We start from the raw sequence: 54,000 nt of genomic DNA, 5'->3' as shown, positions 1-54,000 counted from the left end.
GTATTATTTAATAGAATAATATATATTTATATTGATTTAATGATTATAGTTTGTTAAAAATGGGGAAATCAATATGAAGGTTAAATTTGCCGTAATAAAAGATGAGAACTTTGATTGTAGTTTATTGGAAACAAAATTATTGAAAACTTTTAAAGAAGTAGATTGTGAAGCAGATATTGTAAAGGTTGAGGATGAAATTTTTGAAAACAATGATATACAAATGAATTTATCAGAAATAACCATTAATGTTACTGGGAAAAATATAGGATATAGGTTCGTTTCAGCTAGTATATTTATTGTTTTAGAGAGTTTATCAATACAGCTGTTTCGTATTAATATTAGTATACATTAAGCAGCTAAAAAGTAGACTCTTCATAAAATCATACTGACTATATTGAGTTGTAAATGTGAAAGTGTTGATTAAAACAATAGAAATTATCGTAGGTGCTCCCGGATGTTGGATTGCACCTTGTTTGTTGTTAAATAAACAAGGGGTTCCTTTTCCAATTTTAATTTATCTTAATTGCATATTATCTTAACGCTGATTTATATATAAGAAAGGAAACATGTGAGTAATTCAATTAGATTGTACAAATAATTTGGCGCGCGGATATACGGCATGTATTCACGGGTAAGAGAGTCGTCTGATAGTGTGTATATTAGAATGAAAAGATGTTATGAATATACGGAAGATGTTTATGCTGAAATTGCAGTCTCAAGGCTGAGTAAAAAGAAATTATGAGAGACATTCGAAATTTAGAAATGCGTACCATTATTAATGAGAAAGACATAGCAACAATAGATATGCGAATTATAGAAATTAATGAGAAAGACATAGCAACAATCAATAAGCAATTAAAAAAAATAAGTGCAAACACAACTTGGATTTTGCGGATTATTATTAGTGCGATAGTAATGTCAGTTTTAGGATTGATATTAAAAGGGATTATTTAATCTTGTGAAATAGGACGATATAAAAGAAAGAGGGGAGCTCCCTCTTTCTTTTATGTAAATGAGAAGTTATACATTTTCTGTTTCTTTTTCATCTGCATATTTTTCCTCTAAGGCAATTAATAGAGGAATTGATATAGTTACAAGAATGATTAAAGTGGTTATAAAAGATTTAGAAAGAGAAAAAGAACCTTCGATTAAAGGTGATAAAAACTTGAATGAAAGTATACTAGTTATTAAGGAAACTACTAAAAAGCTAAAAAGAGACACATTTTTATTTTTGATAGATGTTTCTATAAAATCTTTAAGACAGCTTATGACGACAAATATAGTTAATATAATAAGAGAAATAAAATAATGTGTTACATTGGTCATACTAATAATAGCATCGTCTATTATGTAAGCAAGTAACTTAGATACTAACATACCTCCAAATAATAAAATAATAAAAGCAAGTAATCCTTCCGATGTATAAGTGCTGAAATTATCTTTCTTGTTAAAGAGTTTATAATTCAGAGTAGATTGGGTTATTTGAATTAGGAATAGGGTAATAATCCATACATAATATACAATTGGTAATTCTCCTGAGAATAGAGAGATTAGGAAGTTTATTACTGTCCTTAAAATTTCAATCATTACGAAAGGCCTCCTGTTTGTAAGCTTTGCGACATTAAAATATGCTAGTCTATCGTTTCATAATTAGAACTATCAATTCAAACTATTCCTAATTATTCCATAAAAAGGTGATAGCATCAAGTTATATTTTTAACAAATACTCTAAGGCCAAACACTAGAAAAAGAAACGCAATATGTAATATAATTGAAAAAGTATATATTAAAATCAATGTTAATATTACCCTCCTATAAGTATTAACATACGTAATTGAGGTGTTTTCTTTGTTGTTTTATGATCGAATTTCTATAATGGCCCCTCCTGTTCCGTAGCTTAGGAAAGTCTTTTTATTTCTGAGATTTTCAAAGTTATAGGAGGGTATGAAAAATGAAAAAAGTCTCAGTACCATCACTTTTGTTAATGATTATTCTTGTGGCATTTCCGCAAATTAGTGAAACGATTTACACACCGTCTTTACCTGACATTTCACAGGCGCTACATGTAAGTAATAATGAGGTACAGTTAACTCTTAGTGTGTATTTCGCTGGATTTGCTTTAGGTGTATTTTTTATTGGATGGTTATCAGATATAATTGGCCGTCGCCCGGCAATGTTATTTGGAATTGTCGTATATGGCGTTGGGAGTTTCTTATGCTTTATTGCAAATTCCATTGAAGTTTTATTGCTAAGTCGTTTTATTCAAGCGTTTGGAGCAAGTGCTGGCTCTGTTGTTACACAAACGATTCTTCGTGAAAGTGTAGAAGGGCATAAGAGGCATGTTATGTTTGCTCAAATCTCGGCAGTCATTGCTTTTACACCAGCGATAGGACCGTTAATTGGTGGCTTTCTTGATCAAATGTTTGGATTTAAAATCGTATTTTTAAGTTTAGTAGTTATGAGTGTCGGGATTTTTCTGTATACGTTTGTTTCTCTTCCGGAAACAAAAACGGACTCAGTAACGAATAAAATAAATGTGCTTTCAGTCTTGAAGAGGTTAGTTACAAATCCGAAAGTAGTAACATATGGGTTATTAATTGGAGGAGCGAATGGTGTTTTATTTAGCTATTATGCAGAAGCGCCGTTTATCTTTATTGAATACTTTCAGTTATCGCCTAGTATGTATGGATTTTTAGGAATTGTTGTTGCTTCTGCTTCTATTATTGGAGCGAAAGTTTCAAAACGATTGCTTGCCACGTATAAACCAGAGAAGATTATATATATCGGTTGTCTTGTAATGACAGGAGGAGCTATCTTTTTATCTGTTATTACGTTTGTTGGATCAAATCCGAATGTAATATATATGATTGGATTTTTACTAGCGATGTTTATATTGCTATTAGGAATTGGAGTAGCATTACCTAACTGTTTAAGCTTAGCGTTAGTAGATTTTCAAGATGTCATTGGTACAGCAGGTGCATTGTTTAGCTTAGGGTACTATGTAATTGTAACGATGACTATTTTGGGAATGAGTCAGCTGCATACAGGTTCGTTACTGGTGATGCCACTTTATTTTCTGGCTATTGTAGTTATCATGATGGTGTTTACGAAAGTGTTTATTTTAGGGGGAAAAGCTTCAAAAATGATTTGAATATGAAATGGTAAAAGAGTCTCATTTTTTAATGAGACTCTTTTATATTTTATGAAAATGATTATTGGATATACGAACAAAAATTAAAGCGATTGTTGATTGTTTTAAGTGTAGTTATATTTTTCTTAAAGTAGGAGATGGGATAGAAGATTTTTAGCTGTGGTAATGGAATAAATAAGAGATGTAGAGGCTAGTGACTTTGTAGTTCTATTAATATATTAAATTTCTGCGTGGTGCGTTAATTGCATGTGTAAGCAATTACAGTACAAACTATAATTAGTGAAGTATATACAGTATGAAACCGAGGAAGAAATACTCTCCTCGGTTATTTATATTGTAATAATATTCATGTCGGAATCATATTGAATAGATGTATTTTATTGTTAATTTAGTTAAAAATTAATCAGACTATGTATAATGATTTACCGAAAAAATAATTGAACTTTTCAGATAAATGAATTAATATAAGGTAAGTAATTTTAAGATTTATAGAATATTGGAAGATGAAAGGTTTTGAGAATTTTGTAAGAGGAAAAAAACGATTTTAGGATAGCTTTAAAGTTAGTCTAAAATGACGTTTGCTTCATCATTTTCAGGGCCGAAAGGAATTAGGGGAAAGCATCTTGTTTTAAAATGCGGCTATGAATCATCTAAGAGGGGGAAGTGAAGTGGCAAACAAGGAATTGAAAAGGGGCTTAGAAGCACGTCATATTCAAATGATCGCTTTAGGCGGAACGATTGGTGTTGGTTTGTTTATGGGGTCGGCCAGCACGATTAAATGGACAGGTCCGTCAGTAATGCTTGCTTATGCAATTGCAGGTATTTTTATCTTCTTCATTATGCGTGCGATGGGTGAAATGTTGTATATGGAGCCGAGTACAGGTTCATTTGCGACGTTCGGTCATAAGTATATTCATCCGCTAGCTGGCTATATGACAGCGTGGAGTAACTGGTTCCAGTGGGTTATCGTTGGGATGTCAGAAATTATTGCGGTTGGAGCATATATGAAATATTGGTTCCCTGAATTACCAGCTTGGATACCAGGTGTAATCGCAATGGTTATTCTTGGCGCAGCTAACTTAATTTCTGTTAAGTCATTTGGTGAATTTGAATTTTGGTTTGCGATGATTAAAATCGTTACGATTCTATTAATGATTATTGCGGGATTTGGACTTATTTTCTTTGGAATTGGTAACGGCGGAGAAGCGATTGGCATATCTAATCTTTGGTCAAATGGCGGTTTCTTTACAGGTGGTTTTTCAGGATTCTTCTTTGCATTATCACTTGTAGTTGGTGCATACCAAGGTGTGGAATTAATCGGGATTACTGCTGGTGAAGCGAAGAATCCGAAGAAGACACTTACACGAGCGATTCAAAGTACAATTTGGCGTATTTTAATATTCTATATCGGTGCGATTTTCGTTATTGTAACTGTGTATCCATGGGATCAATTAAGTACAATTGGTAGTCCGTTCGTAGCAACTTTTGCGAAGGTTGGTATTACGGCAGCAGCTGGACTTATTAACTTCGTTGTTATTACAGCGGCAATGTCTGGTTGTAATAGCGGTATTTATAGTGCGGGCCGTATGCTTTATACGTTAGGTGTAAATGGACAAGCGCCGAAATATTTCACGAAACTTTCTGGAAATGGTGTACCTTTATTCGGTACAGTTGGCGTAATTATCGGTTTAGCGGTTGGTGTGGTATTAAGTTATATTGCACCGAAAAACTTATTCGTATATGTATATAGTGCGAGTGTACTTCCTGGTATGGTACCATGGTTCGTCATTTTAATTAGTCAAATTAATTTTAGAAAAGCAAAAGGGCCAGAGATGAAAGATCATCCATTCAAAATGCCATTTGCTCCTGTTACGAACTATTTAACAATTGCTTTTTTAATTATGGTGTTAATCGGAATGTGGTTTAACGATGATACTCGTATTTCACTAGTTGTAGGTATTGTTTTCTTAGCTATCGTAACAATTAGTTTCTATGCTTTCGGAATAGGGAAACGACCTCCGTTAGACGTTCAAAATGATCAAGAGATTTCAAGTAAATAAAGGTGAAAAAAGTCCGATTGCTTATTTAGAAATCGGACTTTTTGTTATTAAAATTTTTCTAAAACGATTTTCCCAATGGTACTTCCGCTTTCAACCAGGGCATGTGCTTTCTTTACGTTTTCAGCGTTAATTGGTGTTAATGTTTCATTTAGAGTAGTCTTTAAAATACCTTCATCTAAAAGTTCGCTTACTTTATTTAATAGTTCGTGCTGCGTAATCATGTCGCCAGTTTCATACATCGCTTTTGTAAACATAAACTCCCAAACGAATGTAGCACTTTTACTTTTTAAAATACCCATTTCAAGAGGGTGCTCATTTTCTACGATAGAGCAAATTTTTCCTTGCGGTTTAATGAGGTCACATATTGCTTGCCAATGTTGATCTGTATTGTTTAAGCAGAAAATATAATCTACATCTTTTATCCCGAATTCTAATATTCGATCTTGTAAAGGTTGGTGATGGTTAACGATATAATCGGCACCGAATTTTTCAACCCAGTGTATCGTTTCATTACGAGATGCAGTTGTGATTACATTCAGTCCAGCCCATTTCGCAAGTTGAATTGCAATTGAACCTACACCACCAGCTCCACCGATAATTAAAATGTTTTTAAATGTATTTGTATCTTTCTTATTATAATCAATTCCCAAACGTTCGAATAAACCTTCCCAAGCTGTAATAGCTGTTAACGGAAGTGCTGCAGATTCAGCATCACTTAACGTTTTTGGTTTCTTACCGACGATTCTTTCATCAACTAAATGATATTCACTATATGTACCTTGTCTCGTAATGCTCCCAGCGTAAAACACTTCGTCGCCTTCTTTAAATAACGTACAACCTTCGCCTGTTTGCACGACAACACCACTAGCATCCCAGCCAAGTATTTTCGCTACATCTTCTTTTTTATTTTTCGGAGAGCGAACTTTTGTATCAACTGGATTAACGGAAATAGCGTTAATTTTAACGAGTATATCTCTTCCTGTAGCAACAGGTCTTTCAACTTCAATATCAATTAAACTGTTTTCTTCTTCAATAGGTAAGTATTCATATAAACCAATTGCTTTCATTTCTATTCCCTCCATTAAAGTAAGAGTCATTCTCCTTTATTATAGTAGGGAAAGTATCATTATGTAAAAAGTTGAGTTCTTTCCATTTTGTAAAAGACTTGTTTCAGCTTTATTTTGAACTTTGCAACTGGAGAGGACCACCCACCGTTTTGATTTTATAAGCGTCGGATGAAAGGTATACTTATTTTTCCAGTGTACCTTGCATTGAACAATACTAACTGTTATATTATACTTGTAGTTACTTATTATAAAACAGTACTGAACAATAAACAGTAGTGGATTTCAATTAGAATAGGGTGAATGAATATTGAATGTACAATTTAAAAAAGGAGTTTTAGAACTTTGTGTTCTTGTCTTACTTGATAAGCAAGACCGTTATGGATATGAATTAGTTCGAAGTATATCCAATCAAATTGAAATATCAGAAGGATCTGTTTATCCTCTTCTTCGAAGGCTAACTAAGGAAGAATATTTTACAACGTATTTACAGGAGTCTTCAGAAGGGCCTTCAAGAAAGTACTATACACTGACGGATAAAGGTAGAACGTATTTGTATCAACTTTTGGAGGAATGGAATGAGTTTTCACAAGGTGTCAATCAATTAATTAAAGAAGGTGTACGTAATGACGAAAGATAAATTTTTACAACAATTAAATGTATCTCTAAAAAGGTTATCTGATAAAGAGCGTGAAGATATTTTAAAAGATTATGAAGAACATTTTACTTTCGGATTAGAGGAAGGGAAAAGCGAAGAAGAAATTGCAGCCTCATTAGGTTCTCCATCTCAAATCGCCAAAGAATTATTAGCAGATTATCATATTGAGAAAGTAACAACAAGTGCGACAACAGGAAATGTTTTCCGGGCAATTTGGGCAGTAATTGGATTAGGTTTTTTCAATTTGTTAATCGTGCTTGGACCTGCAATTACATTAGCGGCATTGATTTTTTCAGGATGGGTTCTAGGTATCTCATTTTTAGGCACACCATTATTTGTTTTAGTTGATACTATTATACATCCAAATACATTCTTGTTATTTAATCTTTTCGTTTCTTTAGCACTTTGTGGACTTGGATATTTCATTGTTATTGCTATGTTATTTTTAACGAAGCTAGCAACGAATGGATTTGTTCGTTATTTAAAGTTCAATATAGCATTAGTAAAAGGTGGTTTGAAGCATGATAAATAAAAAGAGTCTTTCAATCATTGCAGGTATTATTTTTATTATTGGTATTATCGGAAGTTTATTCACATATCGTTCAATTGCTGCAGTACCAATTTCAGAAGAAAAGGTCATTAACAATAATAATGTGTCAAGCGTCATTATCGATACGAATAACGTTCGTGTTAACATCAATCCTACAACAGATAGTAGCGTGAAAGTAAAATTAGATGGCGAGGTTAATCCAAACGTAAAAAGAACATTAGCTACGGATGAGAAAGATTTAACGCTTCTCATTTCTTATAAAGAAAAACAACAGAGCTGGTCCAACTTTAATATTTCTGACGTATTGGCGCCATTAACATTAAATGTGTATCTACCCGAAAAACAATATGATTCATTAAAAGTTTCCAATAATAATGGCTACGTTTCTGCTGAAAAAATAAACGCAACACATTTTAATATTAATACAAGCAATGGACGTGTTGAATTAAGAGAAATCAATTCGCCAAAAATTATCGCAGAAGCAAACAATGGAATTATAGATTTCCAAGATATATTGGCACAAAATATTCATGTGAAATCGAACAACGGACGAATAATGCTAGACCATGTTGAAGGTGAAATAGAGGGGCAAACTAAAAATGGAAGTCTTACTCTGAAAACGAATGAACTGGATCGAAATCTCAATTTTACGACTCACAATGGAAAAATTAATATTGAAACCGAAAAAGAACCAACTAATGTTCAATTTAATGTTTCTGTCGACAACGGCAGCGCGAATATCCTGAATAAATATAACGGGAATACGGTTATTGGAAAGGGAGAAAATATAATTAAATTAAACACAAATAACGGAAATATTACAGTGAAAAACCAATAGCATATTACCTTTTATAATCGCAGCTCGTCGCACATAAAGAGCAATAATAAATATAAAAAAACCGACTACTTTTTTCAACATATAGGTAGTCGGTTCTTTTATATGTAACATTCGTTTAAGTGTGTATCCTTTTCGTATTACAAAATACAAACAGTTGATTTATTACACTGGATTCTTAGAAAAATAATGAATAGTAATTAATAGTGTAAGGAGAATTTGTGAATGACTCAAAAATAATAGCTGAAACAATAAAAAGTGAGAAGGAGTTTATTTATAGCGAGAGGAATTCTTTACTGTATTGTTTTATTCAAAACTAAATGTAAAGGTGGATACATAATGACAGTAAAGAAGCTTTATTTCGTCCCAGCAGGTCGTTGTATGTTAGATCATTCTTCAGTTAATAGTAGGCTCACGCCGGGGAACTTATTGAACTTACCTGTATGGTGTTATCTTTTGGAGACGGAAGAGGGGCTTATTTTAGTAGATACAGGTATGCCAGAAAGTGCGGTTAATAATGAAAATTTATTTGATGGTACATTTGTTGAAGGGCAGATTTTACCGAAAATGACTGAAGAAGATAGAATCGTGAATATTTTAAAACGCGTTGGTTATGAGCCGGAAGACCTTCTTTATATTATTAGTTCTCACTTGCATTTTGATCATGCAGGGGGAAATGGTGCTTTTACAAATACACCGATTATTGTGCAGCGTGCTGAATATGAGGCGGCGCAGCATAGCGAAGAATATATGAAAGAATGTATATTGCCGAATTTAAACTACAAAATCATTGAAGGCGATTATGAAGTCGTACCAGGAGTTCAATTATTGCATACACCAGGCCATACTCCAGGGCATCAATCACTATTAATTGAGACAGAAAAATCCGGTCCTGTATTATTAACGATTGATGCATCTTATACGAAAGAGAATTTTGAAGATGAAGTGCCGTTTGCTGGATTTGATCCAGAATTAGCTTTATCTTCAATTAAACGTTTAAAAGAAATTGTGATAAAAGAGAAGCCGATTGTTTTCTTTGGGCATGATATAGAGCAGGAAAAGGGATGTAAAGTGTTCCCTGAATATATATAGTGCAAAAAGTCATGAGCTCACTTGCTCATGACTTTTTCGTTTAAATGATTTTTTTAAATAAGTTATAAACTTTTTTAGAGCTATCTTCATTTAATTGATAGTACGTAAGGTTTACATCATCAGGAGTATCTTGCTGAGCAATCATCACTTCGTTACTGTGATGGTCAACTACCCATATGAAATATTTTTTATAAGTTCCATCCTCGAATGTAATCCACATATCACAATCTATTAAATCTGAACCTTCTTCATCTAATGTTAATTTGCCTTTTTTTGCAGTATTCAAACTGTTAATAAACGTTTTTAATTCATCTGTTTTTGTGAGAAAGATATCCTTTTTTGTTTTTATTGACTCGACATGTATATCTTTTATTTCCTGTTTTCCTAAAAAGATAGGGGGCTCATTTTGGTCTCTTTGAGTTGAAATGATAGTAGCTTTCTTCTTTGGTTTATTTGCTGTATAGAAGTCTTGAATAGATTTTCCAGAGTTAAAAAACCAGATGATACCAAAAATAATCAATGCGCTACCGAGCAGTAAAATGATTTTTTTAATAGAATATTCTCCTCTCTATTACTTCGTGTGAAGAGCTCTTCTATTAATATATGATAGGTAAGCGTAAAGTATTATAACTGAACGTGGTTATGTTTCACAGTTTTTATCGGGCGATCTACGAGTAAATTGTAAGTGAGCCCAATTAGTACGAAAATGCCACCGACAACTTTTCCCGTTGAGAGTTCGTGTGACAAGATGAAATCAATGATAGTCCCCGCAAATAATTGTCCGATAAAGATGAGTAACGTTAAATAAAATGCTGATATTTTAGGAGTAATATAGTTCGATAATGAGATGACGATAACGCCTACTAATCCGCCTAAGTACACAGCGATAGGAATAGATTGCAACGTATGACTAGGAATGTACATTGAATCTGAACTGAAAATTAAAAATAACATAGAGAAAAATAATCCAGTAATATAATTAAAAAACGTACCTTCCCAATTACCAATTTTCGCTGCCAAATTTGCGTTAATAATTCTAGCAACAACGATAGAAACACCAGCTAAAATAGCGATAGTAATATATAACATTTTCTTGCCCCCATTAATAAATTGTCATGATTATAATTCCAGAAGAGATGAAACATAATCCAATTAGTTTTTTCTTTTCAAACTTTGCAACTTTCATTCCTAATAAACCGAAATGGTCAATAACGATGGAAGCGATAGATTGACCGAGTAAACTTAATGCAATCGTAATAGAGGCACCAAGGACGGAGAAACTAATATTATTAAAAAGAACAGTGAATACTCCAATTGCTCCAGCGCTATATAAAAAAAGTGGAATGCTTTTATCAAAATGGATTTTATTTTTGTTTATAATTAAAACGAAAATAACTGCAATTAAACCGACAAGGTGAATGACAACGCTCGCTGTATACTTGCCAATTAACTCAGATAAAATCCCATTCAATGGAAGCATAACGGCGATGAGCACACCAATAAAGACAGAAAGAAAGTTAAACACTGTAATATCCCCTTTATATTTCGTATTTGTAATGACTGTATCATGCTGAAATTGTGTATTACTATGACATATGTCATAGTAGAAGAAGAAAATTTTGTATACAATGGGTTGAGTTGTAAAGGTGGGGGAAGTATGAAGAAAGTATGTAACACAAATAAATTAGCAGCGTATATGAAACAAAATAATATTGATTCATTTTTTAGTAATGATATGAAACCATATATGGAACTTATATTTTTTAAAAAGAATGAGTTTATTTGTAGAGAAAATGAGGAGATAGATTATTTATATTTTTTTGTAGAAGGAAAAGCGAAAGCGTTTAATACATTAAGTAACGGGAAATCCGTATTATTATGCTTTTATGACAGCTTGCAGCTGTTAGGAGATGTGGAGTTAATTCATTCTCAAAAGACTGCTTCAAACGTACAAGTAATGGCAGATTCATATTGTGTTGGCTTACCATTAGGAAAAGTGAGAAACCAGCTATTTCATGATGCGAAATTTTTACGATGTATTTGCGGTTCGTTAGCACATAAATTAAATCGACTTTCTAAAAATAGTACCATTAATTTACTGTACCCACTTGAAAATCGACTTGCGAGCTACATGTTAGCAGCAGGAGAACGGGCAGTACAGCACGGAAATAGAATTGTATTTAGTGGGAATTTAACGGAGACAGCGGAATTGTTAGGAACGAGTTATCGGCACTTATTACGAACGTTGAATATTTTTTGTGATAAAGAGATAATCAAGAAAAACAATGGTTGTTTTGAAGTAGTAAACGTGGATGTTTTGCGGGAATTGGCGGCAGATGTTTATAAATAGGAGGGGATAATAAATGATTACACCTATATTTAGAATTTTTGATGTTGAAAAAGCAAAGCAATTTTATTTAGATTTTTTAGGGTTTAAACAGGATTGGGAACATCGGTATGAGGAACATATGCCATTATATATACAAATTTCGTTACATAATGCTGTAATCCATTTGTCAGAACATCATGGGGATGCTTCGCCAGGCGGTGCGATTCGGGTCAAAATAGATAATGTAAAGGATTATCATTCTATATTATTAAGTAAAGAATATGCTTATTCGAAGCCAAATATAGAAAAAACACCTTGGGATACAATCGAATTAACTGTAATTGATCCGTTTTCAAATAGAATCGTATTTTATGAGGAGAGATGGTAGAGCCGGAAGGGATTAATATATAAATTTTTAGAGATAGTGCAGTGTAATTGCGTATTAAATAAATGTAATGAAGAGTAGTTCATAAAGTAGCGAACTACTCTTTTTCCTTTTGTTAAACAAATTGAATTATTGATAAATAAATCGTATGATAAAACATATGAACAAATGAGCATATATTCATGTGAAATGAGAAGGAGGAAAAGGATGTTAGATGCAATTATCGTCGGAGCGGGTCAAGCTGGATTAACAATGGGATATTACTTGAAGCAAAAAGGGGGATAATTTTTTATTACTTGAGGCAGGAAACCGAGTTGGTGATTCATGGAGAAACAGATATGATTCTTTACAGCTCTTTACACCGAGGGAATATAGTAGTTTACCAGGTATGATATTAAAAGGAGAAGGAAATGGATTTCCACATAAAGATGAAATTGCAATGTATTTAGAAGAATATGCACAGTATTTTCAACTACCGGTACAATTGCAAACGAAAGTTTTAAAAATAAGGAAAGAGGAAGAAATCTTCGAATTACACACTCCTAGAGAAGTTTTGCAATCGAAAAAGGTTATTATCGCATCAGGTGGTTTTCAGCAACCGTATATCCCCTCATTTTCACAACATCTTTCATCGCATGTTTATCAAATACATTCATCACAATATAAATCACCATCACAAATTCCTAAGGGAAAAGTACTAGTAGTAGGTGGTGGGAACTCAGGAATGCAAATCGCAGTAGAACTTGCAAAAACTCATGAAGTTACAATGGCTACCAGTCATCCGTTAACATTTTTACCGTTACATTTATTTGGAAAAAGTATTTTTAATAGGTTAGAAAAGGTAGGTTTATTGTACGCTGAAATAAATACAAGGAGGGGGAAGTGGTTTCAAAAGAGAAAGGACCCCATTTTTGGATTTGAAGGTAAGGAACTCATTCGTAATGGTGCAATACAACTGCAGGAAAAAGTAGTAAGTGCATCAGAAAATAAAATAATGTTTCAGAATGGTGAAACATATAGTGCAGATAGTATTATATGGTCAACTGGTTTTGTTTCAGAGTATAACTGGATTGAAATAGAAAAGGCAGTAAATAAGAATGGATTTCCTAATCATATGAAGGGAATTAGTTCAGTAAGTGGATTATATTATATCGGTTTGCCGTGGCAATCTCAAAGAGGTTCTGCACTTATTTGTGGTGTAGGAAAGGATGCAGTGTATTTACTTTCTGAAATCAAAAAAATAGATCAGTAGCAGCAACTACTGATCATCCATATGTACATGAATTAGGAGAGGTCAAACATTTATTAACTTTATTATAATAGATTTTCATTAAAATAAAAACTGAAAATTCTAATTTTATGTTGAGAAAGTTTTTTGTATCGAAATATATGAAAAAATAGGAATTTTCATTAAAAGAAAAAATAATATTTATATTTTAGTGGATTATGATATAGTCTACATGAGATGAATTTCCATAAATATAATTATTTAAATGATAATTACATTTATGTGAGGGAAGGAGAAGGCATTATGAAGTTTGATGATCAACGCTTACTAGGAGTCCGATTAGGTTCGATGCTCGTAACAGAGGAAAATCAATATTTAGTAATTAAGAAAAAAGATCATTATGCACTATTGAACATACATACTCTAGAATGCACTCATGTTGAAGTGCAGCTAGAACATATTGAAGAAATGTTGCGGGAAGATTTCCAAGAAAGTATAACGGAGATTATCGCACCAGAACATATAAAAATTGTTGCGAAAAATGTTATATAGAGAAAGAAGCTGGAAGGAACAGCTTCTTTCTTTTCGTTATAAGGATAACGTTTTTAAAGCATCACCAATAATCCCTTCCATTTGATGAACACCTAAATCAGTGTTCGTCATTATAACAGCACCATTACCTCGGTATGGATAGCATACCATTATACATTGAAATCCCACGCCCCATCCAAGTGAATACATTTGTAAGTCGTCGTTAGAATCATCTAGAAACACACCTAACCCAGTCCATTTTGAGCAACCTTGAGGAGAAATCATATCTTGTACTAATTTTTGAGAAAGTTTTAGTTTGCCCTTTCCTTGTAAGGAATGAATGATTTCAATTACTAAAGTGGATAGGTCTGTTGGTGTTGTCCAAATACCTGAAGAAGCTGCGAATGGATAAAATGGATACTTCTCATTTGTAACGGTGCCATCTTTATTATGCCCACAAGCAAAGGCCTCCATTTTATTTATATCTTTAGTAGAGAATAGCATGCTATTTTTCAGTTGTAGTGGCTGAAAGATATATTCTTCAAGTAAAAGATTGAATGGTTTTCCAGTTATATCTTCAAGTAGTAGTTCAATAATACAAAAGTTTGCATCAGAGTAGTGAAATTCGCTTTCTGGTTTATAAGCTATTTCTATCGGTACTGGACAATATGATGTTTTACCGGCAAGGAGTTCAGACATGTTTGGTTGCCCTTGTGCAAGTAGATAATGTTCAAAGCTATTAGGAGGATCAATGATTCCAGATTGGTGACATAACAAGTTTCGCAATGTGACCTTTTTTTGTGAAGTAAATAGATTGGTAGGGATGTTCCAAGATGTGAGTCTATCATTTACGTCTTCATCTAAATGTACGATTTCTTGATCTGATAATGTTAGTACAAGAATTGCGGTGATGAATTTGCTAATAGAACAAGAATTGAATATGGAATCTGTAGTAACAGTTCTATTAGTTCCAGATTCAAGTGTTCCGCAGGCAGTTGCTTCATCTAGTTTACCATCACGTATAACGGCAAGGCTTAAACCTGCAACGGAATATTGGTTCATTTTCTCGTATATAGTGTTACTTTTTAAGTTCATAGTGACTCCTTTCTTATAAAAGACAGAATATTAGTTCTATTATACAGTAGTTAATAGAGAGAATGAGAGAAAAAGAGAAAAAGAAAAAACTTCATCTTTTATCGATGAAGTTCTTTTAGTTAATTCGAAGTGAATGCTTTAAAAAATTTATCTCGGTACATGTACATAAGCCATGAGGTTGTTAGTAAGGAGATAATGATTTCTTTGTTTTGAATTGGCGCATTGAAAACAAGCCAGCCAACGATATCAAATAATAAATGTAGTGCCATTGAAAGAACTACAAATTGTAGTAGCGTATTTAAAAATCTTTTCATGAAGTGCCCCCTAAAATAAAAGGTTTTATCAACAGTGTTGTATATTACTATTATACATTAAATGTTTCATGTGGTAAAATTTACATAAGTTAGTTAAATAAAACAAATGAAAGCTAATGAGGAGGAATAGTCATGGAATTTTGGATGATCATACCGATAGCGGTCTTTGGATTTATTTATATTGCTGAAAAATTAAATAGAATCGAAAAGAAAACGGATGCCCGTTTAAAGAGGATGGAAGATAGATTACAGCTAATTTCGAAAGAAATGGGAATTGTAGATAGAGAACCTGAAATTAATAAAGAGTTGCGTCAGCTTATGGAAGAAGGTAAAACAGTTACAGCAGTTAAGAGAGTAAGAGAAGCTTTTGGTTTTTCCTTACTAGAAGCGAAGCAATATGTCGATAAATTATAAAAAAGATCATCCGATTGGATGGTCTTTTTTCACTGTACCATACGTGTATTTACATAAGCAGCGATTATAACGTGGCCAATTATAATGATAGGAAATAAGATTTTGACATTAGGAGTAATGAAGACACTACCAATTGTGGCAATAACACCGGCAGTTAAATTATAAAGACCAACTATTTTTGATAACTTTACTTTATTTGGCACACGGCGTTCATTGAATCCTGATAAGAGCCAAGTGTATTGTTTAACTCCGATGAAATAGGCTAGTACAAATGAAATGATTGCTAGTATGAATAATGATGGGGAAGCGAAGATAGTCATTGAAAACACCTCCGTTAAAGGGATATAAATAAATTATAGTATGAATGTTATAATTTAACAAAATAGATTTTAAGTGTAATAGAAAAATGGAGTATTTATCATGAAGGGAGATTAAGTATGAATATTGTAGAATTCCAGAGATATGTATCAAATTTCAGTAAAGAAAAAGGATTTCAAGATACAACCATTGAAGAGCGTACGATGTATACGATGGCGGAATTGGGTGAATTAGCGGAAGTGATATTAAAGCGTGATAAAATACAAGATTCGAAAAGAGAGATTGGTTTAGAAATGTTCGATGTAATTTGGAATGTATGTGATTTAGCAAATAAGTTAGAAATTGATTTAGATAAGGCATTTGAAGAAAAAATGATGATTAATAAAAAACGTGAATGGTAAGTGGAATATTAATGTGTAAAGATGGGGGATACGAATGAAAAAGAAGCTTATTATAGGAGGAGTCTTTACCTTAATTAGTGTAATGAGTGTTTTCGCCTACTTAGTATTTCAAGGCATATTTATTCCGAATCAAATAAGTGCGGATAAGTATGAAATAAAAGGTGTAGATGTTGCGTCATATCAAGGAGATATAGATTGGAGAGAGTTGGAAAAGCAAAATATGAAGTTTGCGTTTATAAAGGCTACTGAAGGAAGCGCGTTTGTGGATAAGCACTTTTCGAAAAATTGGACGAATGCGAATAAGACAGGTATGCGCATCGGAGCGTATCATTTTTTTAGTTTTGAAAGTAAGGGCGAAACTCAAGCAGAGCAATATATACGAACTGTTCCAAAATATAAACAAGCATTGCCACCCGTAATTGATGTTGAGTTTTACGCTAATAAAAAAGATAATCCGCCTAAGCGTGAAGATGTTGCGAAAGAGTTGTCGGTCATGGTTGAAATGTTAGAAAAACATTACAGCAAGAAAGTAATATTGTATGCAACTCAAGAGGCATATGATCTGTATATAAAGGATGCGTATCCCCAATGTGATATATGGATTCGTAGTGTCTTTACAAAACCGAGTTTATCAGATGAGAGAAAATGGACGTTTTGGCAATACACGAATCGCGGGAGATTAAATGGTTATAATGGAAAAGAAAAGTATATTGATTTGAATGTATTTTATGGGAATGAGGAAGAGTTTGAGAATTATGGAATAAAAGGTTAAGTTTTAAAGCGCACAAAATTTTGTGCGCTTTTTATTAATGGTATGAAAAATATGTAAAAAAAAGATGGAACAAACATTTGAGATGAATTGTCTAATATAGGTAATAGCTATTTCGTTTGAAAGAAAGGGTGGAGAAAATGAAAAAGGATACATTATTAAAATTAGGGGTATGTGTTAGTTTGCTAGGAACAACTCAATTTGTTAGTACAGTTTCTTCTGTGAAAGCGGAACAAAAGCTAGAGCAAAAAGTAATAAAGAATGAGACAGGAACTATTTCAATTTCTCAGTTAAACAAAAATGTATGGGTTCATACGGAGTTAGGTTATTTTAACGGAGAAGCAGTTCCTTCGAACGGCCTAGTTCTTACTACTTCTAAAGGGTTAGTACTTGTTGATTCTTCTTGGGATGATAAACTAACGAAGGAATTAATAGAGATGGTAGAAAAGAAATTTAAGAAGCGCGTAACGGATGTCATTATTACACATGCGCACTCAGATCGAATTGGCGGAATAAAAACGTTGAAAGAAAGAGGCATTAAAGCGCATAGTACGGCATTAACTGCGGAATTAGCAAAGAAAAATGGATATGAAGAGCCACTTGGAGATTTACAAACAATTACGAAATTAAAGTTTGAAAATATGAAAGTAGAAACGTTTTATCCAGGGAAAGGACATACAGAAGATAATATCGTTGTATGGTTACCGCAATATAACATTTTAGCTGGAGGTTGTTTAGTGAAATCTGCGGAAGCTAAAAATTTAGGGAATGTCGCTGATGCCTATGTAAATGAATGGTCTACATCGATTGAAAATGTGCTGAAGCGATATGGGAACATAAATGCAGTAGTGCCTGGTCATGGAGAAGTAGGGGACAGAGGGTTACTTTTACATACATTGGATTTGTTGAAATAAGAAATTATGGGAATATAAAAGCGAGGAGAAACAATTTTCTCCTCGCTTTCTTCTAGCTATATTTAAATGCGAAGCTATCAATTATGCCTGCATACGTTACTGAGATTTTAATTCCAAGTATACAAATACCAGTACCGTCATAATTGCTATAACAACGTAAGTAATATCGAGCATTATAAGTGTTTTTAAAGTTTCAGTCATCCTAATTCACCCCTGGTATGAAAATATAACATAATCTCTTATCAATCAGATCAGAGATTATAAAGATAACAATGTACATGAAATTTCTTAAGTAGATTCTATATAAATATATCATATAAAAAATGTAAACATTGTAAAGATAGTGTAAATATATTGTAAAAAAGTGATTTTTCATAAAATCCTTAATCAAAAAATTGATAGTTCTTCAAAATGAAAAAACGCTATTCTTTCTGTTGAATGATAAAAAGAAAGAATAGCGTTTTTGTATGTCTATTTCTGTTTTCTTAAGAGATTCAGCAATAGTCTAGATATTTGAAAACTTGAACAACAGGATTATGTAATGGTTTTTTTTTTTTTTTTTTGGTACCAATAAAAATATTATGTAAACAATATAAATTGTCACAAATTTATACATATTATTGTGATTGATATCACATCACTTTTTTTCAATGGGTATTATGCTTGATTTGTAAGGAATGATTGAGAGAGGGTGGGATGATAATGTTTTGTTATCAATGTGAACAAACACCAACAGGTGGATGTAAAGTGATAGGTGTTTGCGGTAAAAATGAAACAATTGCAAGTTTACAAGATACGATTGTGTTTGGGCTAAAAGGAATTGCAGCTTATCGTACGCATGCTGCTCAGCTAGGGTATACTGATGCATTTGTAGATGCTACAACGCAAGAAGCACTGTATATGACATTAACAAATTCTAACTTTAATGAACAAGAACATATTGATATGGCTATGAAAGTAGGGAAATCGGCTTTACGAGTAATGGAGTTGTTAGATGAGGCGCATACGAATCACTTTGGTGTTCCAGAGCCTGTTCAAATTACACAAAACCACGTAGAAGGTAAGGCAATTGTAGTTACTGGTCATAATTTATTTGCGTTAGAAGAATTATTAAAACAAACAGAAGGAAAAGACATTAATATTTATACACATTCTGAAATGTTACCAGCACACGGTTATCCGCAGCTGAAAAAATATAAGCATTTAAAAGGAAACATCGGTAAGGCATGGTATGATCAACGACGCCTTTTCGAAAAATTTACAGGTGCTATATTAGCTACAACGAATTGTGTTATGCCAATTAAAGGATCATACTCTGATCGATTCTTTTCATATGATATTGCCGGTTTAGAGGGTGTACAAAAAATTGAAAATGATGATTTTGCACCATTGATTCAAAAAGCGCTAGAACTTCCAGAAGTACATATGGAGTCGGATGAACAGTTAGTAACAGGGTTTCATCATAATACAGTATTATCATTAGCTCCGGAAATTATTAAGGCAGTAGAAGAAGGAAAGATTAAGCGTTTCTTTGTCATCGCAGGTTGTGATGCTCCGGGAAAAGGCGGAGAATATTATCGTGAATTAGCAACGTCGCTTCCGCCAGAAACAGTTATTTTAACAACTTCTTGCGGGAAATTCCGTTTTAATGATGTGAGTTATGGTGTTGTACCTGGTACGGAGATTCCGCGTTACATTGATTTAGGACAATGCAATAATTCAATTTCTACAGTGAAAATAGCGGCCGCTTTAGCGGATGCTTTCCAATGTGAAGTGAACGAATTGCCAGTTAGTATTGTTCTATCATGGTTTGAACAAAAAGCGGTTGCTATTTTACTTGGGCTATTTAGTCTTGGAATTCAAGATATTCGTATCGGTCCAAAGGCGCCTGAATTTATTTCACCTGGCGTGTTTGATGTATTACAAGAAACATTCGGTTTAAAACTAATTACAACTGCAGCGGAAGATATGGATATGATGTTATCGTAACGAAAAAATGTTTTTATTTAATTATGGCTGTATAAATCATTTGTATGTGCGTGAGTAAACGTACATACAAATGATTTATCTTATTAATAAAAGGAAGCTACTATATCTATAAAATTTATGATTTTACAAGGCTTTTAAAGGGTCCCACCACATGCCCATCAACTTAAGATTTGTAAGTATCCACAAAATGAAATTTCCACATGAATATATATAATTTCACCTCTTTTTCATTTGAATTGAAAATATTGAACAAAGCCCAACTCATTTTGATTACACTTTTCAACATGTAGGGCTTTTTTTACTGTAACAAAAAGTTGGGGTACAGAAGCATACCCATCAACCTTTTATTATAAAGTAACCTCTGAACGTATTATATTATTGTTTTTTCTTGACAGACATAAAAATGATTTATTTGTCTTGTTGATAATTAGTAAACAATGTTATAAAATGTTTGTGTATATATAAACTTATTTTATTTTTGTTTGGTTTTATTGGGTGTGTAGGGAATGTTAATGACAATAAAATAATGGGTATATCACCTGCAAAAAGACTGGAACTAATACGGAAAGGATGCGTTTGTTAAAAAATTAAAAAAGTAAGCATTGTTAGCTCTTGAAGAAAAATGACTAAAAAAGTTACAAGCATATGGAGAACAGGTTTATATAAAAAAGTCCTAAAGGGGGATGGAATTATGGAACAAAGAAAGTATTTGGTAACACCTCAAGATCGAATGAATTATTTATTAGGTCTTTATTCTGCAGACCAACAAATTAATGTAGTTCTTTATTTTCCTGTAGGTATATCAAAGGAAATACTTGAAGAATCAGTAAGGATAACGTTACAATTGCAGCCAGTTTTGAACAGCCGGTTTGTAGAAAATGATATTCCTTACTGGGAGGAACATTCATCTGGCACTAACTCATCCATTTGCCTTTTTGCAGAAGGAAATAATCAAGAACTTGAAATAATGGCAATGGATTTTATTAAGGAACCTGGTGATCGTATTCAGGGACCTATGGTTCAAACGAAATTATTACGGGGCACTACAACAGATATGTTAGTTGTGAAATTATCTCATCTATGTTCAGATGGTGCAGGAGTCAAGGAATATATTAAATTACTTGGAACAATATATACTCACCTTTCATGGGGGCGATCTAAGAATCAAATTATAAAGGAATTTGGTGAGGGAAATGAGAGGTGTCGAGATCAATCACATGTATTCAAATATGCTGGAGTATCGGACATAAAAAGTGCGTATCGTCCTAACAAAGAACAACAGGCATCGTTATGGTCTTTTCCATCTCAACCTAACAAAAATAAATTCCCCCAGATGTCCGTAAGGCGGTTGAGCCATGAGCAAACTTTACGTCTAACCCAATGGACAAAAGTACAACAGGCTACCTTGAATGATGTAATCATGACTGCATACTTCCGGGCTTTATCACATTTCACTGTGTATGCAGAACCTCGCACCGCAGAAAAAAGGATTGGTTTGACAATTGATTTACGTAGATATCTGCCTAATTATACAACTGGTGCTATTTGCAACTTATCTGGTATGGAAATGCCAGTGATTAAAATGGAAGACGATGAAACATTTAATCAGACTCTTGTTCGAGTTAAACAATCAATGGATAAAATAAAGTCTCAAAACCCAGGTCTTTCTTCAGCAGCAGGAATGGAGCTACTGGCAGAAATGAAGCTATCTACAGTGAAGGAAATGTATAATCAGCAATTCGAACGGGCTGTACAGATGGGGATGGCGTTGCCATTACTGACAAATTTGGGAGTGATCGCTGATGAACCGATTCAGTTTGGTGAAAATCAAGCTGAGGACGGGTATATGACATCACCTATTATGTATGCACCATTCTTTTCAATGGGAGCAAGCTCTTATAATGGAAGACTTACATTTACGATTGGTTATCACGCGCCGGATACATCAAAAGAAAAGGTAGAAGAATTTTTAGATAGTGTTGTGAATCAACTATCATAAATAAAAGAGAATACAGCGTAAAAATTGCTAATGTGGATGGTATTTTAGAGGCTCGTCTCATGTACGGCTAATCTTTGATCGCACCTATTTTTATGTTTTATATTTATAGAAAATCGTAGTGAGAAACAAAATGTATCGGTATAAAAGCACTAAAAAAGAGCTGATTTAAACTACACTTTGAATCAGCTCTTTTTATTATTTTTTTGAAATGTTTCATACATATTACTCATAATAGGAGTAATATGTATGCTCATCAACCCAAGATTTTAATATATCCTCAAAACCAAAATTTTATATCTCTACAGTTGCGAAATGAGAGGAAATTGCCAAACGGTTATATAAGAGATACGGTTGTATCCCGTTAGGGTAAAGCGGATTTTTAATTTTTTTGAAAATCGAGTTGACATTCTTTCTACTCAGTCATACAATGTAGTTGTAGTAAGTAATACTGAATAGTGTGGTTTTACTCAAAATCTATTCAGTAAAAATTCGCCTTAGTACTCTGTGATACTGAATATAAGTCAGACAGAATAGGGGGTAAAGGAGGATCAGGACATGGAAAATTTAACTGAAATGCTGAAAGGTTCACTGGAAGGGTGTGTGCTGGAAATCATTAGTCGCCGTGAAACGTATGGCTATGAGATTACCCGCCACCTGAATGATCTTGGGTTTACCGAAGTCGTAGAAGGGACGGTTTATACTATCCTCGTACGATTAGAAAAGAAAAAGCTTGTGAATATTGAAAAGAAACCATCAGATATGGGACCGCCTCGTAAGTTTTATTCATTAAATGAGGATGGCCGTCAGGAGCTTGAATTGTTTTGGGAAAAATGGGATTTTGTATCTTCAAAAATTAACGTCTTGAAGTCAAACTAGCCTCATAATATAAAATGTTCCGGCTCATATTTGGAGAGTTTCTAGTTCTGCTTTATAAAAAAGGAGGAAAATAAGATGTTAGAAATGTTTAAAAAATTAATTGGTGATAAAAAAGAGTACAAAATGATGATGGCACGTGTTGGAGCACTGCCAGAGGACTATCAGTTTGTGTTTAAGAAAATTCAAAACTACATGTGGAATTTCTCAGCGGGTAATGGAATGGATATGCTGCACATACAGTATGAGTTAATCGATTTGTTTGAAGCAGGTGCAGCGGAAGGCAGACAAGTGCTTGATATTACTGGGGAGGACGTGGCATCCTTTGCTGACGAACTAGTGGCAAACGCTAAAACGTATGTCTCCAAGTATCGTGAAGATTTGAATGAAAGTATTATGAAGAAATTGAGAAAAAAATAAATGCAATTAGTAATACCGACTGATTAGCTGGTTACAAATGTGAATTGCCGCCATCGCTATTCAGTTATATTTTTAAACCAGTACTAAGTAATACAGATTATCAGTGATACTAAATAGAGGGTGTAGGTAATCTAATTTAATAAGGGGGAAAAAGTATGAGCAATGCAGCGATTTCTATAAAAGGGTTAAAAAAATCTTTTAAAGATAAAGAAGTTTTAAAGGGAGTGGATTTTGAGGTGCAGCGTGGTGAAATTTTCGCGCTGCTAGGCTCAAATGGAGCTGGAAAGACGACAACGGTCAATATCCTTTCGACGTTAATGAAACAAGATGATGGTGAAGTGAGTATTTGCGGTTTTGACGTCCAGCGACAACCAGATCATGTTCGTCAAAGCATCAGTTTGACAGGACAGTTCGCAGCTTTAGACGGCATGCTTACTGGAAGGGAAAACTTGATAATGATCGCTAAGTTACGTGGTGTTTCCAATCCCGCACAAGTTGCTGATAATTTACTTGCAAGATTTAGCCTGACTGATGCGGCCAACCAGAGGGCAGACCAGTATTCAGGTGGGATGAAGCGCCGACTTGATATCGCGATGAGTTTGATTGGGGCGCCAGCAGTTATTTTTCTAGACGAACCAACGACTGGACTTGATCCGGAAGCGCGGATCGAAGTGTGGGATACAGTCAAGGAACTTGCCGGCAGCGGCACAACGATCTTACTTACGACTCAGTACTTGGAGGAAGCAGAACAACTGGCGGACCGTATCGCTATTTTGCATGGCGGAAAAATTATTACGACAGGTACTCTTACTGAACTGAAAGAGATGTTCCCGCCAGCAAAAGTAGAGTATATCGAGAAGCAGCCGACGTTGGAAGAAATTTTCCTTGCGATTATCGGTAAAAAGGAGGAGATGTAAATGAAAAGCAAAACAGGGGTATTACTAGGGCGCTTAATGCGTAATATTATGCGTAGTCCGGATACAATTATTACAGTAGCAATTACACCGATTATGATGATGTTATTGTTTGTTTACGTATTTGGCGGGGCTATAAAGACTGGAACGGATAACTACGTTAATTATTTATTGCCGGGAATTTTGTTAATGGCTATCGCATCCGGTGTGGCTTACACTTCTGTACGATTATTTACGGATGTAAAGAGTGGACTGATGGCACGTTTCATTACGATGCCTATTAAGCGCTCATCGATATTGTGGGCTCACGTTTTAACTTCTCTTGTTGCTAATGTACTTACTATCGTGGTGGTTATTCTTGTCGCGCTCTTAATGGGCTTTCGTTCTAGTGCAAATATGCTAGATTGGCTTGCGGTAGCGGGAATACTGGGTATGTTTACGTTAGCGCTAACATGGCTAGCTATCATTCCAGGGCTGAAAGCGAAGTCTATGGAAGGGGCGACAGCTTACTCGTACCCGCTAATTTTTCTTCCATTTATTAGCTCAGCCTTCGTACCTACCGAAACGATGCCAAAAATTGTTCGTGCGTTCGCTGAGAATCAGCCTGTAACTTCAATCGTGAATGCGATTCGCGCCCTATTATATGAAGGGACTGTTGGCAACGATATTTGGACTGCACTCGCTTGGTGCGTAGGTATCATGATCATCTCTTACTTTTTCGCTAGCAAAGCATTTAAACGTCAGTTAGGGTAAGTGAATTAAGTCATCCGAAATTATATATATTTGAAAAAGCACGGGAGGTTTTCCGTGCTTTTATTATTTATTGTGCTCTCATGGTAAAAAATATGGACAACTGGTAACGAATTAAACTCAATATTTTTGGGTTTAATTGATCACTGCTTATGGAGAATATAAACATAACCGCTCTTGTAAATCGTTTAATACTTCTTCAGGCATTTCTCTGATTATAATATTTTTCCCTAGGAAAAGTAGCCAATTTGTTATCTCTGTCACTTCATCGGAATTGTTAACATCGATAAATGTTTTTAAAATGGCTGTGGATTGGTAAGGGTTTGTATAAGATATTGAAACTTTGAAAGGGTGATATTTTTTGTACTGGACAATTGCTTTCGGACCAAGTTCAAGTACAAGGTTAATTGCTTCGTCCTTCTTACTGAGTTTTTCTAAAATCTTTTTCTTATTTAACCTCTTTTTTGTCGTGTACGGTTCGATATTGATGAGGTCATCGACAGGAAACAGCAGTTTCTTTTCTTCTTTTAAGTCAAACCCTTCAATGATCCAATGGCTTTTTTCTTGATAAAGGTGTAATAGATAAATTGGGTAAGACTTTATTTCCTCTTCTTCTTTGACGGTAATCAATAAATGTCTATCCAAAAGAAGGATTTGGATGAGCTTTTCTAACATAGGGTGGGGGAGGTCAGAAAGCTCAAGTAGATCGGGATTATGAGGGTTAGTCCCTTCAAAAAGCAAGAGTTGATTTAAAAGAACAAGGTCATCTTGCTGGGTTTCTGAGATGAGCCCTAGTAGTTTTTCGGCTAAAGACTGACGACTTTTTAGATAGGGAAGTTGTTGATTTCTTGTAGCCATAAAAGCAATAAAAAGAGCTTTCACTTCGTTATCAGTAAAGCGAACAACGGGCAGGATAGAATTATGCATAACAAAATATCCACCCGTTCTCCCAACTTCAGCGACAAGTGGCATTCCCATAGCTTCAATTTCTCTAATGTCTCTAATAGCTGTCGATCGTGATATGTTAAATTCTCGTATGATTTCAGTAATTGTAAAGTGGGAGCGATTGTTGATATACCGCATAATTGTATTAATCCGTTCAACTTTTTTCATTGGAGTCTCCTAAACAGTATCATTTTTTGACATGATTTAAAGTTATTATAAACTCATCAGATGAAAAGATAAATCGTTTGATTCATTTTAAAAAAAGGAAGGTATTGAATATGAAAAATTATACGATAGAAGAAAAAGATAGCTTTATTGTGTTAGGTATTGGAACTGAAATTAAGAGTGACTATACAGACTTTGCTGGGATCAATAAAGAAAAGGAAGACTTTTGGTCGGCTGTTAAAGAAGATGGAAGGCTGGATACTTTAAAAGCTCTAGCTACAAACGAATACATTTTTTCTGTGAGTGAAGCGGTGAATAACAAAATGATGTATTATGCCGGTGTCATGACAGAAGCACAAATAGAAGAAGCATCTAGAGTGATCCAGTTTCCGAAGGGAGAATACTTAGTAGTGAAAGGAGAAGACAAAACGGCTGAAGAGCTAAGTAATAAGCTGACTGGCATCGCCTTCGGTCAAGCTTTACGAGAAGCAACAGATTTTGCTTATGTTGGTGGACCGAATACAACGGTTGAGATGGGGCAGAGAGACGGTTTAGTATTTGGTGAAATGTGGATTCCAGTTGTTAGGAAGTAAAGTGATAAAAGGTACGAATATGGAAAGTAGAGGCTAACAATATTAAATTGTTGGCCTTTTTGACATAAATAAATTATTCATATGCTGCTACACATTATATTCTGATAAAATGGAATAAAAGGGAATTAATGTAAGGTGGTGGCAGGGTGAATAAAAAAAAGGATATTCGAGCTATTCATAGTAGTGTTTGTTTTTCTATTCCTTCATGTAAGCACATATACTAATGAAAAATTTAACGATAAATTTGGTTCCTTTACTTTCGTTGTTTTATTTCTTATCGTTTATATCAACGCTATATTTATAGAACGGTATTTTGATGATATACAAAAGTGGATTCGAAATATCACAATTTGTTTTGCTTTGTTAATAGTTGCTGTAGTGTCAATATGGATAGGTTATTTTTAAATCCTTACTTAAGAGAATGAGAAGTATGTGATTACGATCATATTACTTAGCTGCATCGCCTTATATTAATCTTTTCTCTCCTTAATCATGATAAAATGTACAATAGGAAATTTTATGTAACATAAAGGGGGAAGGGTTATGGTCAGCTTTAGTACTTTGTTAGCCTTTGCAATTGTTTCGCTTAGCATGGTTTGTTCACCAGGGCCTAATATGATTTATCTCATTTCTCGTTCCATTACGCAAGGGCGTATGGCAGGATTTATTTCTCTCTTGGGCATTATGCTCGGATTTGTAATTTATATAATCGCAACAATGTTCGGACTTACAGTTTTATTCCTTGCAGTACCCGCTGTCTACGAAGCAGTCAAGTGGGCAGGTGCTGCTTACTTGCTTTGGCTCGCCTGGAATTCGATAAAACCTGGTGCTACATCTATTATGGAACCTCGTACTATGTCTAATGAGCCACCACGAAAATTATTTCTGATGGGACTTATGACTAATCTTCTAAATCCAAAGATTGCTATTTTGTATGTGTCACTTTTACCTCAATTTGAAAATCCTGAAAAGGGATCGTTGCTTCTACAAGGTGCAATTTTAGGCCTTACGCAAATCACTGTTAGTTTTATAGTCAACCTTCTCATTGTGTTTACAGCAAGTAAAATTGCTACATGGTTTGGCGCACGCTCAACGTGGTTACGAGTGCAACGTTGGCTTATGGCAAGTGTCTTAACGGGTCTTGCTATACGTCTTGCTTTTGAACGTCGACAGTAATGTTATCTAAAAAATTAAAATTTTTTATTTTAGGGGTAGGATGAAAAGGGGGGAGTTCATTGCACAAAGTTATTTATGGAATATTAATTTTAATTTATACTTTGTATTCATTTTTGTAAGTGATGGAAGTGAAGTAAGGTTTATTATGCTGTTAACTATAGTACTTATCTTTTCTGTGGTTTTAGAAAAAGGAAATGCAAACAAAACGACTGATTAAAGGTCGTTTTGTTTGCATTTTTTTAATTGGATATTAAAGTCCAAATGTTTTAGGGATAGCACCGAATCGCCATCAAGCTTAAAGAACGATTTATCCCCAAACAATAAATACGAACAACATGCATAAAATTTTCGTTCTGGAGGTGGTATGAGATTTTGATTTGATGGAGATTTGACGCTACCCCTATAAAGGTATAGTTTTCGTACTTTCATATACAATCATGTCACTTAAGTAATGTGAGCGTCGCGGCTATTACATTGTCGACAAATGAACGTTGGGGGCGAGATTTCATCATAACCGTTAGACCGATTAACGCTACAATCAGTGCCTGTGCCAAAGACTTTGCATCTGTGTTGACTTCCAGCTCACCTGATTGGATACCTCGTTCGATCGTCTTCTGAAAAATGACGGCGAGGTACATTTGATGTTCTCTGGTCAAAATTTCAAATCTCTCATCATGAGGTGCTAATTCAACCATTGTATTGATACAAAAACAACCTTTACTAAGATCCCCTGCGTATTCTTCATTGACGACATCGGCAAAGAAAATAGAAAATGCCTCTTTTACAGAGGAGTGACTTTGAAGCCTATTTCGTATATCAGAGGCCCGAGACATTGTATACCTGCGAAGTGCGGCTTCAAACAATTCTTTCTTATCTCCAAAAGTCGAATAAATACTAGGGCGTTGAATGCCCATTCTAGAAGTAAGATCACTTAATGAGGTAGCCTCATATCCCTTCTCCCAAAATAACTGCATTGCTGCATCTAAAACTTGATCCTCATCAAATTCACGAGTTCTTGCCATTAAGAATTCTCCTCCTCAAACTTTGATTTTATTAATTGTTTTAGGATAGGTGTGTAGGTAATTACAATTGTTGTTTTTATTACCAAACAGTATGTAATTATTATATAATTAGCCATTCTTCCTGTCAAATCAAGCTCCATTCATTTAATGCAATATTAACTTTAGTGCAAAAAAATCGTTGACATCATGAATAAGGCTAAGTTATATTTACCAATAACATATCGTACCGAACGGTATGTTATTGGTAAAAATCTAATGTATTGGAGGTTAAGGTATGTGCAATACAGAGACAAATATAGAAGATGAGCCATTCTACACTAAGATAAGTCATAAATCTTCCATAACAAAACCTAATTTGAATCAACAGCCATCCATGTCTCACGCTTTGGCATTATTGTTTGCGACTGCCTGTGGAATGTCTGTTGCCAATATTTACTTTGCACAGCCGTTGCTTGATCAACTATCTAATGAGTTTAGTATTAACCATTCCATTATTGGTGTTGTTATTACCGTTACACAAATTTTTTATGGAGTGGGCTTACTACTACTCGTACCGCTTGGAGATTTGCTAAACCAGCGACGTCTAATTGTCGGTCAGATGCTATTATCTACAACAGCTCTGGTTATAGTTGGTACTGCTTCTTCCAGTATGGTACTTTTCGCAGGTATGGCTTTGGTGGGTCTGCTTGCAGTTGTGACACAGACTCTCGTGGCGTTTGCAGCGACCATCGCTTCCCCTACAGAAAGAGGACGTGTCGTTGGCATTGTAACAAGTGGAATTGTTATTGGTATACTTCTTGCACGTACTTTTGCTGGTATATTAACAGATGTTGTGGGATGGCGTTCTGTATATCTATTTTCTGCTGCGCTCATGCTTTTGCTGGTTTTTATGTTTATAAAGATGTTGCCCAATGTTGAGCGCGAGGTAAAATCGCTATCCTACCTTCAGTTGATTAGATCGGTGCTTACTTTATTTATTCAAGAACGAACGTTACGCGTTCGCTCCGTTCTAGCCATGCTGATTTTTGCTGATTTCAGCATTTTGTGGACTTCACTAGTACTGCCACTTAGTACACCGCCAATTGCTCTATCTCATAGTGCAATTGGTGCATTCGGTCTTGTAGGTGTGGCTGGAGCCTTAGCTGCGGCACGGGCAGGGAAATTGGCCGATCAAGGTTACGGACAACGAACGACAGGCATTGCTTTAGCTCTATTATTGATTTCATGGTTGTTCATCAGCTATATGGAGCAGTCATTAATCGCATTAGTGATAGGGATAATTCTACTTGATTTGGCCGTACAAGCAATACATGTTACGAATCAAACCATGATTCTTCCATTGCATACAGAAGCACGGAGTCGACTTACTGCTGGATATATGGTTTTTTATTCTATCGGCAGTGCTGGTGGTTCAATTGCTTCGACTCAAATATACGCACACTTTGGTTGGGGAGGGGTTTCCTTACTCGGAGCCTCTGTCAGTGCTTTCGCTCTTCTTTTTTGGGCTATGACCAGACGAGTTAAGATTTTATGAAATAAACGTGTGTTAGCCAATATGAGAAACATGTTACTTCCATAAAGGAAATGATTAATTTTTTTGACTTAAAATCTAATTAGACTAGGAGAGATAACAAATGGAAATAGGTATTACGTCTTTTGTAGAAACGAAACCAGATGTTCATAGTGGTGAAGTGATAAGTCACGCACAGCGATTGCGTGAAGTTGTTGAAGAAATCGTTCTTGCTGATCAAGTAGGACTTGATGTGTTTGGTGTTGGTGAGCACCATAGGGAGGATTATGCAGCATCCTCTCCAGCGATGGTTCTATCAGCGGCGGCACCACAAACAAAAAAGATACGGCTTGCGAGTGCAGTAACCGTGCTTTCTTCAGCTGATCCTGTGCGTGTTTTTCAGGATTTCTCTACACTGGATGGCATTTCAAATGGACGTGCAGAGATTATGGCGGGGCGTGGTTCCTTTATCGAATCTTTTCCACTGTTTGGTTATGAATTGAAGGACTATGATGAACTGTTTGAAGAACATTTGGACCTACTGCTCAAAATACGTCAGTCCGAAAAAGTGACTTGGGAAGGCAGACATCGACCGGCAATCAATAATTTAGGTGTGTATCCAAGACCTGTTCAACATCCTTTACCGATATGGGTTGGTAGCGGTGGGAATCAGGAATCTGCTATCCGTGCCGGTTTTCTGGGATTACCACTTATGCTGGCGATTATTGGTGGTAGCCCAATGCATTTTGCACGAATTGTACAACTATATAAGAAAGCGGCGGCTCACGCTGGTCATGATGTATCAAAACTTCAGGTGGGGTCTCATTCGATTGGATTTGTTGGAGAGAATACAGAATTGGCAGCAGATACATTTTTCCCTTCCACTCAGGCAGGCATGAATAAACTTGGTAAAGAGCGGGGGTGGCCTTATTATGATCGTTCCAGCTTTGATACTGCACGAAGTTTTGAAGGGGCGTTGTATGTTGGTGATCCAGATACAGTCGCCGAAAAAATCATCCATCTTCGTAAGCATGTAGGGATTACACGCTTTATGATGTATGTACCATTAAGTACCATGCCACATGATCAAGTCATGCGTGCCATAGAATTGCTTGGAACAGAAGTTGCCCCTCGTGTAAGAGAGGAAATTGCCAAATGGGAAGCTGAAGGAGAACAGGAGACACATCTATTCCGCTAATTATTCGATAAGGATTGCATCAAGTCTCATTATTTAACTGGAGGAATTTATATGAAAATTGACAGTCGAGTATTACCAGAATTAAAACAGGCTTTCTCACAATTTCCAGGCTTTCAATTAGAGGGGGATTTAGAGTCGAGTCGAAGTCTCTTGTCGAATCCACATTTGGAAAAATCAGAGCTTGTAAACATGACCAAGCGAATGATTCCTGGCGCAGCCGGCGAGATGTTAGTTAAAATTTACGAACCCGTTGAGAAGAATCTTGATAAACTTCCAGCTATGCTGTGGATTCACGGTGGTGGATACGTAATGGGCCACCCTGATATGGACGATGTTTTGTGTGAACGCTTTGTTCAGACTGCTGAATGCGTTGTTGTGTCTGTCGATTATCGACTTGCGCCCGAACATCCTTATCCGGCGGCTATTGAAGATTGTTATGCAGGCTTGGTTTGGATGACAAATGAGGCAGACTCGCTTGGAATTGATGTGAATCGAGTTGCGATTGCCGGTGCAAGTGGAGGCGGTGGACTAACAGCAGCGCTTGCATTAATGACTCGTGATAAAGGAGGTCCATCTATTATTTTTCAGATGCCGCTGTATCCGATGCTTGATAGCCACAACATAACACCATCAAGCTATGAGATTATAGAAGACAATGCAACATGGAATAGATCAAACAATTTAACGGCTTGGAATATGTACTTGGGAAAGAAGAACGATACTAACGAACCATCTCCCTATGCCGTACCTTCGAGAGCAGACAACTTAGCAGGACTACCGCCAACTTATACATGTGTAGGTCAACTCGATTTATTCCGAGATGAAATTATTGAATATGTAACACGACTTGCACAAGCAGGAGTAGATGTTGAATTTCATCTCTACCCCGGCTGCTTCCATTGCTTTGAAGTACTTGTGCCTGAAGCCGAAGTGAGTCAGCGTGCCAGTCAGAATTATTTTGATGCGATGGCACGGGCGCTTCATCCATAACTTATCTTAGTTCATTCATCGGGTGTTCAACTGAAGGCATGAGTGATAGCTCTAAATTTATTCGATGAGTAGAGATTACAGAAAGAAGTACAAATAGTGCCACCATATACTTTAAATTTTGCCCCTTACTCATTGATTAAAAACAGGAAATACTTCAAAGGTGGAATAGTTAACCAAGGTTTCAAAATAGTGTGCTAGCAATTCAACTTTTTTACTGCAGTTACAATGATAAGCACAATCAACACTTTGGAGCGTTTTTTTCATAAGTCGAGTTACTTTTTTAATCGCATTCATACTAAACAGCAGCAGGAAAGGGCGCCAATTGAACATTGGCACCGTTTATAAGAAGCGATAGACTGCATCCTTAGCTGGATCTTCATTTCAAGCTCGGAAAAAATAGAATTAAGTTCTTTTGGTAGTTGATGATATTGGTTGTTTTGAGCTATTGTAGTTAAGGCACCTCTTCTGTGGTAGTGATTTCTAGGTAATCTCACTATACCAAGGATCGAGGTGTTTTTCATTTTACTCAAGTTGTACAGTACACAATTGATAGACTCTAAATTCAATATAGCTAAATCTCCCTGCTTATTTTATAGGTGCGAAAGTTGAGTTATTTAATTCCCATCTTAATGAAGAATTATTGAAATATATTTCTCCATTTGAAAGTGATAGCTATCGAACTATTGGATTAGCTATAAGAAAACCAACCTCATTCGCGACTAAGAAATTTTCTGAGATTACTAAAAGGTGGGTATCATTTGAATTGATTTAATTTTTCCGAAATCTGAGTTATTTAAACTGATAGGGTTCTTCTTGAACGGAGCAGATTAGTTCAAGAAGCAATGAGAAAAAGTTATATATTATGTGTTAATGTAGAACTATAATATAAAAAAATCAAGAGGTAATTATATAGTAATATATAAATTACACGACGGAACACCCTAATAACTTTGACTAATTACTAAACCTATATGAATCTTTATGGTGGAATTCACTTAAATTAACAAGTAATGATTTGGAACGAATGTGCAATCAAAGTTGATACGCCATTTACGCATTTGATGAAAAATAATTAGTGGATATGGGACGTGTTATTTTAGATGCTGTAATTACTGGAGTAGTTTGGGGAATATGTGTTCTACCAATCTATCTGTCCGAAGGAATCGCCGCCATGTACAAATAGCGCTGGGCAATTGAATCATTTTTCCGCTGGATTTAGCTGAATTTGAACGTTTCCGTATTGTTTGGCACAACATCCAATGCGTTGTTCAATCAGTTATTCACAGCTATAATTGCCTATGCTTTGCTGAAATTTCTTCGTGCACAAGGCCAAAAGACAAAATAAATGCTTGTCATTTGCAGGTTTCACACGCCTGTTTCTTTGTGAAGTCTTGTCAATTGAGTGGCAAATTAGTTTGAAAGAAACACTTGAATTCTACAGGTCGATAAATCAAGAAACTGTATTACTTTGGCTAATCAACATACGTGTTAATTTATAGTATAATGATTGCTTGAAATAATGCGGTGGAAAACAGGGAAAACAGGGAAAAGAGGGAACCGATGCCTACTATACTAGTTGCTGACGACGATGCGAACATTCGCGAACTCGTCTGTTTATTTCTACGCAACGACGGATTCGCAACAGCTGAAGCAGCGGATGGCAAGGAAGCACTGGCCGTCTACATCTCAACGAATGTCGATCTTGTCGTACTTGACATTATGATGCCGATTATGGATGGTTGGACGTTAAGCAAGGAGCTCCGAAGAGCCAATCCTGATCTACCTTTACTTATGCTGACTGCGAGAGGAGAAACATGGGAGAAAGTGAAAGGTTTCGAACTTGGGACGGACGATTATTTAACCAAACCATTCGATCCGTTAGAGTTGACGGTTCGTGTTAGGGCACTACTCAAACGATACAAGATTGGCTCCACGCAGACGATTCATTTAGGGAACGTCATCCTTGATCGACAGACCTATAAGGTGATGAAAGGGACGGAGTCGCTTACGTTGCCGCTAAAGGAGTTCGAATTGCTGTATAAGCTCGCTGGAACACCCGGACAAGTCTATACGCGCGTGCAGTTGATCGATCAGATTTGGGGTATCGATTACGCCGGAGATGATCGAACGGTAGACGTACATATTAAACGGCTGCGTGAACGGTTCGCGACAACACCCGATTTTCGGATCGAAACGGTGCGCGGGCTTGGGTATCGGCTTGAGGTTTATGAATGATCAGATCCTTATATATACGTGTTGTCCTGACATTTTTAGTCTCCATCATCGGGGGCACGACCATTTCTTTTTTTGTGTCAACTTGGATATTCGAAGATAAATTGAACGAAAACGCTCAAATCAACTCACGTAACTTTGGCCAAGACATCGTCCGGATTTACAAGACCTTTCCGTTACGTGAAGCGGACTTGTTCGTAAGTGAAATGAAGCAGCTCGATTCTTATTATATTCGAATTTACGAAGCAACGGGTCAGTTCAAGTCTTACGGTAAACTTCACGGACACAAACCTGCGCCTGTGACGATGGAGCAACTAAAGAAAGTATTAGATGGAGGTGTTGTTCAGGACACTCCTAATGGTATTGCCACGGTCCTCTTAGGGTTGCCGTTGAAAACGGAGATGGGAACGAAAGCGATATTTTTGGAAGCGCTCGCCCCTCCTTCAGCCTCTTTTGTCACAAAGTGGGCATTGGTCTTTGCAACATGTTCGTTGATTGCAGGAAGCTTATTGATTCTAGTTGCCTCTGTATTCCTGGTAAGACCGATAAAAAAGCTGACAAAAGCGACCAGGCGGATAGCATCTGGAGATTTCAACGTCAAGTTGAATATTAAGCAAACGAGTGAGCTGGGTACTTTGGCTCGCAGCTTCGAAGAAATGATGCACGATCTGCAGCAACTTGAGCAGATGCGCAGGGAATTCGTAACGAACGTGTCGCACGAGGTTCAGTCTCCGCTCACTTCGATATCCGGTTATGCTCTAGTGCTTAAGCAAGTTGACCTCTCAGAATACGAACGAAGCCGTTATCTTGATATTATCATCGCTGAAGCGAAAAGGATGTCCAAAATGAGCGATAACCTGCTAAAGCTGAGTTTTCTTGAATCGCAGTCAAAGCAACTGCGGCTCGTCACGCTCAGCCTCGATGAACAAATCCGACGGATAATTGTGGCGCTCCAGCCACAATGGTCTGCTCGCGATATACATTTCGAGCTTGATTTACAGACAGTTAAAGTAACGGCTGATCATGATCTGTTAAATCAGGTATGGACGAATATCCTCAGAAATAGCATCAAATTTTCCGAGGATGCCGGCGTGATTAACGTAAGCATCAAACAAGATATCAAAAACGTGACAATCCTAATATCCGACACTGGTATTGGTATTCACCTTGACGACCAGAAGCGTATATTCGAGCGTTTTTTTAAGGCCGATCGTTCCCACAGTCGTAAGTATGACGGAAGTGGTATGGGACTCGCTATCGTTAAACAAATCGTGTCGCTTCATCAAGGTGACATCCGAGTGAAAAGTGAACTTGGTCAAGGAACGACCTTCATTGTCACCTTGCCAATCACTACACCAACAGATTAGTTAGATTCATTCTCTATGCTACGATTCATATGCAAGCTTACTTGCATATGAATCGTAGCATTTTTTTTGCAGTTCATATTCAGTTCATATTGTCGTCATGGTGAGTACATCTTCATTGGTTAAGTTTTCATTACAGGCACATGAAGGAAGGCAAACAGATCAGGACAGGAGAAGATGACAGTGACACAACAAGAGGAAAAGAAAAGGCTGAGTGGAATGAAAATAAAGAAAGTGCGAAACATCTTACTTAAAATCATAGGAGCAATCGTTCTAGCCATTGTACTTTTTTTAGGTATTGTTTATATCGTAAATGTGATGAGTAGTCATTCGGAGCAAAAACGAATAGTGCCCTACGGGCAGCACGTATCTGTAGACGGGAAAAACATGAATGTGTTAATTCAAGGCGAGGGCGAGGAAACGATCGTGCTCCTGCCTGGTTATGGAACAGCTACTCCAGGGCTTGATTTTAAGCTTCTTATCGATGAATTATCTCCATTTTACAAAGTTGTTGCGGTAGAGCCTTTCGGTTATGGATTAAGTGATGAAACTGTAAAAGAGCGAACCACGGAGAATATGGTAAGTGAAGTTCATGAAGCTCTACAGCAGCTTAATATTAACAAATACATGCTCATGGGCCACTCCATTACAGGTATTTATGGAATTGATTATGTGAACAAATATCCAAACGAGGTGACTGCATTTGTCGGAATCGATAGCAGTGTTGCAACACAACCGGGTATGGATATCAATTTCCCATTAAAAACGTTTGCATATCTCAAAAAATCAGGCCTCTTAAGATTGGCTATGAAAATCAGTGCTGACCCCTATGCTGGACTGGCATTTGATGAAAAAACCGTAGAGCAAATGAAAATGATTTCGAATAAAAACATGTATAATGACACAACCTTGAATGAGATGGACCACATTTCGTCTAATTTTAAAGGGGCTCAAGTTTTAATCTTCCCTAAATATCTTCCACTTCTTCTCTTTGTACAAGCGAATAATGAAGATGTAGCAGGATGGATACCTCTGCATGAAGGGCAGATCAAAGACTCGTTACATGGAAAAGTAGTAACCATGGATGGATCACATTATTTACACCATACCAAATTCAAAGAAATCGCTGAAAACGTTAGACTATTTATGAAAGAAGTAAAGTAAGTGTTCAGAGAAAGGTTCATTCGTTATTTTATGCATTTGTCTACAGTCTGCAAGACCATCATTTCGATGGTCTTTTTTATGTCCAAACAGTTGTATATTTCCAAACCAAGATTATACTTTCGCCTGAAAGCCATTGGGTTTCATTTTCATATGTATTTTATTTTTGCACAGAACCACTTGTTTTACCGGACAAATCTGTACAAAGCGAGAAAGAATTTATTCATAAATTGTTTGGCTTAGCTTCATAAAATAGAAATGAAAAGGAAATTGCTACTCTATGTTTCTAACTAACATTTTTGCACCAGAACCATATAAAAAGAGGACGAATAGTTACGTCTTCTTTTTATATGGTTATATTAGCTACAAAATAATATCATTTAAATAAATCTTCTACTATATTAGCAGGGGATAGTGATAGAAAAGTGTGTTCCTTTTCCTAGTTCACTTTCTATCTCTATATCTCCGTTTAATTCTTTAATAATACTGTACGCAATCATAGTACCAAGCCCAGTACCTTTTTCTTTTGTTGAATAAAATGGCAAGGCAATACGTTTTATTTGTTGGGAAGACATTCCTATTCCTGTATCAATAATATCAATTACAATATTATCTTTTATTTTTTGTATATTTATTTGTAATACGCCACCATTTTTCATAGCCTCAATTCCATTTTGTATGATGTTGGTTAGACATATTTTTAATTTTTCAGGATTAGCATTTATGTAAAGGGAATCTGTTGTAATATGCTGTTTTATTTCAACATTATATGAAAGAGCGAGTGGTGAAATATTATCTTTCACTTGATTTAATATGTAATTAATATCTAGTTCTTCTTTTATAATGTTTTGTGGTTTGGTTAAAGATAAATAGTTATTAATAGTAGATTGTATTTGCTGCATTTCAAGTAACATAATTTCTAAGTACTTATCTTGAGACATCTTAGCGCTCTCATCTTCATTTAGTAATTGAGTGAATCCATGTACCGTGGTCAGTGGATTATGAATTTCATGCGCGATCGATGCAGCTAGTTCGCTAGCTATATAAAATTTTTCTGCTCTTTGCATTCTTTCTTTTATTTTATATTTCTCGATCATTCCTTCTATTAAATAAACTGATAATAATACTGTTAAAACATTTATGATTATATAATTGATTAAAAATTCGATGAGAGTAGAGTCAATTTTACCACCTGTATTTATTTGTGTTACAATACCGCAGATAGAAAGGGAAGTTGTACATATCAAAATAAGTAGAATACTTAATAATATCTTCTTTTCCTTGAAATAAGTAGGTGACAAGTAACGAAACATGATTGTAATAACAGAAATAATAGTAAAGATAATAAATGATGGGAAGACTCCGCTTCCACCTAAGTAAAATCTATAAGAAAGATATAAAACTCCAATACAAATAATGCTCTTTGTATTTCCATATAGAAAAACTAATATAATGGGAATAAAACGTAAATCATAAATGAACCCAGCGTGTAAATGAAAAGGAAAAGTCATACAAAAAATAATTGCAATGGAGGAAAGTACAGAAATTAATATATTATTACATGCCATTTTTTCTTTATGTTCTAGCCAAAATACTTGGTAACTAAGGATACAAATAATAATAATAAATGTATTTAATAATAGTGTAGGAATTCCCATAGTTTATGCCTCTCTGCGAGTTTGTAAGTAGGATTATGTATGTGTTTAATCTAGGTGTTTGGTTTTATTAGATTTTCTATCTTTAAAAAAGAAAAGGAAGGGCACTTGAAAAAGTGCTTTTTTACCATTTATATTAAAATCGATGAGGAAGATAGAAATAAAAAGTTACTTTTACTTATGAATAAAAAAATTGAAAGTAGCCCTTGTATAGGTAAAAGATGAAGCAAATTACAGAAATAGTTACGTTTCTCTGGAGTGAATATTCCGAAAAAACATTGTGTATGGCGAAATTCATTTTATAACCTTCGCCATATTAACATGTAACTTATTAAATTACAAAGAAAAAATTAAAAATTATTATTTTTTTGTTATTTTAATTTATTTAAAAACGTAAAAGTATTCCAGAGGTTATCATTGAGATGCTAGGGTACTTAGACCAATATTCGAACTTCGTAATAACGTTGTTACTTTTTTACTAATATTTTAAATACTAATTTTAGTATAACTAATTAATTAATTTAAAATTCAAATAATTATCTACGTATCTTTTTTTTTATCATTTTATATTAAATACAATGATATTTATTGTCACATAATAATGCAAATTTCCAGTAAACTAATAGAAAAAATCCTATAAAAACATAATTTACTATCTTTTATATAAACATTGCAGGTGTAAATGCAATAAAAATTCATTATTAATACATATATTCAATCTGAAAATATCTGTTTACATATTAAAATGTCTTTGTAGTGGTCCTTCATGCCAAGAATCGTTTCCGTACTCCAACTACCGTTATTCTAGTATTTTACCAAGTTTCTTATTTTGTTAAGGTATCCTAATATTGTTACTTTTGTGAATTGAAATGTTTTAATATCATAATTTATAGGGGATGTTGAGAAAATAAATAATTTGTAAAAATAATATAATATTTGTAACTTTATGTCTTATAATATGAAATATCTTTGTTGTGATTATTTTAAATATTTGAATAATACATCAGATTCATTTTATCTAGGGAGGTTTTAAAATTGGGGAGAAGAGTTGTTAAAAGAGTTTTTGCATTATTATCAGTACTAGCATTATTCTTTAATGTGTTTCTACCGAAGGCAAATGCAGAGGTTATGACGCATGAAAAGTATTCAATGAACTGGAGTTATAGCAACAGTTTAGGTAAGTACATTCGAACTGAAATTATTAAAAATTCAAGCGGTCAAATTGCCTATTGTTTAACTCTAGGCTTAAAATCACCAAATGGTGAAGATCTTCCTGAAATGGGGAAAACAGATAATGTAGTATATAGGGTTCTATTAAATGGTTTCCCACAAAAAAGTATAGAACAACTGGGGGTAGCTAATAAGAATGAAGCACATTATGCAACTCAGCTTGCGGTTTGGAATGCATTAGGTCAACTTGATGTAAATGAATTAAAGCATGAAAATAAAAATGTTGAAAAAGCGGCTAAGACAATTATTAATGCTGCGAATACAAGTGAAGATACTCAAGATATTTTTATGAATGTGATTCCTGCTGAAAAGCAAAAGGCAGAATTAAAGGGTGAGTTTTTTGAAACAAACCTATACACAGTACAAACAAATGCTAAGAGTGGTTCTTATAAAGTAGTAGCGAAAAATGCACCTAATGGAGTTAAAATTGTTAGTGAAAATGGAGAAGTGAAAGATCAGCTTTTACTTGGGGAAAAATTCCGTATCCAAATTCCTAAAGATACAAAAACAGGTGAATTTAATCTAAGTGTTGCTGCAAATTTAACTAAAGTTCAAGCAATTACTTATCGCGGTACTGATACTGTTCAGAATGCTACAGTGCTACTAGAAAGAAATGAGGAAAAGCTTAGTAGTGACCTTGCAGTAAATTGGGAAGCTGCTGGTTCTTTAAAAATTAAAAAGGTTGGGGAAGATGGAGAAATATTAGCTGGTGCAGTATTTGAAGTCTTTAATGCAAATAATGAATCAGTTGGAAAAATCACGACGGGTGCTGATGGTACTGCAGAATTAAATAACCTACCAATTGGTACCTACACAGTAAAAGAAATTAAAGCACCAACAGGTTATGTTTCAGGTGATAAACCACAAACTATTGAAGTTAAGACAGGGGAAATAGGAGCTGTTCAAGTAGTAAACAACAAAGTAAAAGGTAACATCGAAATAAAAAAACTTAGTGATTCAGGTAAGATGTTACCTAATGTTGCATTCACGGTCTTTACTGAAGATGGAAAAGAAGTGAAAAAAGTAGTAACAAAAGAAAATGGAATTGCAAATGTTGATGGTCTTACGTATGGTAAATATTATTTCTTAGAGACAAAAACACCTAATGGATATATTGGAAATAAAACAAAGTATCCTTTTGAAATTAAAGAGCACAATAAAACACTTACTTTTACAGTGGAAAATACAGAAGTGAAAGGTAGTGTGAAATTACTAAAAGTAGATAATGAAGATATCAGTAAAAAATTAGAAGGTGCAGTATTCGAGCTAAAAGATGCAAGCGGGAAAGTAATTGGGGAATATAAGACAGATAAAAATGGTGAAGTTAACGTCAAAGATTTAGCGTATGGTAAATATTCATTTGTAGAAAAGGCTTCTCCAAATGGTTACGTTCTTATTACAGAACCAATTGTGTTCGAAATAAAGGAACACGGAAAAATTATTGAGCTATTAGCAGTTAATCATCTTATCAAAGGTGATCTGGAAATTACAAAAGTTGATGTAGCTGATGGAAACAATAAGCTTCCGAATGCAGAGTTTACTATTTATAATGAAGCAGGAAAAGAAGTAGTTAAAGGGAAAACAGACGATAAAGGTATCGCGAAGTTTGAAAAGTTACCATTTGGAAAATACACATATAAAGAAACTGTTGCACCAAAAGGTTATGTATTGAATGAAGAAATATTCTCTTTTGAGATCAAAGAGAATGGTCAAATCATTAAACATATTGTCAAAGATGAAAAGATTCCATCAGTAAAAACAACAGCTACTGATAAAACCGATGGTACAAAAGAAATGCACACTTCTAAGTCTGTAACAATCCAAGATAAAGTGGAATACAAAGACCTACAAGTAGGTAAAGAGTACACTTTAAAAGGTAAATTAATGGATAAAGAGACTAATAAACTATTAGTTGTAAATGGTAAAGAAGTAACTGCTGAAACTAAGTTTACACCAAAAGAAGCAAATGGTTCTATTACACTAGATTTCACTTTTGATGCAACTGGTTTAGAAGAAAAAGAAATAGTAGTATTCGAAGAGTTACTGAAAGACGGAAAAGTTGTTACTACACATGCTGATATCAATGATAAAGGTCAAACAGTTAAGTTCGTTAAGCCATCAGTAAAAACAACTGCTACAAACAAAGCTGATGGTTCTAAAGAGTTAGATGCTTCTAAATCTGTAACAATCCAAGATAAAGTGGAATACAAAGACTTAATCGTGGGTAAAGAGTACGTTGTAAAAGGCAAACTAATGGATAAAGCAACAAAAAAACCATTATTAGTTGAGGATAAAGAAGTAACAGTAGAATCTAAGTTTACTGCAAAAGAAAAAAATGGTTCTATCACATTAGATTTCACATTTAATGCTTCTGCATTACAAGGTAAAGAAGTAGTAGTATTTGAAGAACTGTATCAAGATAATATTTTAGTAGCTATTCACGCTGAATTTGAAGATAAGGGACAAACAGTGAAATTTAAAGAGGTAAAACTGGAACAACCTAAACCAGAACAGCCGAATCCAGATAAAAATACTCCAACATCAGAGCAACCTAAAGAGCAACCACAACCTAAGAAAGAAATTCAATCTAAAATTGGATGGTTACCGCAAACAGGCGCTGACCTTACAAGTTGGATCTCTATGGCTGCAGGTGCATTATTGTTAATTGTTGGTGGAGTGATTTTCCTAAAACGTAAACATGCATAAAAATTAAAAAATAAGCATATCTGTTTTTTTACAAGATGTGCTTATTTTTTATGTTAATAATTTAGTCCTATTTACAGTATTTTAATCTATTTGCTTATTTTTGAGTTGTTGTAATAATTCCCTGTTTTCTTTTCCTTAGCTTCCAAAGTGTCAGCTTCTAAATTCACTGTGAGACAAAATCCCTTAGCTATTTCAAAAGGTCTCATAGAGAACTGGGGATATAATGCTCTTTTTTTACAAACTGTGTTTTTTCTGCCGTGATAAAGCAACAAATCCTTTCCTGTTATCTCTATGAAGATAATTTTACCAAAAAAATAAAGTACTAGCCTTTTAATTTTGTATTTACTATAACGCTCTTGCATTTTTGTGTTCTAACGAGGATTTCATTATAAATAGTAGGTCTTTTAATTACCTTATCAAGTTATTTTTTGTTAGTTAGAAACAGGCATAAGAAAATTACATAGATATATTGCGAAAATGTAGTATGCAGGATTGCATGAATAAAATGGTTGCAATATCGACCAACCTGTAACTATAATAGTTACAGGTTGGTCGATACCAATCAAACAAATACAATCATCATGAATGGAGATGTTATAGAATGGGTATGAAAAAATTAATTTTAGCAGGTGCTTTAGGGTTCGCAGCATTATCAGGAACGAATCTACCAGGATTAGAAGCAACAAAAGCGAGTGCAGCTTCTATTGAAACGAATTTCTCGACATTAGAAGGACACGTTGTAGAAGTGGATCATGGTGTGATTGTTGTGAAATCTAAACAATATGAAGAACCTGTTAGTGTGTATATAGAAAATCTTTCGAATGTGAAAGTAGGAGACGAAGTAAAAGCGACTGGATCTATGATGCGTAATTTTACGGAATATATGGTTGCAACAGAAGTTGAAAATACTACAAACAAATTAGGTATGCATTTGAAAGAAAATGGCTCACCTAATTATGTGATTGGTGAAGTATCAGAAGTAGGTATGATGGAAGACAGTGCTACTAAATATGTCGTTGTTGAGTATCCATCACTAAATGGGGAGAAAGACATTATTGACGTGTTCTTAACAAAGGGACAAGTATTTAAAACAGGTGAGAAAGTTAAAATTGATATGAAGTATGTAGGTTGGGGCGGCATTTCTATTAATTACAACACAGTTGATCATATCGAAAAAGTGCATGAGGTAAACAATAGCACTCAAAATAATGATGATGTGTGGATTTGGTCTTAATAAGATTAGTAATATTAGAATCAAAACAGTAAGACGTACTTATGTTGTAAAAACTATACTGAAGTGAGTATGGATTATAAAATTTATTTCGATTAAACAAAGGAGAGGAGTCTATTCTATGACTTCTCTCCTTTGCTTTATTCGAACTTTGTTTGAGTCTATTTATATGACCATATTTAAGCAAGAATAGCTTTTAAAATCGACACTTTATTCGTAGTAAATAATACATAGTTTTGTTTTACAGTTCTAATTAATATACGATCAGTTGTCCCATATGCTGTTCCGATACGGATTGCACTTGGTTCTTCAACACCCGCATAGGTAGCATCTTCGGTAACCTCAATCATATCACGTAATGGAATCGTGACCTCCGCAAATTGCCATGAAATAATTAACTCTTCTTTTGTTTTTTTGACATCAATACCTAGCATTATACCAAGACCTTTCTATAATAGAATGCTACACTTCTTATCTTATTATAAAAATTTTCAGATTATTTTTCTACATGTATGAATAGAGCTGATATTTTAAGGGTGCCAAAAGAAAGGGAAGATATACTGTCAATCTATTAAGGAATACGTTATGAAGAAAAGTTCACAGGGAATTAATATGGATTTGATATGGTTGAAGTATGATGAATGAGTAACAGTAGGAGTTGCAGGAAGGAAATGAATGATGAGACTTAAATTAGTAGGAACCTTAACTTGTATAGTAGTAATGTTAGGTATCTTTATCATTTACACCAATATATCTATTGGTAAAGAACCATATAAGACAAACCATGAAACTAGTGAAAACTCCATAAATAAAGAAAAAAATAGTAAGCAAAATGGGACCTCAAATAAGATAGCAAGTTCCTTTGCTAGTATACAGGCTGTAGTAAATAAGGAATATGGTTTACCCGAAGACTATATGCCAGAGGATTTAGTTGTACCAAATGTACCGTTCTCATTTAGTGGAACGGTAGAAAAGAGTCATCTTCGTAAAGAAGCAGCGGAAGCATTAGAAAAACTATTCCTTTTAGCTAAGCAAGATGGGATCCAGTTGAATGCTGTTTCAGGATTTCGTTCCTATGAGTATCAAAAAGGTCTGTATGCCAACAATGTTAAAAAGAAAGGGCAAGAGCATACGGATCGCTTCTCTGCAAAGCCAGGGCATAGCGAACATCAAACAGGGTTAACGATGGATGTTTCTTCTAAAAGTGCGAACAATGAACTAGAGCTATCCTTTGCGAATACGAAGGAAGGAAAATGGCTGAAAGAAAACGCGCATCGTGCAGGGTTTATCATTCGTTATCCTAAGGGGAAGGAAAGTATTACGGGTTATGCATATGAACCTTGGCATATTCGCTATGTAGGAGATATTGCTGAAAATATATATAAGGAAAAACTGACTTTAGAAGAATATATGAATCTGTGAAAATAGAATTGAAGAGTTAAACTGTATTCATTGTTTATGAATGCTAATTTTTCTATTAAAAAGCCTAATTTCTCAATGTTTTGTAGAGAAATTAGGTTTTTTTCATCACTTCATTAGAGTTTTTTAGGCTTCGTTCGTTGGTATACTTCACACAATATTATAAAGGAAATAGAACTTACTGAAGATAACATATGAATGTTTTATAAATGTATCAAAAAAGTGAACAAAATCGTTATTTTGCACAACAAGGTAGTCAGCTTAATGAAATAACTGCTTGTAAAAAAAGAAGCCCTACAGGAAATATTACAGAGCTTCACCAAGTTGAGTTATGTCGTATTCACAAGGGATTTTAACATGATATTTGTGTTGAATAAACTGGTAAATGTGTCCAAGTAATTTGGAGCTATTTTATAAAAAAAGAGAAGCGCTTAATCAGGACGCTCCTCTTAATGCCAATACACAATAACTATCCCATTATACTGTATAAGCGTAAAATATTTAACAACTACCTTCATGGTAAATATTTCATTTTGTCTTAGTACCTTTAAATCACGAAAAAAGGTTCCGCTGTTTCCAACAGAACCTTTCCTAAAATGGCAAAGAGTAACTCTTACCTTACTCTTTGTTTATATACTACAGGAGTTTTAATAAAAATCCAAGGCTCCTTATATTGAGAAATAAAGAAGAAACATTATAAAAAATTTTATCTTTTTTCATAAATAAAAGAGCAGCTAGCAAAAACTAACTGCTCAATACAAGGAGATACAGAGAAAACTAAATGGATTTTGGCATACAGCCTATCAACATTATGGACATAATATTGATTTTTATTCGAAGGAATTCATGTTTTACAAATCAGATTATGATAGTCGATATTCTCCATATTGACCAGAAAAGAACCAAGAATTCTAGTGAAATTCCAAGTGTTCTTTTCCTAGTTTTTTGAAATTCTTTTACTAAATAGCCAATAGCGCTAATTGCTAGAAGAATGAAAAGAATAAGTTCTAGTGTAACTGGCATTTGATCTACTCCTAATCCGTTATTTTAATTTATTATATAACGATTATAAGATATTTTTTGTGGTTAGTGGTGAGAAATTAAACAAAACCATCTCTTTACGAAAAAAGGTCCTGTTGTTTCCAACAGAACCTTTCCTAAAATGGCAAAGAGTAACTCTTACCTTACTCTTTGTTCATATACTACAGGAGTTTTAATGAAAATCCAAGGCTCCTTATATTGAGAAATAAAGAATAATCATTCTAAAGAATCTTATCTTTGTTATAAATAAAAGAGCAGTTAGCCAAAACTAACTGCTCATCTCCAAGGGGAAACAAGGAGAAAAATCTAATGTCATCTATATTATTGACGGAATATTGAGTTTTACTCATAAAAAACTATGTTTAACTTAATGCATAACCCACAATCAAAGTTAGTGTTAAAAACACTGATAATAACAATGTTAGTAAGACTGTTGCTACACTCCTAAGCATCGCAATCCAATTATTCATCTTAGAAAACCCTATAATGCCAGCAAAAAAAGTTCCTATTGTTAAAACTAGTAATATAAATAAAGGGTGAATGTGTAATGAATCCGTGAAAAATTTGAATAATTCAAGTGGGATTTCAAAATATAAACGGAATAGTCCAACGCAAATCAAAGAGCATATAAAGGACCATAGATTGAGGTTATGCTTCATAGCTTTCTCCTATGTTTTCAAAATAGTTTTACTCAATTTTAATGGGAAATAAAAGAAAAAGATAGAGGTTATAAATTAGAATCAATTTTTTAACAAAATAATCCTTTTAATAAAAAGCGAGGAATAACAATGGGACATGAATGCTTTTTTCTTTGTTATATAGAAATTAAACATATATTTATAAGCGCTGTTACGACACGCTAAGGAATAGTAATAAAAAGATGAGGCCAATGAAATAGTATAAAAACCAAAAGAATCCTAAGATGGGGAATGTTTTATGAAAATTAAGTATGGTAAACCTCCTTGGGTATATAGAGGATTATAATATATCGTTGGTCTATTTAGAAGAAAAAACATAAATTAGTAAATTAGTACACATTAAACGTGAATTTGAACAAAATGGACATTTTAAAGTAGCGAATGCGCTGCTTTTTTATTTTATCAAATAAATTGTTCTTGAGTAGAAATGAAAATAGGGGTTTGCCTTAAACATTTATTATTAATCAAGAATATGAGTATAGAAACAGGTCTAAATTCTGTAATGGTGAAGGGGATTGTTATGGACATAACTCAAAGTGTGGTAAGAATAGTGGTTAATGGGAAAGACCTTCCGTTCACTTCGGTTCAAACCTCTGCATGGAATCATGGACCTGTAAATGATTTAATTGTTTCGACGAATCAGAGAGTGAATGAGCTTTATCAATTCATGTGGTCACAAGTACCAGTTACGATCTCGGTGTATTTTCTTCAAGGGGCGGACTTAATGAGATTCGCTAGGATCGCTGGAATTAATGAACGTGTAACGGGAGAGTATATATATCATTTCATTTGGGGATAAGAAGAATTCAAAGTAGCTTAACAGCTGTTTTGTTATTTTGCATAGAAAAAGGAACCATAATAGGCTCCTTAATTTGATTCAGAAGTTGTGTAGTTTTTCTTGATGATATCTTTTATGTTGATAATTAAGGATATAAGGAATCCAGCAGCTAGGATACCGTTTACCCAGTAATATGTATTCCCGGATGTAAATTTATTATAAAAGGAATCGATATTATAATACACTAAGCCTGCTGAAATGACGGTAGAGATTACTAACGTACCAAAACTTTTCATGACGCCGTCCTCCAATTCTGAAATTTTAGGCTTTTAATACAATTATACATTTAAATAAAAAGGTTTACAAAGGAATTACCATAAGGAGGAGTTATAACAAGTTTCTTCTAATTTATGGTTTTTATTTTTGAAAAAATAACTATTTTATAAAAAAATATTTTTTTGACCCCCATAAAATTATTTGTTCTTTCGAATATATATAAGTAGAAGAAAACAAATGAAAGAAAAAGCTAAAATTACCAAAAATATAGCGAAGAGTTATTCAAAGATTGCAGCTAAAATAGAAAAGAGCAAGTGGCATTGCAAAAGCAAACAAGAAAGCAGTACAAAATACAGACGTCACTTTAGTACAAGTGGAAAAAATAGTCATATAAAAAATCGGCCTCGAAAAATATGAGCAACAGCAAGAGGACAAACCAAAAGAAAAATAATTACAAAATATGGTTAAATGGTCGCTTGTTTAGTGGCCTTTTTGCTATTTGAAGGAGGCTGGGAGATTACTAGTGTTAAGTTTAGTAATGAAGATCCTAAGAAAACCGAAAATAGAAGATATCGTATGTAACATACAAAACAACGGAGGAGATAGGGAAGCATTTATCATACAGTATCAGCCGTTTATTAGAAAATCAATCTCGTCTGTCTGCCGCCGATATATTACAGAACAGGATGATGAATATAGTATTGGACTGTTTGCGTTTAACGAAGCAATTGAACAGTATTCATATAAAAAAGGAAAATCTTTTCTAGCGTTTGCTGATCTTCTTATAAAAAGAGATGTAATTGACTATATACGCAAGGAGTCTAAACATAACCGTGTCTTTTTAAAAGAAGATGAGCAAGAGGAAATGTTAGAAATGCAAGTATCGCTTACGGAGTATATGAAGGAAATAGAGAATAGTAATCGTAAGGAGGAAATTCTTCATTTTCAAAGTGTGTTAGCTGAGTTTAAAATCACATTTTCAGAGCTTGCGAAAGAATCTCCTAAGCATCGTGACACGCGTGAGCATTTAATAGAAATTGTGAAGATTATTATAAAAGAAGAGGAAATGATGGAGGAGCTGTTCCGAAAGAAAAAGTTACCGCTGAAACATATTGAACCGCGTGTTAGGGTAAGTCGTAAAACGTTGGAACGGCATAGAAAATATATCATTGCAATGTGTATTATCTTCGCAAACAACTATACATACATTCTTGATTATATAAGGGGAGGGAAGCATGATGAATAAAGGAATTGTGATGGATATAAAACAACATAGCGTAGTTGTTTTAACACCAAATGGAGAGTTTATTACGTGTAAAAGAAAAGGGGATTCTTGCATGATTGGAGAGGAAATTTCATTTGATGAGCAAGAACAAAAAGCATCGCGTTTTTCAATCCCTTATTTCTTAAAGCCAGCATCATTACTTGTTGTTTGTTTTCTATGTGCGCTGTTATTTTTCTACAACCAACCGGAAGAAAAAGTATTTGCTTACGTCTCAGTTGATATAAATCCAAGTTTAGAGGTGAGCGTAACGAAGGACCTTCGCGTTATAGATTTGCAAGCGTGTAATGATGATGGAAGGCGTATTTTAAAAGAATTGAAGCAATGGGAAAATAAACAATTGCAAGACGTAATACGGACTATTATAAAGCAAAGTCAAGAGGATAAGTACTTAACCAATGATAAGCAAGTCATGCTAACAGCTGTTGCAAAGGACAAGTCGCTAGAACCACAGTTGGAAAAGGCTATGCAGGAATTAAAGAAAGAATATGAGATAAAACATGTTACAGTCGAATATCAAAGCAGTACGATGCAAATACGGGAGGATGCCAAGAAAGAAGGAGTTGGAACGGGCGTTTATATAAAACAAGAGAATGAGAAGAAAAAATCGCTTACTCCATCTGAAACGCCGTCTAATCAAGAGCAACAAAAGTCGTCTTCTGATGCATCATCGGACGCATCTCCTGTAAAAGAAGAAAGCAACGAGAAGAAAGAGTATATAGAACAAAAGCAATCTAAGGAACAACAATCGGAGCAAATAAAAGAAAATAATAGAAATCAGCAAGAGAACAACGGAAGAGGATCGCAAGGGAATAGTGGACATCAGCAGGATAACAACGGAAGAGGATCGCAAGAAAATAGTGGCCATCAGCAAGGGAACAACGGAAGAGGGTCTCAAGGGAATAATGGGTACCAGCAAGGGAACAACGGAAGAGGATCGCAAGGGAATAGTGGACATCAGCAGGATAACAACGGAAGAGAATCGCAGCAAGGAAATAATGGGAATCAGCAAGAGAATAATGGAAGAGGGTCTCAAGGGAATAATGGAAATCAGCAAGAGAACAACGGAAGAGGGTCCCAAGGAAATAATGGAAATCAGCAAGAGAACAACGGAAGAGGATCCCAAGGAAATAATGGAAATCAGCAAGGGAACAACGGAAGGGGATCGCAAGAAAATATTGGCCATCAGCAAGAGAACAACGGAAGAGGGTCCCAAGGGAATAATGGAAATCAGCAAGAGAACAATGGAAGAGGATCGCAAGGAAATAATGGGCACCAGCAAGAGAACAATGGAAGAGGGTCTCAGTAAGGAAAGTTCCTACCACATAATATAGAGTGAAAGAAAAATCTATAGAAAAGGGAGGATTCTTTCACTCTGAAGAGATTTTTTAATGTTTTTTTAAAATGACGGACACAAAATCGTATATCCTTTCGAATTATATATATGGATATCAATAATATTTATATAAAAGGGGAGAAAAAATATGAAAGAAATGTATGAAGAAATCACTGAAGTATTGAAGGTATTAGCACATCCTGTCCGTTTATCATTAGTAAAAATAATGCTTGCCAAAGGTCCTATTAACGTAACGACAATGTATGAAACATTACAAATGCCTCAAAGTACAATTAGTCAACATTTATCTAAACTAAAAGCTACTAAAGTCGTTACAGGTACTCGGAAGGGATTAGAAATTTATTATGAAGTAACGGATAAGCGTACAAAATCAATATTAGCATGTTTAGTTTAAATGCTGATTGTTTAGAGATTAAGAGGAGGATGCTAAAGTAATTCTGTGACTGCAATTTTTAAGATTTTATACAAAAGTAATATGTATAAGTGTATGTGATTTTCTTACTAACATAAGTTGTATGTAGACTGGTTATTAATTTGTTATACTTCTTAATTAGATTATTTTATTTATTTAATAATATTGTATAATCTTCACCTTGTTAAATTTAATATTATTTTATTAAAATTAGTAAGGTGAAGGGTTATTTATGTGCACATGAAATATTTTATAAAGAGTACGACTTTACTCCAAAGTTACATTTTTAGTTTTTTATCTATAGATCTAATACTAAAGGGAAAATAACTGAAATATAAATGTAATTGAAAGGAGTGGAGTAATAATGGAGGTAAGCCTTTTTTTAGGATTTTTTTGGGGTTGGATAACGGTTACCATCTCAGGGATACTTTTTGTGCGACCATCTATACTACGTGAACTGAAAAAATTAGTGGTAGAAGACAGAGGATTTGGAATTATGTATGGCTTTCTATCAATTTTCCTCGGGTTAGGTACTGTTATCCTACATAATGTTTGGACACTTAATTGGCAGGGACTCATTACACTTATTGCATGGCTTGCACTATTAAAAGGGATTTATGTAATTGCATATCCTGAACCATCCAAGAAAACCGATTTTGAAGTAAGGGTACTATCTACTCGTATAGTGCTTGCTATCCTTTGTTCTTTATCTTTATGGATGCTTATCATACTTTATATGAAATAGAGACAAATATTTTTGATCATGAGAGTATGTAGGTGGGGAGTTTTGGGTAGTCCTTTGGAACGGGATTTTATAGTTAACTGTAAATGTAGTGTTTCTTCCCTTGTAGATATGTTTTTATAAATAGTGAGATGGGCAAAACGAAGAGAGTCCTAAATAAATAGGATTCTTTTCGTTTTATAAAAGTGAATTTATCTTGTATCACTAATACAATGGATAATCATTTTTCTGGACTATTCGCAGTTATCTACCTTGTTATACTCAATGTCGGCTATGTGACCATCCGGTCGAATCAAAACGGTATCTATATTTTTTAACTTGGAATCTTGTATTTCTCCTACTATCACCTTTATGTGTGAATCAATATTTATTTTATTTATCTTATCTATATAAGAAGGGTGTATTAATAAGATAAATTTACCATCCTGCATTAATTCAAAGAGTTTATAAATTTTCTTATTTAGAGAAGAAATAGTGAGATTTGTACATCTTTTTCCTATCAATGGATGCCTTTCTGTATCGTGCATCGACGAATACCTAACCCCTAAACCACTTACTCTTTCAGATAAATCGTTATTTATCTCGGGGTATGTAAGTAAGTGCGAAAATAACGCCCTTAATTCCATTCCTGCGTTTGAAAAGTTTATCATTAATTGTTCTTGCGCTTGTACTTCTTTGAAAAATTGTTTTCCCACAGCATGTCGTTCAATATGATAACTTTTTAATAGACTTTCATATTTTTTGTGTTTTATTGCGAGTCCTAATTTCCATCCTATATTAAAAGCATCTTGTAGACCTACATTCAAGCCTTGTCCTCCAGCAGGGAAATGAATATGTGCTGCATCGCCTGCTAAGAATACACGCTTATGTTGATAAGCATTTGCTAGTTTGGTTGCATTGCCAAAACGAGAAAGCCATATTGTGCTCTTAATTTGAATATATTCACCTGTAATACTATAAATACTATCTATAAATTCCTTTTCTGTAACAGCAACATGAACGGGTATTGTCTGATTCTTAGGATCAACAATTGCAAAACGAAATATACCAGGTGTAATAGGTACCATCATTAATATCCCATTTATATTAGAAGTAGATAAAAATGGAGTATCTGGTATATCTTCTAAAATAACATCACCTAATATAGCAGTAGTTGTTGTGTTTGTTCCATTAAACGGTATATTTGATAATTCACGAACTACACTTCTTGCTCCGTCAGCTCCTATTACATATGGAACTTCTATTTTATATATTGTGTCTCTTTGTTCTATTTCTAGTTGTACGAATGTTTCATACTGTTTTAAGTCTTTTAGAGTATGCCCACGTTTAATGTCTACACCTAATTCTAATGCACGTTCTTCTAATATTTCTTCTGTAATAGATTGGGGAATAAAAAGTGTATATGGAAAATCAGTATTTAAATTTTTAAAGTTTAATCTTGTATCTAAGGCAGCAAAATGACTTGTATTTAATTTCTTTCCTCTAGATAAAAATCGATCTGCAATACCTCTCATAGCCATCAATTCTAAGGAGCGGGGGTGTAGTGTGAGTGCTCTAGAATTTCGTACCCGGTCTAATCTTCTCTCTAAAACAACAACTTTTACGCCTTGGATAGCTAATTCACATGCTGCCATAAGTCCAACTGGACCACCACCAACTACCGCTACATCATAATAATTGTCCATATCATGCCCTCCATTTATTTAATTGTTTAAGAGATAATGTGAAAAATTGTAAATAGATTTATAAATGCTATCTATTGTA

General features: G+C 34.5%; 54 protein-coding genes and 4 pseudogenes. 42 read left to right on the top strand and 16 right to left on the bottom strand.

The genetic code is table 11. From position 1 onward, the window contains the following. The first annotated feature begins 73 nt into the window (after positions 1 to 73). Together DN394_RS16765 and DN394_RS16760 are read left to right on the top strand one after the other, a co-directional pair. Positions 74 to 352, top strand: coding sequence for a hypothetical protein (locus DN394_RS16765; RefSeq protein ID WP_097918075.1), 279 nt, complete (start codon positions 74 to 76; stop codon positions 350 to 352). Between the two features lie 312 nt (positions 353 to 664). Then, positions 665 to 954 (top strand): annotated as a pseudogene (locus DN394_RS16760) (hypothetical protein). 66 nt (positions 955 to 1,020) lie between these two features. Here the strand turns inward: DN394_RS16760 and DN394_RS16755 are convergent. Then, entirely contained in the window at positions 1,021 to 1,587 is a 567-nt protein-coding gene (locus DN394_RS16755) for a DUF5823 family protein (RefSeq protein WP_098109959.1), read from the bottom strand. Positions 1,588 to 1,951: 364 nt separating this feature from the next. On the opposite strand from DN394_RS16755, the gene DN394_RS16750 reads away from it, so the two are divergent. Together DN394_RS16750 and DN394_RS16745 are read left to right on the top strand one after the other, a co-directional pair. Next, positions 1,952 to 3,151 (top strand): multidrug effflux MFS transporter, encoded by a 1,200-nt coding sequence (locus DN394_RS16750; RefSeq protein WP_098209158.1) that lies wholly within the window; start codon positions 1,952 to 1,954, stop codon positions 3,149 to 3,151. A gap of 668 nt (positions 3,152 to 3,819) precedes the next feature. After that, the gene (locus DN394_RS16745; protein WP_141542916.1) at positions 3,820 to 5,211 is read left to right on the top strand and encodes an amino acid permease; all 1,392 of its coding nucleotides are present in this window, start codon (positions 3,820 to 3,822) and stop codon (positions 5,209 to 5,211) included. Positions 5,212 to 5,258: 47 nt separating this feature from the next. Here the strand turns inward: DN394_RS16745 and DN394_RS16740 are convergent, their stop codons facing one another. Further along, entirely contained in the window at positions 5,259 to 6,278 is a 1,020-nt protein-coding gene (locus DN394_RS16740; protein WP_149293992.1) for a zinc-binding alcohol dehydrogenase family protein, read from the bottom strand. Positions 6,279 to 6,585: 307 nt separating this feature from the next. Here DN394_RS16740 and DN394_RS16735 point away from each other — a divergent pair, with 307 nt between their 5' ends. From DN394_RS16735 to aiiA, 4 genes are all read left to right on the top strand, one after another. Continuing rightward, positions 6,586 to 6,915 carry a PadR family transcriptional regulator gene (locus DN394_RS16735; RefSeq protein ID WP_073515771.1) on the top strand — a complete coding sequence of 110 codons (330 nt, stop codon included), beginning with the start codon at positions 6,586 to 6,588 and terminating at the stop codon, positions 6,913 to 6,915. Continuing rightward, the gene (locus tag DN394_RS16730; protein ID WP_149293991.1) at positions 6,902 to 7,465 is read left to right on the top strand and encodes an HAAS signaling domain-containing protein; all 564 of its coding nucleotides are present in this window, start codon (positions 6,902 to 6,904) and stop codon (positions 7,463 to 7,465) included. Before DN394_RS16735 ends, DN394_RS16730 begins: the two co-directional genes overlap by 14 nt. Next, positions 7,455 to 8,321, top strand: a complete 867-nt coding sequence (locus DN394_RS16725) for a DUF4097 family beta strand repeat-containing protein (RefSeq protein WP_149293990.1) — start codon at positions 7,455 to 7,457, stop codon at positions 8,319 to 8,321. The genes DN394_RS16730 and DN394_RS16725 overlap by 11 nt, the downstream gene beginning before the upstream one ends. Before the next feature lie 336 nt (positions 8,322 to 8,657). Then, positions 8,658 to 9,410: a quorum-quenching N-acyl homoserine lactonase AiiA gene (aiiA, locus tag DN394_RS16720; protein WP_098209161.1), complete on the top strand. Its 753-nt coding sequence runs from the start codon at positions 8,658 to 8,660 to the stop codon at positions 9,408 to 9,410. A 40-nt stretch (positions 9,411 to 9,450) separates the two neighbouring features. Here aiiA and DN394_RS16715 read toward each other — a convergent pair whose 3' ends face one another. The 3 genes from DN394_RS16715 to DN394_RS16705 form a co-directional block, all read right to left on the bottom strand. Beyond that, positions 9,451 to 9,945 (bottom strand): hypothetical protein, encoded by a 495-nt coding sequence (locus DN394_RS16715; protein ID WP_141542917.1) that lies wholly within the window; start codon positions 9,943 to 9,945, stop codon positions 9,451 to 9,453. An 89-nt stretch (positions 9,946 to 10,034) separates the two neighbouring features. Continuing rightward, on the bottom strand, positions 10,035 to 10,499 hold the full coding sequence (locus DN394_RS16710) for a DMT family transporter (protein WP_098209163.1): 465 nt from the start codon (positions 10,497 to 10,499) through the stop codon (positions 10,035 to 10,037). Between the two features lie 13 nt (positions 10,500 to 10,512). Continuing rightward, the gene (locus DN394_RS16705; protein ID WP_098209164.1) at positions 10,513 to 10,935 is read right to left on the bottom strand and encodes a DMT family transporter; all 423 of its coding nucleotides are present in this window, start codon (positions 10,933 to 10,935) and stop codon (positions 10,513 to 10,515) included. A 132-nt stretch (positions 10,936 to 11,067) separates the two neighbouring features. Between DN394_RS16705 and yeiL the strand changes: the two genes are divergently transcribed. The 4 genes and pseudogenes from yeiL (at position 11,068) to DN394_RS16685 (ending at position 13,904) form a co-directional block, all read left to right on the top strand. Next, positions 11,068 to 11,760 carry a transcriptional regulator YeiL gene (yeiL, locus tag DN394_RS16700; RefSeq protein ID WP_098209165.1) on the top strand — a complete coding sequence of 231 codons (693 nt, stop codon included), beginning with the start codon at positions 11,068 to 11,070 and terminating at the stop codon, positions 11,758 to 11,760. A 13-nt stretch (positions 11,761 to 11,773) separates the two neighbouring features. Further along, positions 11,774 to 12,127: a glyoxalase superfamily protein gene (locus DN394_RS16695; RefSeq protein ID WP_098209166.1), complete on the top strand. Its 354-nt coding sequence runs from the start codon at positions 11,774 to 11,776 to the stop codon at positions 12,125 to 12,127. Between the two features lie 204 nt (positions 12,128 to 12,331). Continuing rightward, positions 12,332 to 13,376 (top strand): annotated as a pseudogene (locus DN394_RS16690) (flavin-containing monooxygenase). A gap of 279 nt (positions 13,377 to 13,655) precedes the next feature. After that, positions 13,656 to 13,904: a hypothetical protein gene (locus tag DN394_RS16685; protein WP_098209167.1), complete on the top strand. Its 249-nt coding sequence runs from the start codon at positions 13,656 to 13,658 to the stop codon at positions 13,902 to 13,904. A gap of 36 nt (positions 13,905 to 13,940) precedes the next feature. Here DN394_RS16685 and DN394_RS16680 read toward each other — a convergent pair whose 3' ends face one another. Together DN394_RS16680 and DN394_RS16675 are read right to left on the bottom strand one after the other, a co-directional pair. Continuing rightward, positions 13,941 to 14,978, bottom strand: a complete 1,038-nt coding sequence (locus DN394_RS16680) for a serine hydrolase domain-containing protein (protein ID WP_098209168.1) — start codon at positions 14,976 to 14,978, stop codon at positions 13,941 to 13,943. A 119-nt stretch (positions 14,979 to 15,097) separates the two neighbouring features. Next, entirely contained in the window at positions 15,098 to 15,292 is a 195-nt protein-coding gene (locus tag DN394_RS16675; protein ID WP_000819667.1) for a hypothetical protein, read from the bottom strand. Positions 15,293 to 15,424: 132 nt separating this feature from the next. On the opposite strand from DN394_RS16675, the gene DN394_RS16670 reads away from it, so the two are divergent. After that, the gene (locus tag DN394_RS16670; RefSeq protein ID WP_000397706.1) at positions 15,425 to 15,706 is read left to right on the top strand and encodes a hypothetical protein; all 282 of its coding nucleotides are present in this window, start codon (positions 15,425 to 15,427) and stop codon (positions 15,704 to 15,706) included. Between the two features lie 29 nt (positions 15,707 to 15,735). Here the strand turns inward: DN394_RS16670 and DN394_RS16665 are convergent, their stop codons facing one another. Next, entirely contained in the window at positions 15,736 to 16,026 is a 291-nt protein-coding gene (locus DN394_RS16665; protein ID WP_149293989.1) for a DUF3784 domain-containing protein, read from the bottom strand. Between the two features lie 117 nt (positions 16,027 to 16,143). On the opposite strand from DN394_RS16665, the gene DN394_RS16660 reads away from it, so the two are divergent. The 9 genes from DN394_RS16660 to DN394_RS16620 all read left to right on the top strand — a co-directional run bounded on the left by DN394_RS16660 (position 16,144) and on the right by DN394_RS16620 (position 25,056). Further along, positions 16,144 to 16,425 (top strand): MazG nucleotide pyrophosphohydrolase domain-containing protein, encoded by a 282-nt coding sequence (locus DN394_RS16660; RefSeq protein WP_046957864.1) that lies wholly within the window; start codon positions 16,144 to 16,146, stop codon positions 16,423 to 16,425. A 34-nt stretch (positions 16,426 to 16,459) separates the two neighbouring features. Continuing rightward, positions 16,460 to 17,197 carry a glycoside hydrolase family 25 protein gene (locus tag DN394_RS16655; RefSeq protein ID WP_149293988.1) on the top strand — a complete coding sequence of 246 codons (738 nt, stop codon included), beginning with the start codon at positions 16,460 to 16,462 and terminating at the stop codon, positions 17,195 to 17,197. Positions 17,198 to 17,334: 137 nt separating this feature from the next. Further along, positions 17,335 to 18,108 (top strand): BcII family subclass B1 metallo-beta-lactamase, encoded by a 774-nt coding sequence (gene bla2 / locus DN394_RS16650; RefSeq protein ID WP_149293987.1) that lies wholly within the window; start codon positions 17,335 to 17,337, stop codon positions 18,106 to 18,108. A 702-nt stretch (positions 18,109 to 18,810) separates the two neighbouring features. Then, entirely contained in the window at positions 18,811 to 20,097 is a 1,287-nt protein-coding gene (gene hcp / locus DN394_RS16645) for a hydroxylamine reductase (protein ID WP_149293986.1), read from the top strand. 691 nt (positions 20,098 to 20,788) lie between these two features. Beyond that, positions 20,789 to 22,096 carry a condensation domain-containing protein gene (locus DN394_RS16640; protein ID WP_149293985.1) on the top strand — a complete coding sequence of 436 codons (1,308 nt, stop codon included), beginning with the start codon at positions 20,789 to 20,791 and terminating at the stop codon, positions 22,094 to 22,096. A gap of 555 nt (positions 22,097 to 22,651) precedes the next feature. After that, a complete protein-coding gene (locus tag DN394_RS16635; protein WP_000429485.1) occupies positions 22,652 to 22,972 on the top strand; it encodes a PadR family transcriptional regulator in 321 nt (106 codons plus the stop codon). Between the two features lie 75 nt (positions 22,973 to 23,047). Then, entirely contained in the window at positions 23,048 to 23,389 is a 342-nt protein-coding gene (locus tag DN394_RS16630) for a DUF1048 domain-containing protein (RefSeq protein ID WP_000891990.1), read from the top strand. Between the two features lie 155 nt (positions 23,390 to 23,544). Next, positions 23,545 to 24,306 (top strand): ABC transporter ATP-binding protein, encoded by a 762-nt coding sequence (locus tag DN394_RS16625; RefSeq protein ID WP_046954684.1) that lies wholly within the window; start codon positions 23,545 to 23,547, stop codon positions 24,304 to 24,306. Continuing rightward, positions 24,307 to 25,056, top strand: a complete 750-nt coding sequence (locus tag DN394_RS16620) for an ABC transporter permease (RefSeq protein WP_000837803.1) — start codon at positions 24,307 to 24,309, stop codon at positions 25,054 to 25,056. 147 nt (positions 25,057 to 25,203) lie between these two features. Here the strand turns inward: DN394_RS16620 and DN394_RS16615 are convergent, their stop codons facing one another. Beyond that, positions 25,204 to 26,166 (bottom strand): helix-turn-helix transcriptional regulator, encoded by a 963-nt coding sequence (locus DN394_RS16615; RefSeq protein WP_149293984.1) that lies wholly within the window; start codon positions 26,164 to 26,166, stop codon positions 25,204 to 25,206. Positions 26,167 to 26,276: 110 nt separating this feature from the next. On the opposite strand from DN394_RS16615, the gene DN394_RS16610 reads away from it, so the two are divergent. The 3 genes from DN394_RS16610 (at position 26,277) to DN394_RS16600 (ending at position 27,932) form a co-directional block, all read left to right on the top strand. After that, the gene (locus DN394_RS16610) at positions 26,277 to 26,756 is read left to right on the top strand and encodes a GyrI-like domain-containing protein (protein WP_149293983.1); all 480 of its coding nucleotides are present in this window, start codon (positions 26,277 to 26,279) and stop codon (positions 26,754 to 26,756) included. Between the two features lie 150 nt (positions 26,757 to 26,906). Beyond that, on the top strand, positions 26,907 to 27,161 hold the full coding sequence (locus DN394_RS16605) for a DUF3963 domain-containing protein (RefSeq protein WP_149293994.1): 255 nt from the start codon (positions 26,907 to 26,909) through the stop codon (positions 27,159 to 27,161). Between the two features lie 138 nt (positions 27,162 to 27,299). After that, on the top strand, positions 27,300 to 27,932 hold the full coding sequence (locus DN394_RS16600) for a LysE family translocator (protein ID WP_149293982.1): 633 nt from the start codon (positions 27,300 to 27,302) through the stop codon (positions 27,930 to 27,932). A 440-nt stretch (positions 27,933 to 28,372) separates the two neighbouring features. Here DN394_RS16600 and DN394_RS16595 read toward each other — a convergent pair whose 3' ends face one another. Continuing rightward, positions 28,373 to 28,954 carry a TetR/AcrR family transcriptional regulator gene (locus DN394_RS16595; protein WP_149293981.1) on the bottom strand — a complete coding sequence of 194 codons (582 nt, stop codon included), beginning with the start codon at positions 28,952 to 28,954 and terminating at the stop codon, positions 28,373 to 28,375. Between the two features lie 274 nt (positions 28,955 to 29,228). Here DN394_RS16595 and DN394_RS16590 point away from each other — a divergent pair, with 274 nt between their 5' ends. From DN394_RS16590 to DN394_RS16555, 8 genes and pseudogenes are all read left to right on the top strand, one after another. Beyond that, positions 29,229 to 30,488, top strand: a complete 1,260-nt coding sequence (locus DN394_RS16590; protein WP_149293980.1) for an MFS transporter — start codon at positions 29,229 to 29,231, stop codon at positions 30,486 to 30,488. Positions 30,489 to 30,588: 100 nt separating this feature from the next. Next, positions 30,589 to 31,662 (top strand): LLM class flavin-dependent oxidoreductase, encoded by a 1,074-nt coding sequence (locus DN394_RS16585; RefSeq protein ID WP_000402360.1) that lies wholly within the window; start codon positions 30,589 to 30,591, stop codon positions 31,660 to 31,662. Between the two features lie 51 nt (positions 31,663 to 31,713). Beyond that, the gene (locus DN394_RS16580; RefSeq protein ID WP_149293979.1) at positions 31,714 to 32,652 is read left to right on the top strand and encodes an alpha/beta hydrolase; all 939 of its coding nucleotides are present in this window, start codon (positions 31,714 to 31,716) and stop codon (positions 32,650 to 32,652) included. Between the two features lie 655 nt (positions 32,653 to 33,307). Next, positions 33,308 to 33,424 (top strand): annotated as a pseudogene (locus DN394_RS29475) (LysR family transcriptional regulator); the annotation flags it as partial. Positions 33,425 to 33,571: 147 nt separating this feature from the next. Further along, a pseudogene (locus DN394_RS29470) lies at positions 33,572 to 33,817 on the top strand (GNAT family N-acetyltransferase); the annotation flags it as partial. 395 nt (positions 33,818 to 34,212) lie between these two features. Beyond that, positions 34,213 to 34,887, top strand: coding sequence for a response regulator transcription factor (locus DN394_RS16565; protein ID WP_001142154.1), 675 nt, complete (start codon positions 34,213 to 34,215; stop codon positions 34,885 to 34,887). After that, positions 34,884 to 36,251 (top strand): sensor histidine kinase, encoded by a 1,368-nt coding sequence (locus DN394_RS16560; protein ID WP_000621315.1) that lies wholly within the window; start codon positions 34,884 to 34,886, stop codon positions 36,249 to 36,251. Before DN394_RS16565 ends, DN394_RS16560 begins: the two co-directional genes overlap by 4 nt. 180 nt (positions 36,252 to 36,431) lie before the next feature. Then, positions 36,432 to 37,412, top strand: a complete 981-nt coding sequence (locus DN394_RS16555) for an alpha/beta hydrolase (RefSeq protein ID WP_149293978.1) — start codon at positions 36,432 to 36,434, stop codon at positions 37,410 to 37,412. A 398-nt stretch (positions 37,413 to 37,810) separates the two neighbouring features. Here DN394_RS16555 and DN394_RS16550 read toward each other — a convergent pair whose 3' ends face one another. Beyond that, positions 37,811 to 39,067, bottom strand: coding sequence for an ATP-binding protein (locus DN394_RS16550; RefSeq protein WP_098209181.1), 1,257 nt, complete (start codon positions 39,065 to 39,067; stop codon positions 37,811 to 37,813). 1,032 nt (positions 39,068 to 40,099) lie between these two features. On the opposite strand from DN394_RS16550, the gene DN394_RS16545 reads away from it, so the two are divergent. Continuing rightward, a complete protein-coding gene (locus tag DN394_RS16545) occupies positions 40,100 to 43,000 on the top strand; it encodes a VaFE repeat-containing surface-anchored protein (protein ID WP_149293977.1) in 2,901 nt (966 codons plus the stop codon). Between the two features lie 86 nt (positions 43,001 to 43,086). Here the strand turns inward: DN394_RS16545 and DN394_RS28990 are convergent, their stop codons facing one another. Continuing rightward, entirely contained in the window at positions 43,087 to 43,362 is a 276-nt protein-coding gene (locus DN394_RS28990; protein WP_176542362.1) for a hypothetical protein, read from the bottom strand. A gap of 239 nt (positions 43,363 to 43,601) precedes the next feature. On the opposite strand from DN394_RS28990, the gene DN394_RS16540 reads away from it, so the two are divergent. Then, positions 43,602 to 44,234, top strand: coding sequence for an ATP F0F1 synthase subunit alpha (locus tag DN394_RS16540; RefSeq protein WP_098209183.1), 633 nt, complete (start codon positions 43,602 to 43,604; stop codon positions 44,232 to 44,234). Between the two features lie 176 nt (positions 44,235 to 44,410). Here DN394_RS16540 and DN394_RS16535 read toward each other — a convergent pair whose 3' ends face one another. Continuing rightward, on the bottom strand, positions 44,411 to 44,665 hold the full coding sequence (locus DN394_RS16535) for a SunI/YnzG family protein (protein ID WP_000900583.1): 255 nt from the start codon (positions 44,663 to 44,665) through the stop codon (positions 44,411 to 44,413). A gap of 244 nt (positions 44,666 to 44,909) precedes the next feature. On the opposite strand from DN394_RS16535, the gene DN394_RS16530 reads away from it, so the two are divergent. Further along, positions 44,910 to 45,653 carry a M15 family metallopeptidase gene (locus DN394_RS16530; protein ID WP_033709884.1) on the top strand — a complete coding sequence of 248 codons (744 nt, stop codon included), beginning with the start codon at positions 44,910 to 44,912 and terminating at the stop codon, positions 45,651 to 45,653. A gap of 1,400 nt (positions 45,654 to 47,053) precedes the next feature. On the opposite strand, the gene DN394_RS29465 is transcribed toward DN394_RS16530, so the two are convergent. Continuing rightward, positions 47,054 to 47,350, bottom strand: a complete 297-nt coding sequence (locus DN394_RS29465; RefSeq protein WP_002142559.1) for a hypothetical protein — start codon at positions 47,348 to 47,350, stop codon at positions 47,054 to 47,056. A gap of 559 nt (positions 47,351 to 47,909) precedes the next feature. Between DN394_RS29465 and DN394_RS16520 the strand changes: the two genes are divergently transcribed. Next, positions 47,910 to 48,188: a hypothetical protein gene (locus DN394_RS16520; RefSeq protein WP_033709650.1), complete on the top strand. Its 279-nt coding sequence runs from the start codon at positions 47,910 to 47,912 to the stop codon at positions 48,186 to 48,188. Between the two features lie 68 nt (positions 48,189 to 48,256). Here DN394_RS16520 and DN394_RS16515 read toward each other — a convergent pair whose 3' ends face one another. Further along, positions 48,257 to 48,463 (bottom strand): hypothetical protein, encoded by a 207-nt coding sequence (locus DN394_RS16515; RefSeq protein WP_000834521.1) that lies wholly within the window; start codon positions 48,461 to 48,463, stop codon positions 48,257 to 48,259. A gap of 217 nt (positions 48,464 to 48,680) precedes the next feature. Here DN394_RS16515 and DN394_RS29205 point away from each other — a divergent pair, with 217 nt between their 5' ends. From DN394_RS29205 to DN394_RS16495, 5 genes are all read left to right on the top strand, one after another. Next, positions 48,681 to 48,860, top strand: a complete 180-nt coding sequence (locus DN394_RS29205; protein WP_098209185.1) for a hypothetical protein — start codon at positions 48,681 to 48,683, stop codon at positions 48,858 to 48,860. Between the two features lie 106 nt (positions 48,861 to 48,966). Continuing rightward, the gene (gene sigI, locus DN394_RS16510; RefSeq protein WP_098209186.1) at positions 48,967 to 49,689 is read left to right on the top strand and encodes an RNA polymerase sigma factor SigI; all 723 of its coding nucleotides are present in this window, start codon (positions 48,967 to 48,969) and stop codon (positions 49,687 to 49,689) included. After that, positions 49,682 to 51,034 (top strand): anti-sigma-I factor RsgI family protein, encoded by a 1,353-nt coding sequence (locus DN394_RS16505; protein ID WP_098209199.1) that lies wholly within the window; start codon positions 49,682 to 49,684, stop codon positions 51,032 to 51,034. The genes sigI and DN394_RS16505 overlap by 8 nt, the downstream gene beginning before the upstream one ends. A gap of 175 nt (positions 51,035 to 51,209) precedes the next feature. After that, on the top strand, positions 51,210 to 51,476 hold the full coding sequence (locus DN394_RS16500) for an ArsR/SmtB family transcription factor (protein WP_098209187.1): 267 nt from the start codon (positions 51,210 to 51,212) through the stop codon (positions 51,474 to 51,476). A gap of 382 nt (positions 51,477 to 51,858) precedes the next feature. After that, positions 51,859 to 52,239 carry a hypothetical protein gene (locus tag DN394_RS16495; protein ID WP_098705599.1) on the top strand — a complete coding sequence of 127 codons (381 nt, stop codon included), beginning with the start codon at positions 51,859 to 51,861 and terminating at the stop codon, positions 52,237 to 52,239. A 230-nt stretch (positions 52,240 to 52,469) separates the two neighbouring features. On the opposite strand, the gene DN394_RS16490 is transcribed toward DN394_RS16495, so the two are convergent. Beyond that, complete coding sequence (locus DN394_RS16490; RefSeq protein ID WP_098209188.1) at positions 52,470 to 53,921, bottom strand: FAD-dependent oxidoreductase; 1,452 nt, start codon at positions 53,919 to 53,921, stop codon at positions 52,470 to 52,472. Positions 53,922 to 54,000 lie beyond the last annotated feature (79 nt).

It is taken from the genome of Bacillus sp. BB081, from assembly GCF_008368895.1.
GTDB classification, from domain to species: domain Bacteria; phylum Bacillota; class Bacilli; order Bacillales; family Bacillaceae_G; genus Bacillus_A; species Bacillus_A wiedmannii.
The sequence above is the reverse complement of the archived record's forward strand: the minus strand, read 5'-3'. Positions and strand labels throughout refer to the sequence as shown.

Coding starts and splice junctions, on each gene's coding strand:
- DN394_RS16670 (WP_000397706.1), top strand. CDS start 15,425: ATGGAATTTTGGATGATCATACCGATAGCGGTCTTTGGATTTATTTAT.
- DN394_RS16500 (WP_098209187.1), top strand. CDS start 51,210: ATGAAAGAAATGTATGAAGAAATCACTGAAGTATTGAAGGTATTAGCA.
- DN394_RS16505 (WP_098209199.1), top strand. CDS start 49,682: ATGAATAAAGGAATTGTGATGGATATAAAACAACATAGCGTAGTTGTT.
- DN394_RS16765 (WP_097918075.1), top strand. CDS start 74: ATGAAGGTTAAATTTGCCGTAATAAAAGATGAGAACTTTGATTGTAGT.
- DN394_RS16585 (WP_000402360.1), top strand. CDS start 30,589: ATGGAAATAGGTATTACGTCTTTTGTAGAAACGAAACCAGATGTTCAT.
- DN394_RS16660 (WP_046957864.1), top strand. CDS start 16,144: ATGAATATTGTAGAATTCCAGAGATATGTATCAAATTTCAGTAAAGAA.
- DN394_RS16685 (WP_098209167.1), top strand. CDS start 13,656: ATGAAGTTTGATGATCAACGCTTACTAGGAGTCCGATTAGGTTCGATG.
- DN394_RS16530 (WP_033709884.1), top strand. CDS start 44,910: ATGAGACTTAAATTAGTAGGAACCTTAACTTGTATAGTAGTAATGTTA.
- DN394_RS16580 (WP_149293979.1), top strand. CDS start 31,714: ATGAAAATTGACAGTCGAGTATTACCAGAATTAAAACAGGCTTTCTCA.
- DN394_RS16730 (WP_149293991.1), top strand. CDS start 6,902: ATGACGAAAGATAAATTTTTACAACAATTAAATGTATCTCTAAAAAGG.
- DN394_RS16750 (WP_098209158.1), top strand. CDS start 1,952: ATGAAAAAAGTCTCAGTACCATCACTTTTGTTAATGATTATTCTTGTG.
- DN394_RS16755 (WP_098109959.1), bottom strand. CDS start 1,587: ATGATTGAAATTTTAAGGACAGTAATAAACTTCCTAATCTCTCTATTC.
- DN394_RS16535 (WP_000900583.1), bottom strand. CDS start 44,665: ATGCTAGGTATTGATGTCAAAAAAACAAAAGAAGAGTTAATTATTTCA.
- DN394_RS16625 (WP_046954684.1), top strand. CDS start 23,545: ATGAGCAATGCAGCGATTTCTATAAAAGGGTTAAAAAAATCTTTTAAA.
- DN394_RS16600 (WP_149293982.1), top strand. CDS start 27,300: ATGGTCAGCTTTAGTACTTTGTTAGCCTTTGCAATTGTTTCGCTTAGC.
- aiiA (WP_098209161.1), top strand. CDS start 8,658: ATGACAGTAAAGAAGCTTTATTTCGTCCCAGCAGGTCGTTGTATGTTA.
- bla2 (WP_149293987.1), top strand. CDS start 17,335: ATGAAAAAGGATACATTATTAAAATTAGGGGTATGTGTTAGTTTGCTA.
- DN394_RS16520 (WP_033709650.1), top strand. CDS start 47,910: ATGGACATAACTCAAAGTGTGGTAAGAATAGTGGTTAATGGGAAAGAC.
- hcp (WP_149293986.1), top strand. CDS start 18,811: ATGTTTTGTTATCAATGTGAACAAACACCAACAGGTGGATGTAAAGTG.
- DN394_RS16680 (WP_098209168.1), bottom strand. CDS start 14,978: ATGAACTTAAAAAGTAACACTATATACGAGAAAATGAACCAATATTCC.
- DN394_RS16620 (WP_000837803.1), top strand. CDS start 24,307: ATGAAAAGCAAAACAGGGGTATTACTAGGGCGCTTAATGCGTAATATT.
- DN394_RS16490 (WP_098209188.1), bottom strand. CDS start 53,921: ATGGACAATTATTATGATGTAGCGGTAGTTGGTGGTGGTCCAGTTGGA.
- DN394_RS16640 (WP_149293985.1), top strand. CDS start 20,789: ATGGAACAAAGAAAGTATTTGGTAACACCTCAAGATCGAATGAATTAT.
- DN394_RS16610 (WP_149293983.1), top strand. CDS start 26,277: ATGAAAAATTATACGATAGAAGAAAAAGATAGCTTTATTGTGTTAGGT.
- DN394_RS28990 (WP_176542362.1), bottom strand. CDS start 43,362: ATGCAAGAGCGTTATAGTAAATACAAAATTAAAAGGCTAGTACTTTAT.
- DN394_RS16615 (WP_149293984.1), bottom strand. CDS start 26,166: ATGAAAAAAGTTGAACGGATTAATACAATTATGCGGTATATCAACAAT.
- DN394_RS16710 (WP_098209163.1), bottom strand. CDS start 10,499: ATGTTATATATTACTATCGCTATTTTAGCTGGTGTTTCTATCGTTGTT.
- DN394_RS16595 (WP_149293981.1), bottom strand. CDS start 28,954: ATGGCAAGAACTCGTGAATTTGATGAGGATCAAGTTTTAGATGCAGCA.
- DN394_RS29465 (WP_002142559.1), bottom strand. CDS start 47,350: ATGAAGCATAACCTCAATCTATGGTCCTTTATATGCTCTTTGATTTGC.
- DN394_RS16550 (WP_098209181.1), bottom strand. CDS start 39,067: ATGGGAATTCCTACACTATTATTAAATACATTTATTATTATTATTTGT.
- DN394_RS29205 (WP_098209185.1), top strand. CDS start 48,681: ATGAAAGAAAAAGCTAAAATTACCAAAAATATAGCGAAGAGTTATTCA.
- DN394_RS16630 (WP_000891990.1), top strand. CDS start 23,048: ATGTTAGAAATGTTTAAAAAATTAATTGGTGATAAAAAAGAGTACAAA.
- DN394_RS16515 (WP_000834521.1), bottom strand. CDS start 48,463: ATGAAAAGTTTTGGTACGTTAGTAATCTCTACCGTCATTTCAGCAGGC.
- DN394_RS16565 (WP_001142154.1), top strand. CDS start 34,213: ATGCCTACTATACTAGTTGCTGACGACGATGCGAACATTCGCGAACTC.
- DN394_RS16495 (WP_098705599.1), top strand. CDS start 51,859: ATGGAGGTAAGCCTTTTTTTAGGATTTTTTTGGGGTTGGATAACGGTT.
- DN394_RS16635 (WP_000429485.1), top strand. CDS start 22,652: ATGGAAAATTTAACTGAAATGCTGAAAGGTTCACTGGAAGGGTGTGTG.
- DN394_RS16665 (WP_149293989.1), bottom strand. CDS start 16,026: ATGACTATCTTCGCTTCCCCATCATTATTCATACTAGCAATCATTTCA.
- DN394_RS16740 (WP_149293992.1), bottom strand. CDS start 6,278: ATGAAAGCAATTGGTTTATATGAATACTTACCTATTGAAGAAGAAAAC.
- DN394_RS16675 (WP_000819667.1), bottom strand. CDS start 15,292: ATGAAAAGATTTTTAAATACGCTACTACAATTTGTAGTTCTTTCAATG.
- DN394_RS16725 (WP_149293990.1), top strand. CDS start 7,455: ATGATAAATAAAAAGAGTCTTTCAATCATTGCAGGTATTATTTTTATT.
- DN394_RS16590 (WP_149293980.1), top strand. CDS start 29,229: ATGTGCAATACAGAGACAAATATAGAAGATGAGCCATTCTACACTAAG.
- DN394_RS16695 (WP_098209166.1), top strand. CDS start 11,774: ATGATTACACCTATATTTAGAATTTTTGATGTTGAAAAAGCAAAGCAA.
- DN394_RS16560 (WP_000621315.1), top strand. CDS start 34,884: ATGATCAGATCCTTATATATACGTGTTGTCCTGACATTTTTAGTCTCC.
- DN394_RS16655 (WP_149293988.1), top strand. CDS start 16,460: ATGAAAAAGAAGCTTATTATAGGAGGAGTCTTTACCTTAATTAGTGTA.
- DN394_RS16540 (WP_098209183.1), top strand. CDS start 43,602: ATGGGTATGAAAAAATTAATTTTAGCAGGTGCTTTAGGGTTCGCAGCA.
- yeiL (WP_098209165.1), top strand. CDS start 11,068: ATGAAGAAAGTATGTAACACAAATAAATTAGCAGCGTATATGAAACAA.